The following is a 57671-nucleotide window of genomic DNA, read 5'->3' as shown; positions in this document are numbered from 1 at the left end:
ATCGCCGTGGTTCGAGGGGTAAAGAACCGTCTCAGGGCGCTAACGACGTTGTGCACACTGCCTCCTCACTGTTTACCTTTGCGAGCCGACGGCTGCGCCAGCCTTATGTATGTACGCCGAATGATCCGCCAGATCCCCACCGTGGCGATGGTCACACCGACCAACACCCCCGCCAGGGTGAGCCACGGCTCCGTCTCCAATCGACGATCCGCCCAGACGCCAACAGCTAAAGGGACCGCAGTGAAGACCAGAACGACTACGGTCAGATAGAGAAAACGAAAAAGAAGAGGATGCCTTTGGATCATTATGCCCGTGCCCATTCACGCCACGCTGCAGGAACGGAGATTCTCATGATCCTCTCGGCACACCCCGGGATTATAGCAGAACAGAACTTACAGGGCAAACTCTACCCCATGAAAACATACAAACTCGCAAAACAAACTCGCAAAGGTGGCGCCGCGCGTAAGCGTGATACCGTTGAAGCCTTGTGGCCTTTATCCGGCCCACCCACCCGGCAACCAGATCTCATCATATGATCCGATGTTCGGGCGGAGTATAACAAAGGCCGTGCTCTCGTGCAAACTCGCCCCGGCCCACCGGGAGCCTGACGCCCCCCGTTACGCCCCGGCCCCTTCCTCAACAAAAAGCGAGGCAGGGACAGAGCAAGCTCCGTCCCTGTCTCGTTATTCGACTCCTCACCAACGGGACCTGTGCGGGCCCAAGTCGGCCTGCCCGTAGGGCTCTACTTCCACTTGATCGTGCAGCCCACGGGCGGCGTCTCCGCCACCGGGGGATCCTGCCCCGCCAGCACGGCATCCAACGCATCTCGCAGGTAGTGATGTTGCACCGCGCTGGGGTCCTCGTAGTTGTCATCGATCGCGCCGTGATACCGCAGGATACCTTCCCCATCGAACAGGAACACCTCCGGCGTCCGCTCGGCCCCGTACGCTCGCGCGACCTCCTGCGTCTCATCGTACAGATACGGGAAGTTGAATCCCTTCTCCTGAGCCCGCTCCTTCATCTTCGGGAAGCTGTCGTCCGGATACTTCGTCGCGTCATTGGCGTTGATGGCAATGAGCTGCACACCCTTGTCCGCATAATCCGCCTGGATCTGGATCATCCGATCCTCCCAAGCGCGCACATACGGGCAGTGATTGCAGCTAAAGATCACGGCCACCGCGGCCTTGTCGGCATAATCCGACAGCGCATGCTGCTGATCATCGACGAAGGGGATCGCCTTATCACCGATTTTCAAAGCAGCCATCGTTCTCCTCCCTTTCTTGCTTCCTAGCCTCAAAGATTCGTCTCGTACACGACCTCATCACTCCGCCTCATCCGTGCACGCTCAACGATCCGCCGCGGAGCGCAAAGCCCTGCGGATCATCTCCGTTGACGGCAACGGGGAGATCCGCCCATCCTCCAACCGATAAGCCCGACAGGTCAACGCGTAGTATGCATCGGGCGGCGGCGGGTCGATATCCCTCCCGTCCACCCGTATCGTCGGTGATCCGATAAACTGCAACGCCTGCGCCTGTTCCTCCGTCTCCACCTTGATGATCTCGATCTCCTCCTGAACGCCCTCCTCCGCCATCACCTGCCGCAGACGGGCCAACGCCTGCTCATGGGAAGGGCAATCCTCATAGTACAGGAAACAGATCTTCACACGCTCCCTCCTACATGTCCACATCGGCCGCGAGCGGAGCGGCCCCACCTCACACCGATCACCTCCAGCGATTCCATACCTCCTCGGCGATGGCCAGCGAACGCCCGGCCAGATCCGTGATGCGGGAGAAATCGTAGCCGGCGACCATGCTGCGCACCGTGTTGTTCAGCGGCCCCACCCACTTATACGGCAGCGCGTCCGCTCCGATCATGGCGCCGATCACGGAACCGGCCGTGGCCCCGTTACAATCGGTGTCCCATCCCCCCATCACCGCGATGCAGATCGTCCTTTCAAAGTCCCCCGCGCCGTACACCAGGCCCAGGGTGACCAGGGCGGCATTGTTGATGGTATGCACGCCATGGTAATGGCCGTACTTGCGGTGGATGCGCTCCCACGCCTCCTCCCAGTCATCCGTCTCCTCGCGCCAGCGCATCACATCCCGGATGGCCTCCGCCACCCGGCTGTTCGCCGGTATCTCACTCAGGCCCACCTCGATCACATGCAGGATATCCTCCATCGTGTGGCCGGGTGCGACCAACGCCGCCGCCAGCATGGCGGCCACCCACATCTCGCCGTAGATGCCGTTCTTCACATGGCTGAGCGCGGCGTCCCGATAGGCGAACTCGGCGGCGACCTCAGGGAGCCCCGGCGCCGCGTAGCCAAAGCCGTCGGCGCGGATCTGAGCGCCGATCCACTCCCGGTAAGGGTTGTAGCGCGTGGCCGATAGGGGTGGATCATACCCCTCCACCAGATTGCGATACGCCACCCGCTCCGCCGTATATACCTGATGGTAAGGCAGCAGCTGCAGCCAGGTCTCCCCCACATTCTCCGTCGTGAAGTCCAATCCGTAGGTCTCCAGACAGTGCAGCCCCAGGATCGTGTAATCGATGTCGTCGTCTCGAGCCATCCAGCGGATACGTCCTCGCGCCGTCTCCCGATAATTCTCGTGCAGCTCCAACCCTTCCGGGAACGGGTCGATCACGGGGAAATAGGAGCGAAGCGGATACTCCCCGGCGATCTCCAGATAGCGACGGATCTTCTCGCGAGACCACCCCTCAACCGGCTTGCCCAGGTTGCAGCCCGCGCAACGGCCGAGGTACGCGCCTAGGATACGATCCTGCAATCGGGCCTTATCCGGGGTCGCCGGGATATGGCGCGGCCCCGACGGCCGCAGAGACCGGATGGTCGGCAGATCCGACGGCTCCTCGTACGGGAAATCCCGTCGCGGCACCAACTTCATCAGCTCATCGTACAATGCCAGAAGGTCGGGCACCGTCTCCGCATCCAGTGCCGCCACGCGCGGCTCCCAGTCGGAGACGTCGCATCCCTCCTCTCGGCGCTGATTGAGCTCATCAGCCAGCAACTGCTTGAGTTCCGTGACGTTCATCCCCTTCCCCTCCTACTCGCGGCCGCGCATCGATGATGACAAACTACAGGGATTATAGCATAGCGGGTCAGGAGCGCCAGCGCGAGGCCCCACGCGCCCCAGGGCCTTTTCAGAGTCGCGAGGTGATAGAGGGAAGAACCGCCGGTAAATTCCTTTTAGAGCGCGTCTGAGAAATGCCATTGCTTCTGCTGTGGGGAGGCCCGGAGGGGCGGAGCCCCTCCGGAAAAAGTCCATCTTCTGCCTTCGACCTGCCCGGCCTCGGCCTGGATCCTTCGGAAAGGGCCGAGAAAGGCAGGTGCAAGCCGGAGAAGTGAGATTTCCGTGGAGGGGGTTTCCCCTCCACACCTCCCCCTGTGGAGCTGGTAGCTGAGGGAGACCCTCAGGCACCTAGCTGGTCAATCTTCAGACACGCCCTTGGAAAAGAACACATTGAAGGAGGAGCGGGCCGATGGTTCTACATGAATAGAACACGCTTGTAGAAGCGTTGAAAGGGGTTCCGGATCCCCGGCAAGTGCGAGGGAAACGGCATGCCTGGGAGCTCATTCTGGTCTTGATTGCTCTTGGGATTCTTCTTGGTGAGAGCACACCCTACGGGATAGGGCAATGGGTTGCTGCTCATGAGGGGGCATTGTTGGCGTGGACGTGCGCATTGTGGAGTAGGCGGGACAACCGCTAGCTTCTGGCTGGGACCCGGGAGCCCTCGAGCGATATGGCTCAGATGCATACTGCGGGCCATGAAGATCCTTGCCATTCACCAGCCCATGTTTCGTACCCGTGTCACGCGCTCGTTGGGTCGAAGCCGTCGGACCCCGTCCAATACGGCACGATGTAGGTGGATGATGGCCATCCTGTCCCTCTGACGCTGATGGGTTTGGCAATCAGCATATCAGAGGACAGGGGCCATCGCCCACTCAAAAGTGTCCGATAGCTAGAGTTTGAGTGAGAACCAGGCAGCGTGCATAGCCTTGGTTACCTGTCGAAGGTATGCATTGCGTTGCCAAATGGTTTTTCCCAATAGAGATCTCAACGATACGAACGCGGCACGAAGAGGAGAGTCATATCCTCCCGATCCGTTTATGGCCTGCTGCGCGAGACGATACTCCTCTGCCTCGCGTACCAGTTCCCTGTAGTGCTCCTGCCTCCCTCGGACGTCGCTCCATCTGATCATCTCTCATCTCCTTGCGAAAGCCAATGCGACGATTGATCTCATCCTATGCGTTTGACAGATCCTTTGATGTGTATCACCGACATTTTCGCTCCTCTTTCAGTTATTGATCTTCGCGTGGTGAAAGAAACATGGGCCGCGCCATTCGTTTCGGATAAGGGCGACCCGGTGGGGCGCCCTATTCGCATCAACGGAACAGCGTGGGCGAGGCCCCCGCCTGTCGCTTTTCCCCTCCACGGGCGGTCACACCCGAAAGGGGAGGTGCGGAGGGGAAGCCCCTCCGAGGGGAAGCCCCTCCGCAGAAAAACGCTTTCTCTCGCCTTTTCCCTGCCTGGTTGGGGCTTTGGCCGGTGGCCTCCGGCCCCACGGGGCAGGTGAGGGGCTGAAAATAGGCTTCTTCGGAGGGGCTACCGCCCCCCCGGAAAAAGCCCTTCTTCTGCCTTCAACCTGCCTGGCCTCGGCCTGGGCCCTTCGGAAAGGACCGAGAAAGGCAGGTGCAGGCAGGAAAAGTGGGGTTTTCCGTGGAGGGGCGATCCCCTCCACCACCATCCCCTGTGGAGTTGGTGATTGAGGGAGACCCCTTAGACATCTTGGCTGTGATAGGATCAGGGATGACCCTGGTAAACAGCCGCCTCCATATCTCCTACAAAATACGGCAAATCCGGGTGTCCTAATTGCTGGCGAATGGCATGGGCTTCGCCCGTGTGAAAAAAGTAATGATAGATCGTGCGAAGCATCCTGGTGCCCACGCTTTCACTTGAGCGGACACTACTTTGTGCCAAAACCTTCTTGCTGGCCGTCCCGAATAAGGAGCCTTCAAATCCGTCAATCTCCTGCTCCAGATGCATCAACAATTGTTCCGTGGTTAGCGCATCCAGGAAAGCATCCGCGGCTCGGGTGATGTCGTGCCAGATTTGCCACATCTCGGCCAGGGGCGGCGTCGACGCGGGATGGCCGAAGCCGACCAGTTTATTCAATTGGGGGTGTGGCACTTCACCCTGGGGGAAAAACACAAAATAGTATTGCTCTTGGGCTGCCAGATGGCCAACCATCCAACTTATGCAGTTCATGGGCATAATGCGATGGCGAGCGTCTTTATCAGAGAGCCCATCTAAACAGCGAGCAAATTCACTGCGAGCAAAACGGATTTGGGTTACGAGCGGATGAGGTGCATTTACTCCTTTGTGCTTGGCGAGCGCAACATGATTTAGGGTTAATGCCGCATTCTCGGCAGATTGTTTGATATTCGTCACAGCCATCTCCTTCTCCAGTTTGATGGTTGAATGGTTGAGTAATCTTCTCGATCTCGGGATTCCTGAGAAGATGCCCTGCGTTTGATTGAACTTGACCCAATTATAGAAGACGCGACTTAATGGGGACTAAATAGGATTTATCAAGCGGGGGATAAATAAAACGGCAATCAAGATATTAAGTTATCATGTTGCCGGATAATTGCTTGCACCGGCACAGCATTTAAGAAGGTATTTCGGAGGATTTCATCGGTGAGGTGATCGGCGATGTGCCGAATGATTTGATGGGCAACGGTTAAGCTTGTTTTGGCGTCTTGAGGACGCTCAACATCGATATACAAGGCCGCCAAATGGGCGCGACCTTGCCAGCAAAGGGGTTGATAGTGGATGGCATCGGCCAACTGCACAGCGGTTTCTAGTTCGCTGATGGCGTCGGCCGTTCGCTCTAACCTGGCCAGAGCCAAACCTGTTAACCCATGGTAGAGGGCAACATACTTGCGCACCGTGGCCGACTCCGCTAGCGTCAAACCCTCCTCCACCAGCGAGAGCACAGCAGCGGGTTGGTTTATGGCCAGCAAACACAACCCCCGCGCGTGGAGTATGCGCAGCCGCCAGCGCCAGGCGTGGAAACCAAACACCCCGGCGTCGATCCGCTCCTGAATTTGGGCCAACATCCCCAAGGCCCGGTCCGGTTCGCCCAGGTGTAGCACATCCAGACAGACATTGAGCCGGGCGCTAACTTCCGGCGGCTCCTTAGCCCACTCCTGGGCCACGGCAACCCCCTCCTGGTCAAATTGCAGGGCCTGTTCAAAGGCACACAATTCACGGTACAGCCAGCCCAACATATTGGGTGTCTGGACAATGAGGTAGCCGTCGCCGACCGCTCCTGCTTCCACCCGGCTGCGCTGAAAGGACTCGATGGCTTGCTGGTAGTCACCATACCCGCCGTAGGCGCGTCCCAACAGATTCCAGGAATAGGCCAGTGACATCCGGTCTTCGAGCTGGGCTAACGGTTCTAGAGCCTGCTTTACGATATCGATGGCCTCGGCGAACTCGCCACGCTGGGTGTGGACAAAGCCAATCTCATTGCGGATACGGGCTGCCAGGTGGACATCGCCCAACTCGTCGCTGATGGTTTGGGCCCGGGTAATGGTGGCCAGGGCATTGTCAAGAACCCCCTGGCCTTCATAGATTTCAGTAAGCAGCAGCAGATTTTGAGCGACCAGAGCCAGATCGCCCGCTCGCTCGGCGGCAGACAACGCGGCGCGCACGTAGTTGGTGGTAACTTTGTGCTGCCGGTTGGCAAGCTGGGCCCGCGCAAACAACAGGCGAGCATAACGGCTGTCATCTTCTTGCGCTTCCGCCAGTTGGATGCCTTGCTGCAACACGGTCGTAGCCTGAGCCACCTCATCCAGCAACATGAAGGCCCGGCCCAGCCCTTCGTAGGCATCCATCTCGTCGGCTGCCCCTTCCGCTAAGGCCAAGGCCCGCTCATAGTGACGAACAGCCTGTTGCAGGGCGTAGGCGTCGAGGGCCTTCTCGCCCGCCCGCAACCAATAGGCCAGGGCCTGTCCCGTGTTCCCGGCCCGTTCAAAATGATGGGCCAAGAGTGCCGGGCGGTCCTCAGCCGATTGCGCCAGCATCTCTGCAATTTGGCCATGGTACACAACTCGACGCGCCCCGCTCAGGTCGTGGTAGACCACTTCGCGAATTTTGTGGTGGCTAAAGTCGTAACCATCTGCCGTTTCCTGCCACAATTGCCGCTGCAGCAGGCTCTCTACCACCTTCAGCAGATCCAACTGGCTCTGGCCGGTGATGGCTTGCAGCGTGGCAAAACTGAAATTGCGACCAAAAACAGCCATCCAGCCCAGCACCTGTTGCTCCAACTGCGTTGCCTGTCGCAAGCGTCCCCGCACCGACTCCTGAATGGCCTCCGGTAAGGTGATCTCTGTCGAGAGAATGTCAGCCGGCGCGGTTTTCCCCAAATCCCCCTGTTCCTGCAACAATTGAAGGATAGAAACAAGAAAGAATGGGTTGCCACTTGTTTCGCTATAGAGCCATTCACTCCAGGTAGTGGGCACGGTTTCCAGAGCGCCCAGCAGTTCATCAATGTCTGTGCTTGACAGGCGGTTTAAGGAGATGAAGGTCACGTGCGGCTCGCGTTGGAGATGATGAATGAGCGCGGCCAGGTGTTCATCGGCCGTCACTTCCTCGTGGCGGTAGGTACAGGCCAGCAATATCCGTTCGCCAGACACACGCCGGGCCAGATAGTGGAGAAATTGGAGCGTCGCTGTATCGGCCCAGTGGATGTCATCCACGTTGAGCATAAGGCCATTTTCTCCGGCGATGGCCGACAACAAATGCACGATGGCTTGAAAGAGCCGTCCCTGCTGGTTTTCGTCTGTTTTGGCGGGGACAATGGCCTGACCTGTGGCGGTGCCGGCAATTTCCGGTACCAGTGCAGCGATTTCCCTGAGCCATACGGTGGGGAGGCCGGCAATTTGCTCCGGCCATGTCTCGTTGATATGTCGGACCAGGTCTACCAGGGGTTGGTAAAGCATGGCCTGTTCTACCTGGTAACTATGGACAAAGAGCGTGGTAAAGCCCTCTTTGCCGGCGAACATAGCCGTCTCCCGCATCAGGCGGCTTTTACCGATGCCCGGCTCACCACCGACAAAGACAACACAGCCGTTGCCCTGGTTGGCCTGGTTGACCATGGCGGTCAATTGGCCGTATTCCCGGGCGCGGCCTACAAATGGTGTTTGCCTCAACGAATGAGTGCTGATGTGCGTCGATGCCGAGCGCGGGTAGACCTTCTTTTCGTCCACCCCGACTACCTGACGCCGTTGAATCTGGTGAAAGAGGTTGCTCGTTTCCGGGGCCGGTTCAACACCGATTTCCTCCCGCATTACCTGGCATACCTCATCGTACAGTTGCAGGGCGGCGGGTTGTTCACCAGTGCAATAGAGGTATAGCATCAATTGGCGATAGGTGGATTCGCGGCTGTTTTCGAGGGCGAGACTTTGGCGACACAATCCAATAGCCTGGCGGTATTGCTCTTGCTGCGCATAGGTTTCGGCCAAATCGGCCAGCAGGTTTAGATACTGTTCTCGTAACCGATCGCGGGGGGCCAGCGCCCATTCTGCGTAGGGGTCATCCTCAAGGAAATCGCCCTGGTAAAGGTGCCGCGCTTTTTCCAGGGCTTCAATACGGATGGTCGGGTCTGCTGCCTGTTGTGCCGTCTGAAGGTAATCGCTGAAAGCGTCCACGTCCAGCCAGTGGTCGCTGTGGGGATCAAACAGATAACCTTCATCGCGCTTGATGATATAAGCAGAGCGAGTCCGTGGCGGCAAATCAGGCTGCAACACACGCCGCGCTTGACTTACCGTTACCCATAGATTGTTCCGGGCTTTTTTAAGCGGCAGATCGGGCCAGAGATACTCAATGAGCCGGTCTGCCGAAACAAGATGACCCCGCTCGGTGAGTAAGATTTTGAAGAGCTGCTTGCTCTTTGATGTAGGCCAGGCTTCATCGGGAACCGCGATACTGTCTCGCCACATACTGAAAGCGCCCAAGGCCTGAATGCGAATATTCGGCACAGTGTTATCTCCCCAACATCCACCTGGCTCGTGAGGCGATCTCGGATCATACAGTCTGATCGGCTGACGGCCAAAGTGCTTCGGTTTGCTCGATCCTTAACGCTTGTTGTGAGCAGGGTCACTGAATCGAGACCTGGTCATAAATCGAGCCGCGCCCACTTGACGGGGCGCGGCCACCTCGGTAGGTTCGTGGTGCTCAACCCCACCTACCGGAGGCAGCCCCATGATATCACGGAATGCCCTTCTTGTCAGGTTGCTTTCTCTGGTTGATCAAGTGCCTTCACAAGCGAATATCGGCAGCGTCGTCGGGGACGGCCTTACGTTTATCCCACGCAGTTGATCATCCAGCCCTGGGTGGTGATAGCTTTCCGGCACATTCGCAGGCCGGAGGCTTAAAAGCAACATAGGTGTTCTACCGTTGAGCCCCCTTCTCTCGAACCCGGGAGAAGGGGGCCTGGGGGATGAGGGCCGTCATTGAGCATCCGGCCGTGGAGCGACGCGAGGCACAACTTCCTGTCGGTTTATGCCCGAAGATGCGATCCTATCTCGGGTAACATCTGCATCGACCCAACCGATTTATGTCGGATCAGAAGCCTATCCGAGACGAACAGATGGAAGCGGCATCACGCGAATCAGGAGCCGGAGTCCTCCAAAGACCCCGGCTCCTGATCCACCACCCAGAGGGTTGAGAGTGCGTTGACTCATTCACCACGAAGATGCGAATGGCACTGGAAACGTTTCATGCTGGCCGAAGCCCCTCATGAGGGAGGAAAGAGCCTCCCCGTTTGCGTCTCTTGGAGGCTTCTCAAAGCAGCGCCCCCACCACGCGTGCGGCCGCGGCCGACGCCAGCATCACCGGCCGGTCGACCTGCTCCCGCACCAGGGCCCGATGCGCCTCCGTATAGCCGATGCAATCCATCACGACGAGATCCACCGTCCGCCCTCGCAGGGACAGCGCGGCCTCGACGACCCGTTCCTTAGGGCCATAGGGCGATCCGGCCGCCACCGCCAGATCGGCGCATACCGGACGCCACTTCTCCTGCATGGCATCAAGCTGCTCGGGCAGCGGTGCGATCACGCCCAGCCGACGCACCGTCAGGCCGCGCACGACAGCCGGCAGCATCTTCTCCGGCTCCACCAGCAGCGCTCGAGAGCGAAACGGCGGGAACTCACCCGTGCAAAGGATGAAGATCGGATTGGCGCCCTGGGCCTCCAACGCCTCGATGCGCGCCTGCATCAGCGGCAGGATCCTCTCCCGCGCCATCGTCACCGCGCGGCCGTCCCGCAGCCGCGACGTGAGGACGTAATCGCCCGGGCCGGGCGCCAGAGCGGCGATCTCCTCGTCCGTCAGATCGTCCAGCGCGCCCGCCTGGATGATACGCACATCCGACGGCAGATGCGGGAGGACCTGCGGCAACACGTCATCCCGGGGCGATTGCCCGATGGTGAGGAGCCCCAACACAGAAGGCCTTGCCATCACGCCGCATCCTCGCGCCCCATGGTCTGCAGATGGCGCATCTCGCCGTAAAGGGCGACCAGGCGTCGGAACTCGTCCGGATCGTAGAACTGGCACTCCCCGCGCGTGAACGCCTTGGCCACCTCCACGCAGAACCGGGCGGCGGCCTCGATATCAACGATCTGGCTGGCACCCGTCGCACACCCCGGTACCGGTATCTCCGCCGTCAGCGCCACGCCCACCACCGGAGCGTCCGTCGCCGTCGCCGGCTGCAGGATGCTGTTCAGATGATCCACACCGTTGCCATAGGGGGTGATGTCCTGCATGCTCAGCGGGAAGACCACCGGAGGTCGCCCGGTGACGTAGGACATGATGCGCAGCAGATCGGCGCTCACCTTCAGGATCCATCCCTGCATCACCGTGGGGGAGATAGCGAAGCCGCGCTGATTGATGACCCAATTCCCCCGGGTGGTGTCAATGCACAGGATGGCGTCCATCTCATCGGCGACCTCGTGCCGGTTCATGGTGGCGATATCCACCGGTGAGCCCATGAACGGCACCGGCTCGTGCGGCTCCGTCGGAGCGTGCGGGCAGATGTGGGTGGCAATGACCACGTCGCCCGGCAAGCGATCGCCCGCGCGGCACAGATCGGCCAGCTTCAGCGCGCAGGTGATGGCCGTGATCGCCCCATCCGCGTCCGACACCAGCCCCAGAGCCGTCGGCCGGGCGCCGATGCCACCCAACCGGCCGATGATGCCCAATGTGGGGGCATCTCCGCCGGTCCGCTTTCCCCGCTCCCCGTACAGGACGGCCCGAACGAAGTCCGTGCGCCCCCTATCGCCCTCCACGGTGAACGTCTCCACCGTCAGCCCTCGGTTATGCAATAGGGCCGCCACATGATCGCCGTCCACAAGCGCGCTGTCCAACAGCTCATACGCTTCTATAGCCTGCTTGAGCGTCACAGATCCCCCCTCAACCTGATTCCGCGAACTGCCTCCGATACCATTCCAGGAAATCCTCCGGCGTCCCTACTGGAAATGGAAGCCGGTTCGTCCTGGGATTCCCGATCAGGTGCTTCTGATCCAATCAGCGCTCAGAGTTCTCCTCGGGGAACACGAACGAGACCAGCGGTCGGCCGACCGCCTCCTCCGCCGCCCGCAGCAGGTTGGGCCGCCTCATCCCCGACCCCAACCGCAGACGGGAGCGCGGGACGTGCAACACGAAGATCTCCTGCCCCTCCTTCACCTCCGCCGAGGACAACGGCCGGGATTCGTCAGCCGCCAGCGTGGCGATGAGATCGGGGAAGGTCCCCAATCGCTCCCCCCGGCGGTCCAGGGTCATGTACTCGTTCCAGAAGGTCAGCTGCAGATCGTCCTCCAGGTACACGGTCCCGACATCGAACCCCCCTCGGGTGACCAGGTCCACCCGGGCAACCCGGGCGCGAGCGACGATCCGCCCGCCCAACGTCTCCGCCACCGCCTGCGCCGCGGCCTCCGGATCGGACGCCGCCAACAGGGCCTGGCCGACCTCCACTGCCCGGGCCAGCGCTCCCGGCGCGCCATGCTCCCGCGCATACGCCATGGTGACCGGATTGCGGGCCACCCCTACCAGGCCGCCCGCCTCCACCGCGGCCTGGCGCACCAATCGCGCCGCGCGACGTAGATCGCCCTCCACATACAGCCGCACCCGACGACCGGCATGAGGGTTACCACCCACCGCCGCCTGGCGAGAGACATAGTTCGGAAGCTCGTCCAGCCCCATCGCCCCCATCAGCCCGGTGGGATGTGCGCGGCCGTTGCACGGGCAATCCACCACGGGCAGGCCTGAAAGCGCCGATTGCAGCCAGCCGTTGACGGTGGCCATGCCGCCGTTTTCATTCGTAATGAGCCCGCCCACCGGCTTGTCCATGTGCTCCTGCAAGAGGTTCAAGGCGTCCACGTAATCGATCGGCTTGATGAACTGCTCCGACGCGGCCGGGGCCCCCACCGCGGAGACGGTCACGACGAGCACGTCGTTCGCCAGCGAATCCGCCGGCAGGACGCGCGGCTGTCCCATCTCCAGCGCCAGTTGCGCCAGCTGAAGCCCATTCTCGATGTCACCGCCGCCACCGCCGCCCAACACCGCGCCGCCGAAAGCGGCCATGCGGGCGACCTCCATGGTGAGTGGCTGCTCGTACAGTCTGTTTGCGGTCCCCATAATCACCATTCCCCAAACTCAGTACCCTGGCACGCCCAACGCGCGACAGGCGGCCACGACGTCCGGTCGGACGTACACCCCTTCCTCCTCCAGCGGCTCGCCGTCCAGGTAGATGGACGGGTTGAGCACGATGCCATCGGTGTGTCCCCCGGCATCCCAGCCCGGGCCGCCGATCTGCTTCCCCTGGCTGCCGATGCCAAACTCGATGCAGCCGAACACCCGCTCATCCTCGACGATGCGCCCCGTGGGCCGGGTCACGCCGGGGTTGAACCCCAGCGAGTAGTGCGCGATGCGATAGATGTTCGGATTGTCAAAGGAGGCGAACCAGCGCTCCAGCACCTTCGCCTCGGGTCCCCCCTCCACCCGGGTCACACGCCCCTGTTCCACCGTCAGGCGCACGGGCTGACGAAGCAGGCCGATCTCCTTGGGAGGCCAGAGGGCACCATCGAACACCAGCGTGCCGTTGATGGTCTCCTCCAGCGGGCACCAGGAGATCTGTCCGCCCAGCATGATGGGCTCGCCGGGCGTATCCGCCAGCTTGCCGGAGTAGCGGATCTTGCGTCCGCCCATGCGCGCCACCAGATCCGTGCCCGCCGGGCTGGTGACCCGGATCTCGTCCGCCTGGGCGATGGCCGCGCCCAACACGTGGCTGAGCTCGATCATCTTGGGATAATCCACATTGGCGATGGTGCGGACCATCATGTCCACATCCATGCCGGTCAGGCAGATGTAGCGACATCCGTTCGCCAACGCGGCCTTGTACGCCTCCGTGTGCAGGATGTACGCTACGGCGTACTCGATCCACACATCGGCGCGGGCGATGGCTCCCGCCACCGGAGGCGGGGGCTCCATGACCGCGTCCGGGCGCCCCTCGTACCAGACGACGACCGGGCTGGCGCCCGCCGCGAACGCGGCCCTGGCCGTGGCCTCGGCTACCCGCCAATCACTGGAGGTGTCCACGGTGATCACCACGTTCTCGCCCGGCTTCACCAGCATCACGTCCTCGATCAGCCGACGAGCGCCGCGAGCTAGCTCAAACGACAGGTACGTCGGGGTGGGTTCCGTGCCAATCGCGAGTTCCATACGCGTTACGCCTCCTCGATCAACAGCTGACCATTCTCCATCACCGGACGGCCGTCCAGCCAGAAGCTGGCCCTGGGGACCACGAAATCCTGGTGGAAGTCCGCGCTCACCCGTCCGCCCATGTGCGAGTTATCCCCCAGCGCCAGATGCACCGTCCCCATGATCTTCTCCGCCTCTAAAGTGATATCCACACGCCGGGCGTTCGGGTTTGTGCCAACGCCGAACTCGCCCAGGTTCCGGCGCTCCCGATAGGGCGACGACGGATCGCCCGGGCGCAGCAGATCGCGCAGGTCCTCTCCCACGCGGCCGCCGCCGTCGATGGCCACCAGCTCGCCGTTCTCGATATGTAGCGTCATGAGCTCCTCCAGGCGAGCGTGCCACCCCGGGACGACCACGATCCGCCCTCGCCCGGAGCCCTCCACCGGCGTGCAGTACGCCTCCCCGGCCGGGAGATTCCCCCACGCGCCAGGGCGATCGTAAATGCCCGCATCCACCTGTCCCGGCCGGTCGGCCACGCTGAAGCGGATATCCGTCCCGTCCGGGGACGTGACGCGTACCTCCTCCGCCCCGGTGATGGCCCGGGCGATGGCCTGGGTGCGCCGCTCCACGGCCATGTAATCCACATCCATCGGCCCGCCCGGCTCGAACATCTCCGGCAAGAAGCGCGGCATGGAGGCCACGCGAGCGCCCGCCCGACACGCCCCTTCCCGGGCATCCGTGTGGGAGAGGGAGAAAGACGTGATCGCGATGACGACTTGCGCCTGGCGCATGGCCGCCGCCACATCCGGCGGCGGCTCCTTACCGCTCTGGCCGGTGGAGGGAAAGGCCAGGAAGGTCACGGAGGAGTCGGGAAAGCGATCCCGGGCGATATCCGCCACAGCCCGCCCCAGCAGCGTCCGTCGGCAGATGCTTTCCAACAGCGACGGATCCGCCGAACACCACTGCATCTCATTGGGATAATCGCTGACGACCAGCAGCCGCTCCCCCGCTCGCAGCCCCATATTCACCTGCAACATCCGGACCACGGCATCCTGAATGACATCGGCGTCGATCAACGTCATGACAGCTCAACCTCCGAAACAGAGCACATTAAGTAGAGGCGCTCCGCCGGTGGCAGCGCCACACCTGAGCGCGACGTGTGGCAAAGACCGTCACGGGCGCCTTTGACCGCTTCCCTGGGAAGGCCCGGGGGGACGACTCGTCAGCTCGCCTCCGCTACAGCCTCTGGCCTGCCCGGGCCCAGCCCGCTGCTACGCGGGCGCATACTCGGGGTCGTACAGATGGCAGCGCACGAGATGTCCCTCTGCCACCACGCTCTCCCGCGGGACCACGCGATCGCACGGGGCGAAGCGGGCCGGACAGCGCGGGTGAAAGGCGCATCCGGGAGGCACATGGGCAGCGCTGGGGATCTCGCCCTGCAAAGGGACCTTCTGGGGGATCGCGGCCAGCTCCTCCTCGTCCAGCGCCGGGATGGCGGACAGCAGCGCTCGCGTGTAGGGGTGCGCCGGGTTGGCGTACAGGATCTCCGTGGGCGCCTGTTCCACGATGCGCCCCAGGTACATCACCCCCACCCGGGTGGCCAGGTTCCGCACCACCCGCAAATCGTGGGTGATGAAGAGGTACGTCAGCCCTAACTCCGCCTGCAACCGCTTGAGCAGGGCGATGATCTTGGCCTGCACGGACACGTCCAGAGCCGATGTGGGCTCATCCAGGACGATGAAGGCCGGATTGAGGGCAAGCGCCCGGGCGATCCCCACCCGCTGTTTCTGGCCGCCGCTGAGCGCGTTGGGATAGCGATAGGCGAACTCCACCGGCAGCTCCACCAGGTGAAGCAGCTCCTCCACCCGGCTGGCCCGCTGGGCCGCGTCGCCGATCTTATGGATCACCAACGGATCCTCAATGATGTCCTTCACACGGCGACGCGGGTTCAAGGAGGAGGTAGGGTCCTGATACACCATCTGCATCCGACGACGGACGGGCCGCAACGCCGCGTCGTCCAGATGGGCGATATCCTGTCCGCCGAACCAGATCTCCCCGGCCGTAGGACGCAGGACCCGGATCAACAGCTTGCCGATGGTGGTCTTGCCCGACCCGGATTCCCCCACCAACGCCAGCGTCTCGCCGGGCATGATGGTGAGGTCCACCTGGTCCACGGCCCGGACGGCCCCGACCTGCCGCTGCAGGACGATGCCGCGATAGATCGGAAAGTGTTTGGTCAGCCCTCGCGCCGCCAGCAGATATCCGTTCTCAGGCTGGCTCACGACGCACCCCCTGCTGAGTCATCGGAATACAGGTGGCAGGCCACGAAATGCTCCGGCGCCATCTCGATGGGCTCCGGCCGCACGTCCTGGCAGTGAGGCATGCGGCGCGGGCAACGGTCGTAGAAGCGGCACCCCCGCAACGGCGAGCGATAATCCGGGATGCGCCCCTCGATCCCCTCCCCCAATCGGCCGGTCAGCCGGGGGATCGAATCGAGCAGGCCCCGCGTGTAGGGGTGATACTGCTCGCGAAACAGGGATTCGGCCGGCGCCGTCTCCGCCACCTGGCCCGCGTACATCACGTAGATCCGATCGCACAGAGACCGGGCCACGCCCAGATCGTGGGTGATGTAGAGGACGGAGATCCCCTCGCTGGCGACCAGATCCCGGATCAGGGCCAGGATCTGATCCTGGATGGAGACGTCTAACGCGGTCCCAGGCTCATCGGCGATGACCAGCTCCGGGCGATTGATCAGGGCCAGGGCGATCAACACCCGCTGCCGCATCCCGCCCGATAGCTGCACCGGATACCGGTTCAACATCTCCCGCGGCGTGGGGATACGCACCTTGTCCAGCATCTCCACCACCCGATCCTCGATCCGTCTGCGCTCCTCGCGGTCCAGCGAACGGCGCAGGTAGTGGAGCAACCCCACCCGAGAGACGCCCTGCCAGCGGATCACATCGCTCAACTGCTCGCCGATGGTGAACACCGGGTTCAACGAGCTCATGGGGTCCTGGAAGATCATGGAAATGCCGCGGCCGCGCACCTGGGTCTGCATCGCCTGCGGGTCCAGGTCCAGCAGGTTCTGCCCCTTGAAGAGGATCTCCCCCTGCGTGATGCGAGCGGTGCCGGGCAACAGCCCCATCACCGCCCGGGCCGTCACCGACTTGCCGCATCCCGTCTCCCCCACCAGGCCAACCGTCTCCCCCCGGCGCACATACAGGCTGACCCCATCGATGACGCGAGCCAGGCCCTCGTATCCGCCGAACTCGACGTGAAGATCGCGCACGTCCAACAGGAACTCGGCCATCACACCCCCCAGCGCTCGACTTCCACATCGAAGATGTCCCGCAGCCCGTCCCCCAGCAGGTTGAAGCCGAGGACGGTGACGAAGATGGCCAGTCCGGGGAAGGTGGCCGCCCACCAGGCTCCGGGCAGATACACACGCCCCTCGGCGATGGACGTCCCCCAGGCCGGTGAGGGCGGCTGGGCCCCCAACCCGAGGAACGAGAGGCTGGCGCCGATCAGGATCACGAATCCCATATCCAGGGTCCCTTTGACCAGGATCGGGGAGAGCACGTTCGGGAGGATCTCCTTGAACGCGATGCGCAAACGGCCGGCGCCCAGAGAGTACGCGGCCTCGACGAACAGCTCCTCCTTGACCGACAGCACCTCGCCGTACACCAGCCGGGTGAACCACGGCCACCAGCCAAAGGCGATGGCGACCATGGAAGTGGTCAGGTTGGGCGTCAGCGCCGCGCTCACGGCCAATGCCAGCACCAGAGGCGGGATGGCCAGGAAGATGTCGGTCGTTCGCATGATGATCGTGCTCACCCGGCCGCCCCAATACCCGGCGATCAGCCCCAGCGGGACGCCGATCCCGATGGCGATGGAGAGCACCACGATCCCCAACACCAGGGAGATCCGGGCGCCGAAGACCACGCGCGTCAGCACGTCACGGCCGATCTCATCGGTGCCGAAGAGGTGCTTCATGCTGGGCGGCTCATGAGCGTTGGCGAAGTGAACCGCGTTCCCCGCATCCTCGGGGTACGGGGTGATGTACGGGGCGAAGATGGCGGCCAGGATCACAGTCAACACGATCCCCAGGCCGACCAGGGAGACCGCGCTCCGGCGCATCCGATACCAGGCGCGCCGCCACTCCTCCCGGCGTCCCGCCTGCAACCTCATGGGATCGCCCACCGAGGCCGCCAAAGCGTTCGTGCCACCTTGATCTGTGCTCATCTAGCGCGCTCCCAAACGGATGCGTGGATCCAGGAACCCGTAGAGCAGATCCACCACGAAATTCACGAGGAGATAAGCGATACCGACCACGGTCGTCACCGCCACCACCGCGTTGAAATCCTTGTAAATGACCGCCTGCGCGCCGTACCGGGCCATGCCCGGCCACGCGAACACGAACTCCACCAGAAAGGCGTTCCCCAGGAGGAACCCATATGTCAACCCGATGATGGTCAGCGTGGAGGTGAACGCGTTCTTCAACATGTACTTATAAACGATGAGGTTCTCAGGCAGTCCATAGGCGCGAGAGGCCTGGATATACTCCATCCGCATCTGCTCGATCATCGAGGCGCGGGTGAGCCGCATGATCTGGGCCAGCGTGGCCAGCGAGAGGGTGAAGGCGGGCAGCGCGATATGCCTGAGGCTGTCCCAGAACGCGCGGGCATCCCCGGTCAACAGGCTATCCAGCAGATACAACCCGGTGATGTGTTGGGGCGGTTGGCTGGCCCGCCCGATGGTGGGCAAGATCCCCAGCCAATAGGCGAACACCAGCTGCAACAGGATGCCCAACCAGAAGCGGGGCAGCGCCACACCGGATAACGCCAGCACCCGGGTCCCCTGATCCTGCCAGGCGTCCTTGTGCAATGCGGAGGTGATGCCCAGCGGTATGCCCACCAGCACGGCGAAGACCATGGCCACCGTGGTCAGCTCGAAGGTCGCCGGAAAGAAATCTCGAATATCCTTGATAACATCACGATTTGTGCGCAACGATCGGCCGAGCTGACCGTGGGTCAGGCCACGCAGGTAGTTCAGGTACTGGATATGGATCGGCTGATCCAACCCCAATTCTTTGCGATACGCCTCGATCTGCTCCTGCGTAGCCTCCGGCCCCAGCGCCAAACGCACTGGATCGCCGGGGACCACCCGAGAGAGGATGAAGATCAGGATCGAGATCCCCAACAGGACGGGGATCATCTGCAGCAAGCGTCGAATCAGGTACTCGTAGTACATGGGCCATACCCCAACGGGCCGGTGGGGGCAAAGCGATGCCCTGCCCCCACCAGCGCCACATCTCAGACGTCAGTCCTCGATACGTAGCGTGTAGAACGACAGATCCCAGCCCAGCAGGCCCACGTACGTATAGCCCTTCACGCGGTTGCGATAGGCGATGCGATGGGCCGGGTTGGCGATGTAGATGCTGGGCGCGTCCATGACGATCTTGCGCTGCGCTTCCTTGTAGAGCTCGATCTGCTCCTCAGGATCGACCGTGGCTCGCGCCTTCTCCAGAAGCGCCGTCACCTCCGGGTTGTCGTACCAGGACAGACAGCGATAGCTCCCCCAGCACGACGGGTGATACATACCGTAGGTATGGCTATCCGGATGGGGGTACTTCAGCGTGTCGAAGATGCCGGTCAGGTGAGGCGAGGTCTCCACGCTGGTCGCGGCCTCGGTGATGTTCGCCCACTGCACGGGGTTGATGTTGAGCTTGATGCCCAGTTCCTGCAGGTTGGACGCCAGCAGGAGGCCGATCTTGCGCTCCATGGGCACCGAAGCCGGGAACCAGTAATCCAGCTCCACCTCGCCCGGCTTGAACCCGGACGCCTCGAAGTGCTTCTTGGCCTCCTCCATGTCCTGGTAGTAGACGAACACGTCATCCGCATGGCCCCAGGCCCGCACGGGCACCGGACCTGCCGCCTGCACGGAGCCGGGGATGATCTCCTTGACGGCCGTCTCGTAGTCGAACGCGTAGGCGATGGCCTTGCGCAGGTGGATGTTATCCGTGGGCGCCTTCTGGGTGTTCATGGGCAGATGGAAGAGCTGCACGCTGGGATCGACCTGGACGGTGATGTCCGGGTTCTTGGCCAGCTCCTCGTAGCTCTCCACGGTCATCCACTGGTCGACCATGTCGGCCTCACCCGACTGGAGCAGGGTCTTCTTGGTCGCCTCCTCCGTGACGATCAGGTAGTTCACCTTATCGATCTGGCCGGGCTCCCATCCCTTCCAGTAGTCGGGGAATCGCCGGAAGACGAACTTCGAACCGCGCTCCCAGGCCTCCTTCACGTACGGGCCGGACCCGGCCTCGTTCTCCTCCAGGAACGCCTGGCCATAATCCTGCATCTCGCCGAAGTCGCCCGGCTGCAGGTTGGCCATCACCAGATCCTTGTTGACGATGAAGAGCTGGATCAGCGTGGCCAGGAAGGGGGCGTAAGGCTGCTTCAGATGGAAGACGACGGTGTAGTCGTCCGGCACCTCGATGCTGCCCGGCTCCAGGACGCCGTTCCACAGCCAGGAGAAGCCCTTCTTCAGCGCCAGCATCCGCTCCATGGAGAACTGCACGTCCTCCGCGGTGAGCTCGCTGCCATCATGGAACTTGATCCCCTGGCGGATCTTGAAGGTGTAGGTCAGACCATCATCGGAGACGGTCCAGCTCTCCGCCACCCACGGCCCTGGCTCCATGGAGTTCTCCTCCAGCTTCGGGCGCACGAGCGGATCGTACAGGTTGATGACCGCGTGGAGGGAGGACTCATCCACGTGCTTGGCCGGGTCGATGGTGCTGACGACCTGGCCCTCTACATACGTGAAGACCACTTCCTGGGGTTCCTCGGCCGCGGGTGCCTCCTCGGCCGGCTGAGTCGCCTCCTCAGCCGCGGGGGCCTCCGCCGGAGCTGGCGTGGAGGGGGCACAGGCTGCCAGCAACAACGCCAACACGACGATCAAGCTGGGCAGGACCAGCCACTGACGAGAGTCTCTCATGTTCAGACCTCCTCTCGGTGATGATTGTATGAAGCGGATACGACGACCACGCGATCTCTCTGCAAGACACCACCTCCTCTCCAGCGAACTGGTTGGGGAAGGCGAAACAAACCCATCTCTGAATGCCATCACAACGGGAGACGCCCGCCTCGATCAGAGCCCGGCCCGGCCGGACTGCGGCACCCGCCAGGCCAGCAGCCGCTGTGAGATCGCCTCCGCGGTGGCCTGGAGCCGGGTCAGCATCTCCGGCCAGCGATCATCGCCGAACCGCTCGCTGGGGCCGGCCAGGCTGAGCGCGGCCACGACCTCGTGATTGCTGTTCCTGAGCGGCACCGAGAGGGCGGACATCCCCGGCGTCAACTCCGAGGAGCTCAACGCATATCCCTGACGCCGGATCTCGGCCAGGGAAGCGCGTAGCGCATCGGGATCGACCAGTGTGTTCGGCGTGTAAGCCTTCAGCCCCTTGGCGATGATCGCCTCGATCTCCTCCTCCGGCAGGTAGGCCATGAGCAACCGATTCGACGCGCCGGCGTACAGGGGATATCGTCCACCGATCTCCATGGTCAGCCGGAGCAGGTGCGGGCTCTCCGCTCGATCGATGCATACGCTCTCATGGCCGCTCACGACGGTCAGGAAGGCCGTCTCACGCACGGCGCGCACCAGGTCCTCCATGAAGGGATGGGCGATCGTACGCAGGTCGATGTTGGACAAAACCAGGTTGCCCAACTCCACGAAGCGGAATCCAAGACGGAATCGTCCGCTGGCCGGCTGGCGCATCACATATCCGTACCGCTCGAACGTGGTGAGGATTCGATAGACGATGCTCTTGTGCAGGCCCAGGGTCTCGGCCATGCACGTGTAGTCCCACTCCGGCTGTTCCACGCTGAAGAGGGAGAGAACTTGAAGAGCCCGATCTAACGTCTTAAGATGAGAAACGGACGATTCCGGCATAGCCCTATCACACCATAGGATCGTTTTCACCCGGTGGCTCAGGAGGTTGCCCCGCCGGAGCACCGCCCGGCTCTCCGGCAAGCGCCTACAACCCCCGAAGCCCCTTACACGCGAGGATAACACCCGCCCTCCAGGGGCACCCTATCCGCACGCCTCCTGCAGGACCGCAGGATCCTCTTCATTCACTTGTTCGCCACGCCTTTGGGGAGAGAAATCAACCATGTGGCCAGGACGGATGTCCCGGCCTGCGAGGTAATGAGCTGCGAAAATAGAATTCCCGTTTCTATTTCCGAAACCGGCACTATTGTAATGCAGAGCCGCCATGATGGCAAATGATCGGGCAGAATCCGCTTCCGACGGCTCCTACTCTGCATACTGCAGGGGGATTGCCTAACCGGGACAATCATGGTACGCTGCAAGCAGGACTGCCGGCATGGCGGCATCGCTTTGCACTGAAGGAAAGGTGCTCGCACAGCCCTCGTGGAGGAACACGGACATGAGAGGAATGCGGTGGACACTCCTTGGCCTGGCGCTGGTCGGCGTCATCCTATCCAGCTGCACCAGTCAGGGAGCCCCCGTGATCGTGGAGTGGACCACTGAAACCGAGGTGGACACCGTAGGGTTTAATTTGTACCGCGCGGAATCGCCAGACGGCCCCTTCGAGAAGATCAATCAGGATCTGATCCCGGCCTCCTCGGATCCCCTCGCTGGCGGGCACTACGTTTACACGGACACCAACGTGATCGCGGGGCGCACGTATTACTACGAGCTCGAGGACGTGGAGGCCACGGGGGTGACCACGCGCCACGGTCCCATCGTCATCACGGCCCAGCCCCGATGGCCGCGCTGGATCTGGGCGATCCTCGGCGTCTCCATCGCGCTGCTGATCGCGTTCTGGCGAGGAAGGAGCCATCGGCCGCGTCCGGCTCGGGACTCGACCTCACCAGGCTCGTGAGTCCCGATCACCCGTCATCCGCAGCTTCCCTCACACCTCCCCGCTCCGAGATCTCCCGCCGAAGGCTCCGGAGCCACCTGTCCAGATCGTCATCCAACGAGACGCGCAGGCAGGTCCAGCCCGCGGGCAACGGCTCCCCCAGGATATCCCGTGCCGTTACAACCACGCCCCCCGTGCGACACGGCACGGCGAGCGGCGCCCGATAGGACGCCCTCCCCTCCTCTAACGGATACTCTCGTTCGGCCAGGATCCCCTGCGCTTTCAGCTCCGCCCACAGTCGCTCCTGAATCGGATTGCCCATCCACAGATCGTTGATCTCCTCCGCGTGCAACAGGCGTGATAGCGTGGTCGGGATAAAGGTGATCCGCCGAAGACGCCGACTGGGGATCGGATGCGGCAAACGCTGCAGGGGGCCGATCTCCAGCTTGTAATAACGGTCCTTCGCCCGCGGATGATCGATCTCCTCCGGCAGAAGCTCCGCGCGGGTCACAATGCGATAGCTCCGGGTCGGCGCATAATAATGAACCGCCCAGGCCTCCTCCCCGAAGACCCGCGTCTGATAGAACGCCAGGTAGTCCGCCGCCACCAGACGAGGGGCTCGCGCCAGCGGGATCCGATACCAGCCCGCGTCTCGGGCCAGGGCGAAATCACGCAGGTTGTTCATCACCGCCACCAGCACGCGGGGATCATCATCCTGCCCCTCCGGCCACGGCGCATACGGCTCGGCGGGCTCCGCTGCGCGGGCGGCGGAGGGCATGAGCGAAGCCGCCAACTCCGGGGCGTAACGGGCCAGATCCGCCTGCAGGCGCAGCGCCGCCAGGTCACGCGCCCGGGCCTCCAGCATCACATCGAAGGATCGCTTCCCCTCCGCCACTTGCAGGAAGTGGATGAACTCAAAGGGGTTCACATAATCGGCATGCTGCGTCCAGGACGGCGGCTGCAGCCGAACCCCTGCCTTGGTCCGGATCTGGCGCACCTCCGTCCGAGGCGAGGAGAAGTGCACTTTGGGCCGCACATGATCCGGCCATGTACTCAATGCCATCTCCAGGGCCTCATCCAAAGGGATGCGATCCGGGTTGTGCACCAGATGGTGCAGGGAGTCGAACACCACGCGCACGCCGCAGCGCTGATGGATGCGGTACACGTCCAACAACGAAAAGAGCGCGTCGTCGTTCTCCAGCGCCAGGCGATCGCGCACGAACGAGGGCAGACGGAGGTATCGGCTCACCCAGCGCGCTATGGCGGCCTCCCGATCTTCGTAGCGTCCCCCCACATGCACGACGATGACCGCCTCGGGGCCCTGCCCCATGGCATCCAGGATGCGGGCCAGGCCGGTCACATGGCGAAGGGAGCGCCGGGCCACGGCTTCGTCGGAGGCGTTCAGCACCACGTGGGCGCCCGGGTGAAAGGACAGCCGCACTCCCAACGCGGAGGCCATCTCCCCCACGAAGGCCAATTCCTCCACACACGCATCGATCTGATGGGCGAACTCAGGCAGGTCCGGATGGGCCAGATAGGGCGCCAGATCGGCGGCCATGCGGTACATGCGCAAGCCCGATCGCTCCAGATACTTCAGGATATCCCGCAGGTACGCCAGGCTGACGCTGAGATGGGGCGCGTTCTGCCATCGTCGGGTATCGTGGGACTTCAGCCCGGCCTGCCCCAATACCTTCACCGGGAAACCAATGCGCATCATGTCCCTCCTGCAGAGATCACCGTATTGTGGCCGCCGGGAGTCACCAGTGGCTCTCGACCATCCGCTGAGAGGAGTCAAAAGGCTAGGATGACCACATGGCCGAGGTGAATCATCGCTTGACTCGCCATAGCGGCCCCGCTATAATGGGCGCGACCGGGGGGAGGGGTAGTGATCGCTTCCCGTCGACCCATCACCTGAGTTCCTTGGCCCCTATCCACTCGATCGAGACGTGCTCATGCCATCGGAAACCTGGCACGCGCTTTGGGACAACACCGCCATCGCCGCTACAAGCCCTCGCCCACGGCTTCCAGGTCGGGAGACCGCAGGTCCGGCCTGCTCAAGGTCGCCATCGATCACGCCCCCCAGTGACGCGCAGCCGACACTTCCGAGGCAAGTCAGCCCATCCAGCCCAGATGGAGGATTCCCATGTCCACAGACTACCTGAAGGCCTATCCTCTCCTGGCCGAACAACTGGCAGATCGCGGCGTTGACGTAGAGGCCGTGAAGGCGGCCCTGAAGGCGCAGCGTGTGGAGACCCCCTCGTGGGGATATGGCAACTCCGGCACACGCTTCAAGGTGTTCCCGTGGCCAGGCGCGGCCCGCAACCTGTGGGAGAAGCTGGAGGACGCCGCCCACGTCCATCGGCTGACGGGCATCTGCCCCACCGTGGCCGTCCACATCCCCTGGGATAAGGTGGACGACTGGGGCCAGGTCATCTCCTATGCCGACTCCCTGGGGGTCAAGATCGGAGCAGTGAACCCCAACGTCTTCCAGGACGACATCTACAAACTCGGCTCCATCTGCAACCCGGATCCCGACGTGCGCAAGCAGGCCGTCGCCCACATGCTGGAATGCGTCGAGATCGCCAAGGCCGTGGGGTCCGAGATCATCAGCCTCTGGTTCGCCGACGGCACCAACTACGCCGGACAGGACTCCTTCCGGGCCCGGAAGGACCGCATGGAGGAGGCCCTGGCGGAGGTGTACGCGGCGATGCCGCCCGATATGCGCATGCTGATCGAGTACAAGTTCTTCGAGCCCGCCTTCTACCACACCGACCTGCCCGACTGGGGCACCTCCTACATGATGGCCCTGAAGCTCGGCCCCCAGGCGCAGGTCCTGGTCGACACCGGCCATCACCCCCAGGGGACCAACGTCGAACACATCGTGGCGTTGCTGCTGGACGAGGGCCGGCTGGGCGGGTTCCACTTCAACGCCCGCAAGTACGCCGACGACGACCTGATCGTCGGCACCGTCAACCCCTTCGAGCTGTTCCTCATCTTCAACGAGCTGATCGCGGCCGAGCAGGACCCCGATCCCACCGTGTCCGAGTGCGCCCGCAATGTGGCCTACATGATCGACCAGTCGCACAACATCGAATCCAAGATCGAGGCCATGATCCTGTCCGTGATGAACGTGCAGACGGCCTATGCCAAGGCGCTGCTGGTCGATCGGGAGGCGCTGGCCCAGGCCCAGATGGAGGGCGACGTCCTGGGCGCGCATGAGATCCTGGCTCAGGCCTACGAGACCGACGTGCGCCCGCTGCTGGCCCAGGTGCGCGTGGAGATGGGGCTGGAGCCGGATCCCATCGCCGCCCATCGCGCCTCCGGCTACGAGGAGAAGATCGCTCGCGAGCGCGGCACGGGCGAAGGCTCCTCCGGCGGCTACCCCGGCGCGTGAGGCATTCGATATGAGCGAGAACGAACAACATAAACAAGAGATCCTCTCCCAGTTGATCTGGATGTCCAGGGAATTGGGCCGGCCCGAGATGGACTACGCCATCCTGGGCGAGGGGAACACATCTGCCCGGATCGACGGGGAGACGTTCTTCGTGAAGGCCAGCGGCGCGGAGCTACGAACGCTGGACGAGACGGGCGTGGTGGAGGTCTCCTTCGAGCGGGCGCTGGCGCTGCTGGAGGCCGAGGACATCTCCGATGCCGCCGTGAAAGCCGGGCTGACCGCCGCCAAGGTCGATCCGAAGGCACCTCGCCATCCCTCAGTGGAGACGGTCCTGCACGCGCTGGCGCTGACCGAGGGAGGCGCATCGTGGGTGGGACACACCCACCCCACCGCTGTGAACGCGATCCTGTGCTCCCAGGCGGCGGTGGCCGCGTACGCGGGGCGGCTCTTTCCCGACGAGATCGTGGTATGCGGCCCCGCGCCGGTCTTCGTGCCCTACGTCGATCCCGGCGTGCCGCTGGCGCGCCGCGTTCGGGACGAGATCCGAGCCTATCTGGATCGATGGGGGGAGCCTCCGAAGGTCATCCTGATGCAAAACCACGGGCTCATCGCGTTGGGAAAGAGCCCCCAGGAGGTGCTGAACGTCACGGCGATGGCGGTCAAGACGGCCCGCGTGTTAGCGGGCACGTATGCCCTGGGCGGCCCTCACTTCCTCACCGAGGAGCAGGCCGCACGCATCCACACCCGCCCGGACGAGGCGCTGCGCCGCCGAGTGCTGGGCCTGCAGTGACCACAGGAGGGAACAGGCTCTCATGACACGCACGGTCAAACTTGACATCGGCATCAACGGCGCCTTCCTCACCCGGCGGTGGGAGGAGCCGGAGAACTGGCTGCGCCTGACGGCGGAACTCGGATATCCATACCTGGAGTTCTGCGGCGACGTGATCGATCCCTTCTTCAGCGGCGATCGCGCGTACCAGTTACGAGCCGCAGAGGCCGCGCGACGAGCAGCCGAACGCTACGGCGTCACGATCTGCGACTATTACACGGGCGTGGCCACCCACCGCTTCCACGGCCTCTCCCACAGCGATCCCTCCGTGCGCGCCCGCATGCGGGAGTGGATCGTGCAGGCCATGGACATCACGCTGGCGCTGGGAGCCACCCGGCTGGGCGGCCATTGGGACGCCCTATCCGTCGAGGTCCTCTCCGATTCCGCCCGCACCCAGGAGGCGCTGGAACGGCTATACGACACGTTCCAGGGGCTGTGCGAGATCGCCGCGCAAAAGGGCCTGACAGCGCTCTACAACGAGCAGATGTATATCCCTAGCGAGGTGCCGTGGACCATCGAGCAGGCGTTCCAATACCTGGAGGCGGTGAACGGAGCCCCCCTTTCGACCCCGCGCGTCCCCCTCTACCTGACCATCGACGTGGGGCACCAGGCGGGTATGCACTACGGCGCCACTGGAGATGATCTGGATTACACCGCCTGGCTTCGAGCTCTGGCGCCGGTGAGCGAGGTCATCCACCTGCAACAGACGACGCCGGACGGCAGCCATCACTGGCCGTTCACCGAGGAGTACAACGAGCGGGGCCACATCGAGATCCAGAAGGTGCTGGAGGCCATGGAGTGGGGACATCGCCACTGGTCGGAGAACCGGCTGAGCGGGATCATGCAGCCGGTGGAACAGCACTTCCTGATCGCGGAGATCATCCCCGGCTCCACGGTGACGGAGGAGCGGCTGCTGCGTGAGCTGAAGGAATCGGCCCAGTACTTGCGTCAATTCGTGCCGGAGGGCGGGCTGACCTGGACATTCGAGGAATAGACGACAGCCGAAGGGCGAGAGACGGAAGACGAAGGATGAGGGAATGATGGCAAAGCAAGGCAAATGGGAGCACTACCGCTCGGGACAGGGGCCGATCCCCGGGCGGCAGTGGCTGTGGCCCCTCTACGGCGCGGGCTTCGAACGGCTGGGGCGGGACGGGCAGCCGATCCAGGCCCCGGTCCCTCAACCCGGGCCAGACCAATTGCTGGTCCGCCACGACGCGGTGGGCATCTGCTTCTCCGACATCAAGATCATCCGCCAGGGGGGCAGCCACCCTCGCCTCGTCGGCCGTGACCTGGAGAAACAGCCGGTCGTGATGGGCCATGAGGTCGCGCTGACCGTGGTCGGCGTGGGCGAGCACCTGCGCGATCAATACCATATCGGTGATCGCTTCGCCGTGCAGGCGGACATCTACTACAAGGGCCGGGGGATGGCTTATGGGTACCGCCTCCAGGGGGGCTATTCGCAATACGCGCTGGTGGGCGAGGAGATCCTGCACGGGGATGAGGGCTGCTACCTGCTGCCGATGCCGGAATCGCTCGGCTATAGCGAGGCCGCCTTGACGGAGCCGTGGGCTTGTGTGGAGGCCGCGTATGTGATCGAATACCGCACGGGGCTGAAGCCGGATGGCATCGCCTGGTTCCTGGGCGGTGGGGTAGACGGGCCGACTTATACGATCAGCCGCGGCCTGGACGCGGATGCGCACCCCGCCCGGATCGTGCTGAGCGACGTGCCGGCCGCCCTGCGCGACGAGCTGACGGCCCGGGCGGAGGCCCTGGGCATCGAAGTGGTCACGCTGGACGGGCTGTCACCGGAGGAGTACGAGCGAGCCCGAGAGCACACCGGGGACGCCGGGTTCGACGATATCGTCATCCTGGGGCCCATCGCGCCGGAGGTCATCGAGGCGGCCAGTCGCCATCTGGCCCACGGCGGCATCCTGAACATCGTCTCCCCAGCGCCCATCGAGCGGCCGGTGGCCTTGGATGTGGGCCGCCTGCACTACGATCACACGACCTTCGTGGGATCGCCGGGGCCGGACATCGCCGCCTCATACCAGCCCATCCGCTCCGAGCTGAAGCCGGGCGGCTGTGCGCTCTTCGTGGGAGCCGCGGGCCCCATGGGGCACATGCACGTCCAGCGGGCGATCCAGCTTCCCGAGCGGCCATCCATCGTCGTCGCCACCAATCTGCGCTCGCCTCGGATCCAGGAGCTGGCCGCCAAATTCAAGAACCTGGCGCAGCGTCAGGGCGTGAAGCTGTTCACCCGCTCTCAGGGGAACTTCACGCCGGAAGCCTTCGCCGAGGAGATGGACGCCCTCACGGAAGGGCACGGCTTTGATGATGTGATCATCTGCGCCGCGTCGGCGGAGGGATTGACAGCCCTGACGGCGCTCGCGGCGGATGGGGCCGTCGTGAACCTGTTCGCGGGGCTGCCGCGGGGCACGCTGGCCCACCTGGACGTCAACGCCATCATCCAGCGCGGCGTGCGCTACATCGGGTCCAGCGGGTCCACCATCGCCGACATGCGCCGGGTCATGGAGAAGGCGGCCAACGGCCAGCTCAGCCCTAACGGCTCCGTGGCCGCGGTGGCGGGGCTGCGCGCCGTAAAGGAAGGGCTACGGGCCGTGGCTGAGGGCCGGTTCCCAGGGAAGATCGTGGTGTATCCGCAGATCCTGGATTTCCCGTTGACGCCATTGAGCGAGCTGGGTGAAAAGCTGCCGGAGGTCGCCAGACACCTGGAGGACGGCGGCCGCACCTGGACGCGGGCGGCGGAGATCGCTTTCCTGGAGGCGTTGCTACCATGAACGTGCTGCCGGACCGAATCGCCTGGGTGACTGGGGCAGCCCGAGGGCTGGGCGAGGCCATCAGCCGCCGGCTGGCCCAAGAGGGAGCCCACGTGATCATGACCGATATCAACCAGGAGGGCGTGGAGGCGGCGGCTGCCGCCATCGCGGAGGAGACCGGGCGCCGCACGCTTCCTTTGTATTGTGACGTCACCGTGGAGGAACAGACGGAGGCCGTCGCGGCAAAGGCCGTGGAGGCCTTCGGCAGGCTGGATATCCTGGTGGCCAACGCGGGCATCGTGATCTCCGGCGAGCTGACCGAGATCCCGGTGGACCACTGGCGCAAGGTGATCGAGGTCAACCTGGTCGGCTACTTCCTGTCCGCTCGTGCGGCCGCTAAGATCATGAAGGAGCAGCGCAGCGGCGTCATCATCCAGATCAACTCCAAGTCGGGGAAGAAGGGGAGCTTCCGCAACTCGGCTTACGCAGCGTCCAAGTTCGGCGGCATCGGGCTCACCCAGAGCATCGCGCTGGAATTGGCCCCGTACAACGTGCGAGTGAACGCTGTCTGTCCCGGCAACCTGCTGGACTCCCCCTTATGGAAGGAGAGCCTGTACGAGCAATACGCCAAGCGCTGGGGCATCACGCCGGAGGAGGTGCGCCGTCGGTATGAGGAACAGGTGCCGCTGGGCCGCGCCTGCACCTACGAGGATGTGTGCAATGTAGTCGTCTTCCTGGCCTCCGATCAGGCATCCTACATGACGGGACAGGCGATCAACGTGACGGGCGGACAGGAGATGCGCTGAGGCGGCAGACAATTCCAGCGCTACCTGTTCACAGCGGCGGAAGGAGGAGCAACTCAACATTATGGCAAAGCGAAGGAAGAAGAGAAAACCTGGAAAGCGGGCCTCGCCACGCCGGAGAGAAGCACCGGCGCGGGAGATCGAGCGCATCGAGGCGTGGATCCTGGAAGGGGACTTCAAGCGGGCATCTGAGGCGTCGGCAAAGCTTGCGAGACGATATCCGAATGATCCGGGTGTCTTGAGCCTGCAACTAGCCTCTCTCATAGAAAGCGGGCACCATCAAGAAGCAATTCCCATTGCTCTGCGTCTGGTAGACCTGGAGCCCACGGTGCCTGAGCACCGATACAATCTGGCATTAGCTTACGGGAATAACGGGTTCCTCGCGTTGGCGTTCCAGGAGGGGCAAGAGTTTATCCGGAGATGGCCGCACCATCCCCTTGCTCCCAGGGTACAAGAGGCGGTCGATCTGACGAAATCTCTCCTCGCGGAGGAGGTGGAGAGGCTTGGGATCCCATCCGAGAGCGCTCTTGAAATCCTGACGTTGCATGAGCAAGCCCAGATCGCCCTGCAACAACAAAAAATCACAGAGCTTGAGCGCCTCGTGCGGAGGATACAAGCATCTGTTCCTCACTTCGTCGCTCCTCTGAACAATCTAGCTCTGGGTTACATCTTCCAGGGACGCATTGATGAAGCTATCGAAATCGAGCAAGACGTTTGTGAGCGAGATCCGGACGATGTGAACGCGCTCAGCAATCTTCTTCGAGCGTTGGTGCTGGTCGGACGCCAAAAGGAAGCCCAAGAGATCGGGGACCGCTTGAAAAGCATCCACGCCACTGGCAATGTACTGATCAAGAAACTAGAAGGCCTTTCTTGGGCCCGAATGGACCAGGCCATTCTTGATGCGTTCCGCCAGGCGAAGGAGTCTGACGGGATCCCAGACCTCCCGATTATGGGCCTTGCGTATCACTACGCGGCAGTGGCGGCGGCCCGTCTGGGTCATGAGAAGCAGGCTCGAAACTGGTGGGGCCAAGCACTCAAGCTCTTCCCCGGGCTGGACAAGGCACAGGAAAACCTAGAGGATTTACGTCTTCCGCCAGGGGAGCGACAAGGAGCGTGGCCTTTCACGATGCTGGAGTGGCTTCCCCAGACTTGGTTGAAAGACCTTGCAGCGGTTCCTTCTTCCTCACGGGCCACCGAACGACACCTCCGTCAGGCATTCACCCGTTTCCTGAAGCGATATCCTCAGTTCATCTCTTTGGCACCGATCCTTCTGGAGCGCGGCGACGCAGAGACACGAGAGCTGATCTATCATATTACTGCGGTCACTGAGCACCCGGACCTGCAGATTGCCCTGCGTGATTTCGCTCTGGGACGCTGGGGGACGGACGAGCAGCGCCTCCGAGCGGCTCAGCACTGTGCCAACCAAGGCCTCCTGCCACGCGATCAAACTATACAAATCTGGCAAAGAGGTGAACAGCGGGAGATTCTCTTGTTCGGCTGGGAGATCACCTTTGAGCCATCTTCGCGGTTACCACTCAAGGCCGAGAAATTGATGGAGAAGGCCGCGGTGGCCCTCCGAGAAAACCGCCTGGATGAAGCCGAGGAAGCGCTTCAAAAGGGCCTGAAGCTGATGCCGGATCATCCATCTTTCCTGCAAAACCTGGCGGTGGTCTACATGTCCCGCGGCGAGGTGGAAAAGGCACACGCTTTGACTCGACAGATCGTCGAGCGCAACCCCGATTATGCCATTGGGCGCTGCAACCTCGCGGTCTCTCTGGCGCGCGAGGGGAAAGTGGAAGAGGCACAGAGCTTGATCGATCCGGTAATGAAGAGAGAACAACTTCACATCAGCGAGTTCGTAGCACTATGCCACGCGCAAATAGAGATCCTCTTGGCAGAAAACCAGCGAGAAGGTGCGGAGGCCTGGGTGCAGATGCTGGAGGAGGCGGATCCTCAAAATCCTGTTGTGCCTGCCTTACGCCGCAGAGTGGAGCGCACCTCAATCTCCGGCCTCCTCCACCGGCTCCGGCCCGGCCAGAGGTAGCATCATGACCGTTCGCGATCGCCAACTATTCGACGGAATCCTCCATCCCTTGTATCCCGAAGCTTTACACTTACCGTGAGGTATCCAAGAGATCATGCGTGTAACCGAGAGGAATCAGCCTGAGAGACGCTTCGAACTGGACCTGGAACGGTTCTGGGAGGAGAACGCGGCCAGCTCGGGGGACTGCTTCTCAACCGACAAGCCCCGGGCTGCTATCCTCCTGCCGGTGGATGACCACTGGCTCCTGGACGAGATGAAGGTTCCCTCGACGGTGCGGTACTACAAGGACATCGACTACCGGCTGGAGATGAACCGCCGTTGCAACGATCGATGTCAGCGGGAGATCGGCATCCGGCCATTCCCGGAAGCCATCGCCTGGCCTCCGCCCAAACGCATCGAGGAGGTCTTCGGCTCCTATCAGGAACTAACGGAGGGGGGCACACCCTGGCTGGAGCCCTCCGTCCATACCATCGAGGACCTGGTCCGGATCATGGATCAGGTGGAACGCATGGACATGGCCGACTTCATCTTCCAGGACGGTATGCCCGATTTCCCCAATGCGCTGCCACCGGAGGCCGGGAAGCCGCCCCGCCCAATGAGCAGCCGCGGCCCGGCCACCATCGGCACCTCGGTGTGCGGCACGGAACGCTACCTGTACTTCCTCATCGACCATCCGGCCGAAATGCAGCGCTTCCACGAGCTGCTGGCCCAGAAGCTGGTCGAATACGCCCACATCATGGCCGACGCCCTCGGGGTTACCCCGCGCGGTTACAGCTTCCTGGACGATAACTGCGCGCTGCTCTCCCCCGACCTCTACGAGCGCTTCTGCGCGCCGGTGCTGCAGTACGTCTTCGATCAGCTGGCGCCGGATCCGGATGACTGGCGATATCAGCACTCCGACAGCGCCATGGATCACCTGCTGCCCATCCTGGCCCGGTTCAACTTCTCGGCGGTGAACTTCGGCCCCACGGTAAAGGCCATCGACATCCGTCGGCACATGCCGCACACCTGCATCCACGGGCAGGTCGCCCCCATGACCCTGCGCAACGCGCCATATGAGGCGATCATCGCGGAGGTACGGCGGGACTTCGATGCCGTGGGACGCGAGGGCGGCCTGGTGGTCACGACGGCAGGGAGCATCGCGGCCGGCACCACCTTCGATCGCCTGCGCTGCTTCATGTGGGCGGTGGAGCGCTACACCCGATACGATGGGAGGAGGTTCGACGATGCCGAATGAGAACGGACACGAGGGCGCCACTCGATGGCTGATCCCGGACGCCTACCTGCCCGAGCCGATCGGGGAGGGCCCTTACTTCGGACATGAGGCCATCTGCGTGCTGAACACCGGCCCGAAGGATGCCCATCTACATCTGGACTTCTACTTCGAGGACCGACCGCCGATCAAGGACGTGGAGGTGACCATACCGGCCGAACGCACCCGCCACCTGCGCCTGGACCAGCCGGAGCAGATCGGCGGCGTGGAGATCCCCATCGGCGTGCCCTATGCCATCCGGGTGCGCAGCGACGTCCCGGTGGTCGTCCAGTACAGCCGGCTGGACACGACCCAGACCAACATGGCCCTGATGACGGCCATCGCCTATCCACTGTCCACCTGATCCACTCGGGAGGAATCCATGTCGCGTCCCGATGGCCGGGCGCCAGAGGATCTACGCCCAACAAGCTTCACGCTGGACTACATCACCTATCCGGAGGGCTCCGTCCTGATCACGTGCGGAGGCACCCGGGTGCTGTGCAACGTCTCCGTGCAGGAGGGAGTGCCCGCCTGGCTCGCGGACCAAGGGCGAGGGTGGGTGACCGCCGAATATGCCCTGCTCCCCCGCTCGACGCACACCCGCACGCCGCGCGAGCAACGCGGCCCCTCCGGCCGTTCCCAGGAGATCCGGCGCCTGATCGGCCGCTCCCTGCGCGCCGCGGTCAACCTGGAAGCGCTGGGCGAGCGCACCCTGGTGGTGGACTGCGACGTGCTGCAGGCGGACGGCGGCACGCGCACGGCCAGCATCACGGGCGGCTGGGTGGCCGTGGCCCTGGCGCTCAGCCGGTTGATCGCCGAAGGGGCCATCAACGAAGAGGTCTTTCAGACGCCCGTCGCCGCGGTCAGCGTGGGCATCGTCGACGGCGTCCCCCTGCTGGACCTGTGCTACGAGGAGGACTCCCGGGCGGAGGTGGACTGCAACGTGGTAATGACGGGCGCGGGCGAATTCGTCGAGGTGCAGGGCACGGCGGAAGGGCCGCCCTTCGCTCGTGCCACCCTGGACCGGTTACTCGACCTGGCCGAGGAAGGGATTCGACAGCTGCTGGAAGCGCAGCGGCGTGCCCTGGCGGAGCATCCTGACGTCTGGCCCGGGCTGGTCACCTGACCGGCCGCCCGGCCCCTTCTCCACAGGCGCCGCAACTACGAGCGCGTATGGACCGGAGAAACGATGAAATCTCGCCGATCTGACCGTCGCGTGGTGTATTCCACCGACCCGGAACCCGAGCCTCCTTGCCCCACGTGCGGGCAATCCCCCTGCACATGTCCACCCGAATCGCCGCCGCCAGGCCGGCAGGTGGCGCGCATCGCCCTGGACCGCAAGCGCCGCCGCGGCAAGGTTGTGACCACCGTCTCCGGGCTTCAGCTCGCCCCGGCCGAGCTGGCGGCGCTGGGGAAGGCCCTGCGTCGGGAGTGCGGCGCGGGTGGCACCGTCAAAAGCGGCGTCATCGAAGTACAGGGAGACCACCGGGAACGCGTCGCCCAGATCCTGCGGAAGCGGGGATATACGGTGAAGTTCGTCGGCGGATAAACCCATCTCAGGAGCCCTTCATGAGCGACAACGGACGCCTTCAACAGAACTCGGCCCCCCCAAGCGTCACGGCCTACACATATAACCCGCAGGAAGCGGAGCACGACCTGGCCAATCACCCGGAGAGCCATAAGCGGATCGTCGCCGTGAGCCAGCTATTGCAAAAGGAGGGAATCCTGGAGCAGCTCCGGTCCGTGGAAGCCACCTCCATCACTCCGGAGCGGCTCGCCCGGGTCCACAGCGAGGAGTACATCCAGCGGGTCAAGCGGCGCGCCGATCAGGGCGGTGGGTACCTGGACATGGACACGTACGTGCGGCCGTTCTCGTATGAGGCCGCGCTGACCGCGGCCGGGGGTGCCGTGAACCTCACCGAGGCCGTGCTCTCCGGCCGGGCGCGCAACGGATTCGCGCTGATCCGACCGCCCGGCCACCACGCTCGCCCCAAGCAGGGCATGGGATTCTGCCTCTTCAACAACGTCGCCGTCGCCGCCCGCTTCGCCCAGACCGAACACCAGCTCGACCGCATCCTCATCGTCGACTTCGACGTGCATCACGGGAACGGCACCCAGGAGGTGTTCTATCAGGACCCAGGCGTCCTGTACTTTTCCACGCATCAGTATCCCTTCTACCCCGGCACCGGCAGCCGGGGGGAGATCGGAGAGGGCCCTGGCGAGGGATATACGGTCAACGTCCCGCTCCCCTACCGGGTCGGCGACGAGGGATATCGCCGGGCCTTCGACGAGGTCCTGGTCCCCATCGTGGAGCGCTATCGGCCGCAGCTCATCCTGGGATCGGCCGGCTACGACGCCCACTGGGCCGATCCGCTGGCCGGGATGCTGCTCTCCATCACCGGATATGCCTCCCTCATCCGACGCCTGCTTGAGCTGGCCGAGATGTGGTGCCAGGGGCGGCTGGTCTTCGTGCTGGAGGGCGGCTACCACCTGGATGTGCTGGCCCATGGCGTGCTGACGACGCTGCGCCTGTTGCAGGACGTTCAGGCCCCCGTCAGCGACCCACTGGGGCCTTCCCCACATCCGGAGCGGCCGATCGACGAGTTGCTCCACGAGATCCGGGAGATCCATCACCTCGGCTGATCCCTCGCGCGCCCGTTCACCACGCTGCCGGGCCAGGGGAAGCGAGGCCTAGACCGGCCGACCCGTGGCCACAAGAAAGGCTTTCTTCCTCCCCCGATTTCCATCACTGACTTTGAAAAAGCCCTGCGTCCGTCCCCGGGCGCTTTGACTTTTCGCCCTGAGCGGTGCATAATTCCGGCCGCTATGCACTCGGAGCGTGTCTGAGAGATCCCGTTGCTCCCGCCATGGGGAGGCCCAGAGGGGCTTTCCCCCGAAGGGAAGGTCCCTTCCTCACTTCTCCCTGTGGGGCTGGTAGCTGAGGGAGATCCTCAGACACCTTACCGGTAAATTTTCGGATACGCTCCCAGACACACTCTCGCAAGACCAAGGGATAAGGAGGCGGACAACGTGGAACGCACCTTAGTGCTCATCAAGCCGGATGGGGTCCAACGAGGCCTGGTGGGGACCATCATCGAGCGGCTCGAACGCCGTGGCCTGAAGATCGTGGGGCTGAAGCTGGTCCAGGTCAGCGAGGAACTGGCCCGCAAACACTACGCCGTCCACGAGGGGAAGCCGTTCTTCGAGGGACTGATTCGCTACATCACATCGGCGCCGGTAGTGGCCATGGTGCTGGAGGGGAACAACGCCATCGAGATCACACGGGCTACCATGGGGGCCACGAACCCGGCCAACGCCGCGCCGGGCACCATTCGCGCCGACTACGCGCTGGAGATCGGACGCAACCTGGTACACGGATCGGACGGGCCGGAGACGGCCCAGGCGGAGATCGCGCTGTGGTTCCAGCCGGAGGAACTGGCCAGCTACGATCGGGCCCTGGACACATGGATCTTCGAGTGAACTCGGGCCGGTAAGAGCGATGTGTCAGCAGCCACCGGTTATACCCCGCCATCACGATACGACAAGAGCCCGGGACATCCCGGGCTCTTGATTTTCTCATTCTGATCGGGAAGCAGCCATGCTACTGGACCTTCACCACCACGGGCGCCTGCTGCCAGAACTCCTCCAGCCGATAGAACGCCCGCTTCTCGGCGGAGAAGATATGGAGCACGACATCCCCGTAATCCATCAGGATCCAGCCAGCGCTGGCCGACCCTTCCACACCTAGCGGGGCCTTCCCCAAATGTCCCAGGCCTTCATCCACCGCCTCCATGATCGCCCGGGACTGTCGCTCCGACTCCGAAGAGCAGATCACGAAATAGTCAGCAAGGATGGACACCGTGCGGAGGTCGAGCATCACGATGTCCTCTGCCTGATGCTCTTCCACCAGGTTGACAATGGCATGCGCCAGTTCCGCTGACTCCAGATCACACCTCCCGCTCAAATCCTGGAATGATCATCACGGCAATTCACAGCTATGCCCCAGCCTCCCGCCAGGGCACCATGCCGGTTTCATTCTATCATACCCCATGCGAAGAAGCAACCATTTTTCCTTCCGAAACCCATCCGGAGGCCTCCGAAACCCTTACAGGGCCGCCTTTCAGGAGAGCCCCCATTTTATATGAACGACCCCGAATTGGGCGCACGGCCTATGATCTAAATTCTTGACTTCCCCAAGTCCGCCAAGTAAAATCCAGCAATGATAAGCAGCTTGCCTGTACCGCGATGATATATACATAAGCACCGCCAAGGCGCTAGAGGCCGTCCAATCGAGCGATCCAAGCCAGGGATGCTGCTGGGTTTGGATATAGAGATCATCAGCCGGGCGATTGCAAGCCCGGCTATATTCTGAGGAATGGAGGTAAGAGGGATCGATCATGGGCACAATGGGTTTGACTCCCCTGGAGACAATTGCTGTCTGGGCGGTACTGGGCATCGCAATCCTGGGCCTCCTCTACGCCATCTTCCTACGCAGACAGATCATGCAAGAGGACAAAGGCACGGCGGAGATGCAGGAGGTCTGGGAGGCGATCCGCCAAGGAGCCGACGCGTACCTGACCCGTCAGCTCCGCACGATCCTGCCGTTCATCGGGCTCCTCACGGTGGCGCTGTTCCTGAGCGTGTATATCGTCCCCCCCACCGCGGAGGCCATGGAACGGTTCGCAGGGCGAAGTGAAAACACTGTCCGTCTACTGGTAGGGCTCGGGCGCGCCATCGCCTTCATGATGGGTGCGGGATTCTCCCTGGCAGTGGGGCAGATCGGCATGCGCATGGCGGTGCAGGGCAACGTGCGCGTGGCGGCGGCCGCTCGCCACAGCTTCGGCGACGCGCTGCGCATCGCCTATCGTGCGGGCACCATCACGGGCATGTTGACCGACGGCCTGGGCCTGTTCGGCGGCACCGTGATCTTCATGATCTTCGGCAAGGCTGCGCCGGACGCACTTCTGGGCTTCGGCTTCGGCGGCACGCTGTTGGCGCTCTTCATGCGAGTGGGTGGTGGCATCTACACCAAGGCGGCGGACGTCGGCGCCGATCTGGTGGGTAAGGTCGAGCAGGATATCCCCGAGGATGACCCTAGGAACGCGGCCGTGGTTGCCGACCTGGTAGGGGACAACGTGGGAGACTGCGCCGGTATGGCGGCGGACATCTTCGAGTCCTACGAGGTGACCATCGTCTCGGCCCTGATCCTGGGCTTGGCGCTCACGGCGATCACCGGCCACATCGAGTGGATCCTGTATCCGCTCCTGGTGCGCGGCATCGGCGTGCTGGCCTCTATCATCGGCACGTATCGAGTGAAGGGTGGACCGGAAAAGAGCGGCGACGCGATGGCGGCCATCTTCCGAGGATACCTCACCTCGGCGGCCATCTCGATTGTGCTGTTCGGCATCGTCGCCATCGTCTACATGGAGGGCGTGCCCGGCGGCTGGTGGCGTCCCTTCCTCTCCACGACGGCGGGCGTCTTCCTGGCCATCCTCATTGACCGTCTGACCGACTATTTCACGGGTACCGAGAAGGCGCCTGTACAGGAGATCCGCAAGGCCACCAACGGCGGGCCTGCCACGACCATCCTCGCCGGCCTGGGCGTGGGATACGAATCCACCGTGTGGGCCATCCTGGTCATCGCCCTCACCATCGGGGCGGCCATCCTGATCTACGCCGGCGTCCCGGTCCAGCAGTTCGTGGAGGCGGGTAAGGTCCCGTCTGACACCATCGCCCGGACGGCCTTCGTCCTCTACGGCGTGGCTATGACCGGCATCGGCATGCTGACCCTGACCGGGAATAACGTGGCCATGGACTCCTTCGGTCCCATCGCCGACAATGCCAACGGCATCGGCGAGATGGCCGGCATGGATGAGGACGCCCGCAAGATCATGACCGACCTGGACGCGGTGGGCAACACTACCAAGGCCATCACCAAGGGCATCGCCATCGGCTCAGCCGTCATCGCCGCCGTCTCCCTGTTCGGCTCCTACATCACCGACGTGGCCAAGATCGATCCGCAGGCGCTGATCAACGGCATCCGGGTGTCCGAGCCGGTGGTCTTCGTCGGGCTGCTCATCGGCGGCGCGATCCCATGGCTATTCTCCTCGCTGGCCATCAGGGCGGTGAGCCGCGCGGCCGGGCAGATGGTGGAAGAGGTCCGGCGACAGTTCCGCATCCCCGGCATCCTGGAAGGCACGGTGAAGCCGGACTATGCCCGGGCCGTGGAGATCTCCACCGTTGCGGCGCAGAAGGAGCTGGTCTCCTTGGCCACCATCGCCGTGGTGACCCCGATCGTGGTCGGGCTGCTCCTGCAGGTGGAGGCGCTGGGCGGCTTCCTGGCGGGCATCATCCTGTCCGGCCAGCTGCTGGCCGTCTTCATGGCCAACGCGGGTGGCGCCTGGGACAATGCCAAGAAGACCATCGAGGACGAGCCCCGCAACCTGGAGGCCAACACCGGCAAGGGATCCGAGCGCCACAAGGCCAGCGTGGTGGGCGACACCGTCGGCGACCCGCTGAAGGACACGGCGGGGCCGGCGCTGAACCCCATGATCAAGGTGGTGAACCTGGTCAGCGTCATCATCGCCCCCATCATCGTCCAGTACAAGGGATTGAGCGTCTTTACCATCATCGTCATCGTGGCCCTGCTGGCCGTGCTGTGGTGGGCCATCTCCACCTCCAAGCGGGAGGCGGAGATCCTCAGCTCCCCCGCTCCGGCTGCAGCGCCGGCCGGCGAGTGAGGCATGCCATCGGACGGGATCTAATATCTCCAGACCACAAACGCAAGAGGGGCACGGCGGCGGCCGTGCCCCTCTACTTAGTGATCTTCAGACGCTCTCTGAAAATTTGCCGGTAAGGTGTCTGAGGGGCTTCCTCGGCGATCAGCTCCACAGGGGGAGGTGTGGAGGGGACCTCCCCTCCACAGGAAATCCACTTTTCCGGCCTGCACCTGCCTTTCTCCGCCCTTTCCGGAGGACCCAGGCCGAGGCCAGGCAGGTCGAAGGCGAAAGAAAAGCTTTTTCCGGAGGGGCTCCGCCCCTCCGAGCCTCCCCATAGTAGAAGCAATGGCATTTCTCAAACACGCTCTAAGGAAAAAACGGAGGGGACGGCCGTCCCCTCCGTTTTCTTCTTTCAGGCCCTCGATCTCCCTCAGGCGACTACCTCAATCCCCGTCCCCTCGATCACCTCGCCGATCTCCCAAACCGATTGTCCACGATCCGCACATAGGGTTCGGAAATCCTCACTCCGGCCGGGCGGGACGGCGACCAACAGCCCGCCCGAGGTCTGAGCATCCCACAAAAGCATCTGTCGCTCCTCGGGAATCTCCTCGCCGAAGCGCACCAGGGAACGGTAGAAGGACTTATTGTTGTGCGAGCCCCCCGGGAAGATCCACTCGGCGGCGTACTCGGCCGCCCCGGGCAAGAGCGGGATCGCGCCCATCCGGAAGCGGAATCCCACGCCGCTCGCCTGGACCATCTCGCTGGCATGTCCCAGCAGTCCAAAGCCGGTGATGTCCGTGGCCGCCCGAACGCCGACCTCCCGGGCAACCATGGCCGCGACGCGATTCAGCCGCTTCATGCTCTCGACCATAGCGCTCACGTGATCGGCCCGCGCGAGCCCGCGCTTGAGGGCCGTGCTGATCGCGCCGGTCCCCAGCGGTTTGGTGAGGAACAGCGTATCGCCCGGCCGGGCGCCCCCCTTGGTGAAGATCCGATCCGGGTGCACCATGCCCACGACCGCCAGGCCATACTTGGGCTCCTGATCCTGGATCGTGTGCCCTCCGGCGATCACCCCTCCCGCCTCCATCACTTTGTCCGCCCCACCGCGCAGGATCCGAGCGATCACATCCGGATCCATATCCGCGGGAAAAGCGGCGATGTTCAAGGCGAAGAGGACATCGCCCCCCATGGCGTACACATCGCTCATGGCATTGGCCGCGGCGATCGCCCCATAATCATAGGGATCATCCACCACGGGCGTGAAGAAATCGGTGGTGCTGATGATGGCCTGCCGATCGTTCAGACGATAGACCGCGGCGTCATCCACCGCGCCCAGGCCGACCAACACCTCGGGATGCGCCTCGGGCGGGAATAGGTTTTGAAGTGGACGCAGGACCTGCGCCAGGGCCTCTGGGGCCAGCTTGCTCGCTCAGCCGGCGCAGGCTGCCATCGCGGTCAGCCGAACCTCTTCTCGCGTCAAGCCTCGTTCTCCTTATCAGGGCAACCTGATCCTCTCGTCGGAACGCAGTGATCTATTATCCGACACAGAGTGGCACCCCGGGATTGCCGCCATTGTACCCGAAGAGTCGAATGAGGCAAATCAACACGCCCGGTATCCAGCGCTCCGGCCTCCCGGAGAAACCGGGGCTCCATATCCAATCACCACCGCCAGTCCGGAAACGATGCCCCCACGCCGGCGAAGGGACTGACCGTTACGCCCTGAAGCCCCGGCCGGACGACGACGCCTGCGGGCAGCGCAAACAGGACATCCACGGGCCGCTGCTCCGCCAGATGCACGGCCAGCGCGTGATAAGCCTCCCGGCGCTCGTCGAACGCGCACGCCCGGGCCGCATACCCCTCCCGCAACAGAACATCGGTGCGATCATCCCGCCACCCGGTCAGGTTGAAGCCACGGCGCGGCTCAGTCTGATCGGAGCGCCAGTAGCGCGACGGATCCGGGTCCAGATCGATGGGCCAGCTGAAGACGGCCACATCGTAATCGTGTCGGAACAGCGCGTCGATCAGGCTGAAGTAAGGCACGATCTCCACCTCGGCGGGCACGCCAACGGAGCGGTAGGCCGCCGCCACCAGCATGGCCAGATCACGCCGGACCGGGTTCTCGCCGTTCGTCTTGACGCGGACCAGCAGAGGCTCATCCCCCCTCTCCCGCCATCCGTCCCCGTCCTCATCCCGCCAGCCGGCCGCGTCCAGCAATCCCCCCGCCCGCTCCGGGTCGAATGGCGGCGGCGTCGGCGCGGGTTGAATGGCCCAGGTCGAGGGCAGCCAGGGCGCGGCCAACGGAAGCCCGCGACCGCCCAGGACGAGTTGATTCAGCCGTGAGCGATCGAGGGCCATGGACAGCGCCCGACGCACGCGAGCATCGGAGAGCCCCAATCGCTCCTGGTTGAAGAAGACGCCCACATACTCCAGTCCCGGCGCCCATCGGATAGGCCAATCGGATGGCGGGTCCAGCGCCAACGCGCGGGGCAGGATCGCGATATCCAGCTCGCCAGCCTCCCACGCGCCCGCCATCTCCCCGGCGGAGAGCAGCCGCACGTACCAGGTGGCGATCCGCGGCCGGGCCCGCCAATGGCCCTCCGCGGCCGAGAGGGTGAACGCGCCGTCCCCCTGCCATTCGACGAAGCGCAACGGGCCGCTGCCGACGGGGACACGCCCAAACGCCTCCCATGCCCCCTCTCGCAAGCGATGCGCCGGCACCACCGGGAGATCGCCCAGGGCCGTCAGCGTGGGACAGGAGGGCTCGTCCAGCCGCACGACCACCGTGGCCTCCCCAGCCACCTCAACCGAGCGAACGGGCATGAGCCGCACAAAGTAGGGGCTGTCCCGATCCGGGTCCAGGGCCGCCCGGATGGTAAACGCTACATCCTCGGCCGTGACCGGACGGCCGTCATGCCAGGCCACACCGGAACGCACCGTGAGGGTGATGGCGCGCCCGTCCTCCGACACGCGCCAGGCCTGCACGATCCCCGACGTCAGGCGTCCATCGGCCGCGTCGGGCGGCATCAGCCGATCGAACAGGGCATCCACCAGAAACCGGGCCGCCGGATCGTCCCAGGGCAACAAAAGCGGGTCCAGGGTCGCGGCGGACAGGGACAATCCCACCGTGATGTTCCGTCGCCCTGGGGTCGCCGTCGGCGTGGGGGTGGGAGGCAACGGGGTGGGCGTCCACGTCGCCACAGGGGCGGGCGGAGGCGGTCCGGCGGTCGGGACCGGGGGTTGAGAGCGGGAACAGGAAGAGGCCAGGAGCCACAAGCCGGCCAGCACGAGAAAGACGCCATACCACCCGAGGGTGGCACGGCGTCTCTGAAAGATCGATGAGAACGCTTGAATAGGAAACACGGAAGGCTCAAATCCGATCGGGCGTCACATACCCCGTCGCCTACGCTCCGCCCCGGCCCCGCATGCGCGGGTCGAAGATATCCCGCACCGCGTCCCCCACCAGATTCCAGGAGAGGACGAAGAGGACGAGGGCCGTCCCGGGGAAGACGACGATATACCAATACGTGGCCAGCTGGGTGATCCAGTCCCGGGCGAAGGAGAGGAGCTGTCCCCAGTCCGCGTAACCGAACTCCGCGCCGATTCCCAGGAAACTGAGCGCCGCGAAGCTCAGGACGTACGTCCCCATGTCCATGGAGGCGACCACCAGGGTGGGGAAGATGGCGTTGGGAATGATGTGGCGGATCAGGATCTTGTGATCCTTCACCCCGATCACCCGAGCGGCCATCACGAAATCGCGCTGTTTGACGGACAGGATATCCCCCCGAATGAGGCGCGCGTACCCCATCCAGCCAAAGGCGATCAGAGCGATCGTGGCGGGAAGGATCCCCTTTCCGACGATGGGCGTCAGGATGGCCGAAAGCGTCAGCGCGGCCACCAGGAAGGGAAAGGCCAGGAAGATATCGGTGATGCGCATTAGGATCGTATCGACTAATCCCCCGTAATACGCGGAGACGGAGCCGATCAGGATCCCAATGGTCATCACGGATAGCGTGATGATCAGGCCGACCCGAAAGGCGGTGCGGGTTCCCCACACCACACCGTAGTAGATATCCCACTGCCCGCTGGCCGTCCCCAGCAGGTGGACCCAACGATCGGTCTTCATGATCGGCTTCCACCAGAAGGGCAGGGGCGGCTCGCGCCGACGCCATTCGGTGCCCGGCGGCTTGGGGTCGGGGCTATAGCCATCGCGCGGGATCCGGTAGGGATCCCGGCCGGCCGGCGGAGCCAATACGGGTGCAGCCACCGCGATGAAGACGAAGAAGGCGAGCAGGACCAACCCGGTTACGGAGAGGGGATTGGTGACCAGCGCCTTGAGAACCCGATAATTTTCCGTTCCCAGCCAACGTTCCAAGCGCCCCATCTCGCGTTCAGCCAAAGCTTGCGACATCGCATTCGTCTGCACAGGCTTTGTGGCAGTAGCCATAGCGTACTCCTCAACCTTACTTTATTCCAACCGCACTCGCGGGTCAATGTAAGCGTACAAGATGTCCACCACCAGATTGGCGAGGACCAGGATGAAGCCGTTAAATAGCGTAAACGCCAGGATCGTCACCACATCGAGCTGCAGCGCGGCCCGGGCGGCCGCCGAGCCGATCCCCGGATAATTGAACACCGTCTCCGTGATCACGACGCCGTTCAGCAGTCCCACCACGGTCAACCCCCCGATGGTCGCCACGGGGATCAGGGCGTTAGGCAGCGCGTGTCGCCGGATCACCTCCCGCTCGCGCAGTCCCTTGGACCGGGCCGTCGTGATGTAATCCTGGCGCAGCGACTCCAGCATGGAGGAGCGGGTCACGCGCAGCAGCAAAGCCCAGGAGAGATAGGCCAACGTGATCACGGGAAGGAGGAGATGCCGCATGGCATCCAGGAAAACATCGAAACGCAAATTCAACAGCGCGTCGATCGTGATCAATTGCGTGTAATTCTTAAACTCGGGCGAGTTGATCACCTGATTGGCCCAGTCGGAGATACGCCCGGGAGGGAACCACTGCAGATGGGCGTAGAAGATCATGAGGACCAACAGCCCGAACACGAAGGTGGGGAAGGAATACCCCACGATGCTGAACACGCGGGCCACCTGATCGATCCATTTGTTATGGTTGACGGCAGCGATCACGCCCAGCCACACCCCCCCGCCGATGATCGGGATAATGCTCCATAACGCCAGCTCCAATGTCGCGGGGAACCGGTGTTTGATCAGATCCGCCACGGGCTGGGAGGAGGTACGCGAGTAGCCCAAGTCGCCCCGCAAAATCCCTCCCACAATCTCGCCCGTCACCGGATCGCGCTGCCCCACCAACCAACGCCAGTACTGAACGTAGATGGGCTTATCCAGCCCATAGCGGCGGATAATCCCCTCCAAAGCGCGCTCGTTCTTGGGAATATCGCGCACATACAAGGCGGAACGTTCAGCCGGGCTCAGAAACTGCAACACACCAAAGATCAGCATCGTCACGCCCATGAGGATCACGGGCACCATCAAGAGCCTTCGAATCACATATTTCGTCATACCCCCATCCTCCTACGCAAATCAGGAACATGTCTGGGAATGGGGCGCGGGATCCATCGCGTTGCCTCAGGGTGTGTCTGAAGACTCAAGATCAATGGCATCTCTCAAACACGCCCTCCAAGCGGGAGGAGCTACCACGCTCCACCTGCGACAGCATGGGAACTGCCACCTCGGATCTCACATGCTCAGGTTTCCTAACAGAGTCCCCAAGAGGTCCCACGGCAACACACCAGAAAACAAGGCAACGGGGGAGGGCTAGGCCCTCCCCCGCTACATCCCCCATTCCAGACCGATTTACTTCTCAGAGAGCGCGTAGTAGTAGGTACCGGGATAGATGGGGTTGTAGTACCATCCCTGCACCCAGCGCTGCTCGTAGCGGCGGCCAGTGGCCACGGCCAGGCGGATCGCCGGGGCGTACTCGTAGTCCAGCTCAGAGAGCTTCTTGTAGATCTCCGCTCGCTTCGCCGGATCGGTCTCCGAGACGCCCGCGTTCACCAGCTCCGTGAACTTGTCCAGCAGCTCCTCAGGCATGTTCTGGCGGCGAGCATACGTGCCGACGGTGAAGGGCTGCGCCCAGTTGTGCGGATCGTGGATGTCCTCCAGCCAGCCGCTGACGAAGATGGGCAGCCGCCCGCCACGGATCTGCCGCAGGAAGGTCGGCCACGGCAGCCCGACGATCTCCACCTGGAACTTGTCGTTCACGTCCGCCAGGGTGGCCTGCAGGATCGCGGCCACGGTCTGCCGCGTGACGTTGCCGGTGTTGTAGGCGATCTGCAGACGGAAGCCCTTCTCCCACACCTGGCCGTCCCAGGCCTGCTTGAACTCCTCAGCGCACTTCTCAGGATCGTAGGTGTACTTGGGCCCGTTGGGGTCGTACCCCAGCATGCCGGGGATCAACACGCCCACGTTCTGCACCGCCTCGCCGTTCAGAGCCTCTTCGATGAAGGCCTCCCAGTCGAAGCAGTAGTTGAAGGCGCGTCGGACATGGATATCGCTGAAGAAGTCGGGCGGAATGCCGTTGCCGTCCAGCTGGCCGCTGCCGATGAAGGGATTGCCGCCCTCGACGTTGATGTTGAAGACGAAGAAGGCATCCGTGCGGCTCACCCCAGGCATGCCCTTGTACAGCCGCAGCGGCGCATCCGGGTTATCGGAAGGCTGGCAGTTGAAGGAGCCGTCTTCCTGATATTCGCAGATCTCACCCACCAGGGGATCCACCTGGGAGACGTTCTGCCGCGGCACGTACGCGGTGTCGGCATCGCCCGCCTGGAGCATGGCGAAGCGGGTACCCCACTCGCTGACGGACTTGATCACGATCCGCTCGATCGCGGCCGGTCCGACGGGGCCACCCTCCCAGGCCGGGCCCACCTCGGGGGTTCGCCAGTAGTTCTCGTTGCGAACCAGGACGATCTCCTCACCCGGCGTCCAGCGCTCCAGCTTGTAGGGCCCCGTGCCGTTCATGATGCTGGTGAAGGGATCGTTCTCCGAGGTCACACCGTAGTACTTCGCCCAGGTCGCGCAGTCACCATCCCAGCCACCGTTCTCGATCACCCAGTCCTTGTCCATGATGCTGCCCCAGCCCTGGGCGATGGTGGCCAGGAAGGGCCCCCACGGCTGTGCCAGATGGAAGGTGACCGTCCAGTTCTCCTCGTCCGCGACGATGGCGTCCTTCACCTGCTGGCAGACCTCCATCAGCTTGTCGGGGTCTGTCGCCTGCAAGCCCTCGGGATCACCCTCCAGCTCGGGGTCGATCAGGTCGGCGATGTCGTAAATGCCCACACCCAGGAACGGCTCCGTGAGCAGCCACTGCGGCGAATCCGGACCGCCCTGCAGCAACCCACGCTGGAAGGAGTAGGCCACATCCTCGGGCGTCAGATCGGCGCCATTGTGGAACTTGACCCCCTTGCGGATGGTGAAGGTGTAGGTCAAGCCATCATCCGAGATCGTCCAGTCGGTCGCCAGCTGGGGCACGAAGGAGGTCGCATCATCCTTGTTGTAGTAAACCAGGGTCTCGTAGACGTTCTGGATGATGTTGGCGCCCGCGGTCTCGTAGTTCAAAGCGGGGTCCAGGGTCTCCGGATCGCCGATGGTAGCCACGACCATGGTGTTCGGGTCGGGGGACTCGAAGGTCACCGGAGCGGGCGTCGGCGTAACCACGACCTCCTTGATGACCTCTTTCTCGACCACCTTGGTCACCTCAACGGTCTTGACGACCTCCACGACCTCCTTCTCAGGAGTGCCGGAGGGACAGGCCGTGAGGACCATGCTCGAGATCACGAGAACGGCCATTATGACAAACCACTTCTTGCGCAACATACTCCCCTCCTAGTTCATTGGATCTGCACAGCTGCTTCATCGACAGGCGCAAACTCGCCCTTTCACGATCAGCCGGCGATGCTGACAACACGATCGTCGTAAAGCGAGCGCCATATCACCTCCCTTCCCCAACCGCGGGCGCCATCGCCAACCACATGGGGCAGGAGACAGGCGACTATCGGGGACGCCCTCGGCCAATCCTCACATCGCAGAAGCTTGCGCCTTCAGGGAGAACTCACTCGTACAGGAAACAGGCCACGAAGTGCTCATCGCCGAGATCCCGGAAAGGAGGCTCCTCTTCCCAGCAGATGTCCATCACCTTCGGGCATCGAGTGCAGAAGTTGCAGCCCTTGGGCGGATTCGCCGGGCTCGGCACGTCCCCCTCCAGGATGATGCGTTGACGCTTGGCCTCGATCTGGGGATCCGGGATGGGCACAGCGGACAGCAACGCCTGCGTATAGGGATGCAACGGATTCTTGTACAGCGTATCCCGGTCGGTCATCTCGACGATCTTGCCCAGATACATCACGGCCACCCGGTTGGAGATATGCCGCACCACGGACAGGTCGTGCGCGATGAAGAGATAGGTGAGGCCGAACTGCGCCTGCAGGTCCTCCAGCAGGTTGATGATCTGGGCCTGAATGGAGACGTCCAGAGCCGAGATGGGCTCATCGCACACGATGAAGTCCGGATTCACCGCCAGCGCCCGGGCGATCCCGATGCGCTGACGCTGGCCGCCGGAGAACTCGTGGGGATAACGGTTGATGAAATAAGGATTGAGGCCAACCACCTGCAGCAGCTCCATCACCCGGTCCCGCTTCTCCTTGCCCCGGGCGATGTTATGCACCTCGAGCGGCTCGCCGATAATGTTCCCTACCGTCATGCGGGGGTTGAGCGAGGCATAGGGGTCCTGGAAGATCATCTGCATCTTCCGACGCTGCTGACGCAGCCGCTCCCCCTTCATCAAGGTGAGGTCCTCTCCATCGAAATAGACGTGCCCCGCGGTAGGGCGATATAGCTGCAGGATCGCCCGGCCGGTGGTCGACTTCCCACAGCCGGACTCGCCCACCAGCCCCAATGTCTCGCCGCGCCGGATATAGAAATCGATGCCATCAACGGCCTTGATGCTCCCCACCTGGCGCTGCAAGATGATCCCCTGGGTGATGGGGAAGTGCATCTTCAGGCCTTCGACCCGCAACAAGATATCCCCGTTCCGACCGATTTGACTCGTTTCTGCCATCAGTTCCGCGCCCCCTTTACGTCCACCCAACATGCCACGCGGTGACCACGCGCCACCGTCTCCAGCGCTGGGTTCTCTTCATTACACCGATCGATGCGGTATGAGCAACGCGGTGCGAATGGGCATCCCTTCGGTGGGTCCAGAAGGTCAGGGGGTAACCCCTCGATGGGCTGCAATTTCGCCTGCCGCCCCTTATCCAGGCGGGGGATCGAGCGCAACAGCCCCAACGTATAAGGATGCCGCGGATCAGCGTACAAGTCGTTCACCGCGGCCTCTTCCACGATATACCCCGCGTACATGACGATCACGCGCTCGGCCAGGCCGGCGACCACCCCCAGGTCGTGGGTGATCCAGATGATCGCCATGCCGACCTCGCGTTTCAAGCGCTTGACCAGATCGATGATCTGCGCCTGGATCGTGACGTCCAGGGCCGTGGTGGGCTCGTCCGCGATGAGGATCTGCGGGTTGCAGGAGAGCCCCATGGCGATCATCACACGCTGACGCATGCCGCCGGAGAACTGGTGAGGATAATCATCGATGCGATCGGCCGCATCCGGGATGCCGACCATCTCCAACAACTCAATGGACCGTTGACGGGCCTGTTGCTTGTTCATTCCCAGATGAAGCTGCAACGCCTCGCCGACCTGCTGTCCGATGGTTAGCACGGGGTTCAGCGAGGTCATCGGATCCTGGAAGATCATGGCGATCCGGTTCCCCCGCACCTGCCGAAGCTCCTCCTCGTCGATCTTGAGCAAGTCCTGCCCGTCAAACCACACCTCGCCATCGACGATCTTGCCGGGAGGCTGTGGGATCAGCCGGATCAGGGACATGACACCGACGCTCTTCCCACATCCGCTCTCACCCACGATGGCCAGGGTCTCCCCCTCGTCCAGCGTGTACGAGATGCCGTTCACGGCGTGAACAATGCCATCCTGGGTGAAGAACTGGGTGCGCAGGTTCTTCACCTCAAGCAACGTGCCCATACGGTCCTCCTGATGAAAGAGGTAGAGATCATAGCAAACAAATAGCGACCACGCGCTATCTTACCGCGATCACGGGTAGAAAAACACAGGCTTGGAATTCGCTCCGGCCAGAGGTGAACCGGCCGTTTGCATCCCGGCGGATCTAGCGAAAATGAACAGGCGACCCACCGCGAGCGTCGTCACGGCCCAATATCCGGTCTCCACAGTTCGAAAGCACAGGGTCGCCCAATTCTCATAATCTGGTCTATACTAGCACAGGGCATATACCTTGTCAAACATCCGACATTCGCGCCGGGTTTCCTCGGCCACCTCGCAGCGGGAGGCCGACCTCCTCCCGCAGGGACAGAGCGGCGCCTTCCCCGTCCCTTCCTCCTCCCACGTGAGCGTCCTCCATCAGCCCCATACGGCGCTCTCCCCGCGCGGAAACGGCCCGTTTTTGCGCAAAATTCAAGGGATAGGGTATTGACACCCGTACCAGGCGTCGTTTATAATTTACTACAGCGAGACGTGTGATACCGGTACCACAACGTTCCTCGTCGCGACCCATCGTACTCGCCGCGTACATCAGACCTCCCGGAACGCACCGACGCGAAGGACATCGCAATATCCATCAAGGTCGCTTCACTCCGTTCAGATCCGCCGGGGGAAAACCGTGGGGAAGGGGGTGATAGGATATAGTTATCCATCGGTCCAGGAGACAGCGTTGCATTCTCTCGCAGCACGGGTGAATATCGGCGGCGCGATTCCCACAGCACACAAGCCGATACACGTATCGGAAGGAAGAAGGAGACGGCACATGACTGCGAAACGTATGACGCGACGGGAATTCCTGGGATTTGCAGCAGGGCTTGTCGGCGGAGCGGCATTGGCCGCATGTGCGCCACCCGCGGGCGCTCCAGCTCCCACGGGGAAGGAGGAAAAGCCCACCGAAGCACCGGAGGTAACGGTCTTAACCACGGCCCACGCCTGGGACATCGTGTTCCTCGAACACCAGAAGAAGTTCGACAACATGTTCATGGAGCGACATCCGGATATCCAGATCAAGGTGACCAACAACACCTGGAGCGAGCACAACACGATCGTTCCCACCTGGGCCGCCGCGGGCACGCTGCCGGACATCATCTACGTGCACGGACGCTACGCTTTCCCCTGGAACTTCGAAGGCATCCTCGTCAGCGTGCAGAACTACGTGGACTCGGATGAGGAATTCAACGTCGAGGGGATCTGGGAGGAGGCCCTGAGGCTGTACAGATTTAAAGGCGAACAGTACGAGATCCCCTATGACCACGGCCCCATCATCCTGGGCTATAACAAGGACCTCTTCGATGAGGCGGGCCTGCCCTACCCCGACGAGACATGGACGATGGATGACCTCCTGGAGAACGCCAAGAAGCTCACGAAGGAGGGCCAGTGGGGATGGGGCGGCTATTACGGCACCATCGTAGGGCTCGGCAACGAGCAGAGCGAAGCCATCCTGGGGCCCTGGGAGGGACGCTCGTTTAACGACGACGACACCAAGATCCTGCTCGATATGCCGGAGTCCATCGAGGCTCTGCAATGGTGGACGGACCTGATCCACGTGCACAAAGTGGCCCCCACCCCGGCCGAATCCCAGGCTGTCCCAGCCGGGATCTGGGTCGCCGGAGTGGCCGCCATGTTCGCGCTCGCTTCCTGGGGCACGCCCCAGCTGCATGAGCTCGCCTCATTCGAGTGGGATGTGGCCCCCTGGCCCAAGGGCCCGAAGGTCCGAAGGACGGGATCGTTCGGCAGCGGCTACGGGATCACACGCGATTGCGAGCATCCGGACGTCGCCTGGACCTACATGCGCGAGTACCTCTCGGTAGAGGGGATGGAGTTCATGTGGGGAGAGTCCGGACGAGGCAGCCCAGCCCGCAAGGCGGCCTACCAAAGCTGGATCGAGTCCGATCCCGCTCCGGACCACGCCGAATACTACCTGGATGCCCTGGAGAACTACGCAGTGACCGGCCACCCCTATCAGACGCTCGCCGGCGGCGAGATCATGGACATCTTCAACCGCTACACAGGGCTCATACAGTCCGGCGACATGTCCGTGGAGGAGGCCGTGCAGCGAATCATCGAAGAGGGAACGCCCGTCCTGGACGAAGCGTACAAGAAGCTCATCGAGTCAGGATGAGGCGGATGGGGCGTCCATCGGCGACACACGCGCAGCAAGGGTGCCCGCCCCCGCGGGGCGGGTGCCCTTGATTATGCATAACCCGTGACGGGCTCGTAAAAACGCGTCTGAAAAATTACGGGCCGGGTGTCCGAGGATTTCCCGCAGCTATCAGCTTCATAGGGGAGATGTAGAGGGGATCCTCCCTCCATGGGAATCCCTCTTTTCCGGCCTGCATCTGCCTCTCTCGGCTCTTTCCGCAGGACTCAGGCCGAGGCCGGGCAGGTAAAGGCTTTTTCTGGAGGGACCTCGCCCTTTCGGGCCTTCCCATAGCAGAGGCGACGGCACTCCTCAGACACACGCTAAGTTAAAGTATAAAGTAAGAGCGTGTCTGAAAATTTACCGGCAAGATGTTTTGAGGGGTCTCCCTCAACGACCGGCTCCACAGGGGGAGGTATGGAGGGGGCCTCCCCTCCACGGAAATCCCACTTTTCCGGCTTGCACCTGCCTCTTTCGGCCTTTTCTGGAGGACTCAGGCCGAGGCCGGGCAGGTCGAGGGCAAAAGAAGGGCTTTTTCCGGAGGGGCTCCGCCCAGCAGAAGCAACAGCATTCTTCAGACACACTCTCTAAGAAAGACAGTAAAAGTGGAAGGGGGAAGCATGCCCAGGCTCACGTCTCTTTTCAAGAGGCAGCAGCTGAGTTTGAGGCAACGGGAGGAGATCGAATTCTACATCGCCATCTCGCCGTGGCTGATCGGATTGTTGCTGTTCACAGGCGGGCCTTTGGTGGCCTCCTTGGTTATGAGCTTCACCAATTGGACGGGACTGACGACGCGAGCATGGATCGGCCTGGGGAACTATCAGAAGCTCTTCTTCGAGGACCGGCTCTTCTGGATCGTTCTTAAGAACACCTTCTACTACGGCTTCGCCAGCGTATTCCTGGGCACGGTTGGAGCTTTGATGGCGGCCATTCTGATGAACCAGAAGGTGCCCGGGATCGAGATCTTCCGCACCCTCTACTATATGCCCTCGGTCACCAGCGGGGTTGCCATCGCCATCCTGTGGATCTGGCTCTTCAACCCCCAGGTCGGGCTGATCAACTATCTGCTTTCCCTGGTGGGCATCCAGGGGCCGGGGTGGCTAGGCAGCCAGAAGTGGGCCATGCCGGCGTTGATCCTGATGAGCCTGTGGGGGATCGGCGGCAACATGATCATCCTCCTGGCGGGGTTACAAGGGATACCAGAGTATCTCTACGAGGCCGTGCGCATCGACGGCGGCAATAAGTGGCACGAGTTTCTCCATGTCACGCTCCCCATGCTCTCGCCCGTGCTGTTCTACGTGATCGTCATCTCGATCATCCAGTCGTTTCAGATCTTCACCAATGTCTATGTGATGACGCGAGGCGGCCCGGGGACCGCGACCCTGGTATACGTGATGTACCTGTACCAGAACGCGTTCGAGTACTTAAAGATGGGATACGCTTCGGCTATGGCCTGGATCCTCTTCGTTATCATCCTGGGACTCACCTGGCTGCAGTTCAAGAGCAGCAAGTACTGGGTGTACTATGAGTTCGAGGGGAGGTAATGGATGAGCGATGCGCTCAGCAGGTATGAAACGCTAGAGCATGGGACAGGTGTGGCCCATCCGATCGCCAGTCGCCCCTGGTATCGTCACAAGCGCGTCCGCCGCGTCCTGTACGTCATACTGGTATACGCGCTCATCATCCCGGGCGGGATCCTGCTCACCCTACCGTTCCTTTGGATGCTCTCCACCGCCCTGAAGGAACCCAAGCAGATCTTTGTCTACCCGCCGAAGTGGATACCCGACCCCATTCGATGGCAGAATTTCATCGAGGGGTGGACCAAGTTCGCCCCCTTTAACCTGTTCCTGCGCAACTCGTTGATTATCACCCTGGGCAACATCCTGGGGAACCTGTTCTCCTGTGCGCTGCCCGCCTACGGATTCGCTCGACTGCGGGCACGGGGGAAAGAGGTGCTCTTCCTCATCGTCCTGGGCACGATGATGGTGCCCATGTGGGTGACGTTGATCCCCCAATATGTCCTCTTCAGCAAACTCGGCTGGACGAACACTTTCCTGCCCTTGATGGTACCCGCATGGTTCGGATGGCCTTTTTTCATCTTCCTGCTACGCCAGTTCTTCATGACGATCCCGAGGGACCTCGATGATGCCGCTCGCATCGATGGCTGCTCCACGTGGGGTATCCTCTGGCGCATCATCCTCCCGCTCTCCAAGCCCGCCCTGGCTACCGTGGCCGTCTTCGCCTTCATCGGGAATTGGAACAACTTCATGGGACCGCTGGTGTATCTACAGGATCAGGACAAGTACACCCTGGCCCTGGCACTGAATCAGTTTCGGGGACAGCAGGGCTCCTTTTACTACCACTACATGATGGCTGTGGCGGTGCTCACGCTCCTACCCATCATCATCATCTTCTTCCTGGCCCAGCGATACTTCGTCAGGGGTATCGTGATGACCGGGATCAAGGGATAAACTCAAGCAGGGAGGATCTTTTCATGACCGAGCTCTACCGAGAACCGCAAGGCGACTGGAAGTGGTGGGTTGAGGCTCGCTTCGGCATGTTCATCCACTGGGGGCTCTACGCGCTGCCCGCCCGGCACGAGTGGGTGAAGAACCGCGAGCGGATCACGGATGAGGAGTACCAGAAGTACTTCGATCACTTCTATCCCGATCTCTACGATCCCAAAGCGTGGGCCCGCGCGGCCAAAGAGGCCGGGATGAAGTATTTCGTCATCACCACCAAGCACCACGAGGGGTTCTGCCTCTGGGACTCCAAGTACACCGACTATAAAGTCACCAACACCCCTTACGGCAAGGACGTCCTGAAGCCGATGGTGGAAGCCTTCCGAGAGGAAGGGCTGAGGGTCGGCTTCTACTACTCCCTGATCGACTGGCATCACCCGGAATTCCCCGTCGACCGACACCATCCCATGCGGGACAACCCCGAATTCCGGGAGCAGAACAAACATCGGGATATCCGCAAGTACGCCGAATATCTGCACAATCAGGTCCGGGAGCTCCTCACGGAGTTCGGCCGTATCGACCTCATCTTCTACGACTTCTCCTATCCGGGCGAGGACGGGAAGGGCCGCGATGACTGGCAGTCGGAGAAGCTGCTGAAGATGACCCGGGAGCTTCAGCCCCACATCCTGATCAACGATCGGCTGGATCTCCTGGACGTGCCGGGCGGCTGGGACTATCGCACTCCTGAGCAGGTGGTGGTGCGCGAGTGGCCCAAGATCGACGGCAAGCCGGTGCTATGGGAGACCTGCCAGACCTTCTCGGGCTCCTGGGGCTATCATCGCGACGAGGCGACATGGAAGAGCGTGGGACAGCTGGTGCGGATGCTCGTCGACACGGTGAGCAAGGGGGGCAACCTGTTGCTCAACGTCGGCCCCACCGCTCGCGGCACCTTCGACGACCGGGCCATGGAGCGGCTGGAGGGCATCGGCCGATGGATGAAATACCACAGCCGGTCGATCTACGGTTGCACCCAGGCGCCGGAGGAGTTCCAGGCGCCCCAGGACTGCCGGCTGACGTACAACCCCGAGACGAACCGCCTGTACGTGCACGTCTTCGCCTGGCCCTTCCGGTTCCTCCCCATCGACGGCCTGGCCGGGCGCATCGAGTACGCGCAGCTGTTGAACGACGCCTCGGAGATCCTGTACTTCGAGGAGACGCCCGAGCGCCTGGAGCGTTGGGGAGGCCAGGGAAGGGACACGGTCATCCTGGAGCTCCCCGTGCAGAAACCCAACGTCACGGTGCCGGTGATCGAGCTGTTCCTGAAGTGAGAGATGCTCAAGAGGTGCGTCGCACTTACGCAAGTGCGACGCACCTTTTTTGCCCACATGAGAGGGATGACCATGAAGATCACGGATCTGCGGTGCATCCACATCCCTTCGCTGCGGGCGCTGCTGCTGCGCATCGATACGGATGAGGGGATCTACGGCTTAAGCCAGGTGGAGATGAGCAAGCACGCCTATATGGCCCCCCACATCCTCTACTACAAGCCGTTCATCGTTGGCCTGGATCCCAGGGACGTCGAAGACGTCATGCGCCGGATTCGACGCCTTGGCGGCTTCAAGCCCTGGGGAGCGGCGGTCAGCTCCATCGAGATCGCCCTCTGGGACATCGCGGGCAAGGCCGCAGGCGTGCCGATCCACCGGCTGCTCGGCGGCAAGATCCGCGATGCGGTCCGGCCGTACATGGGAGGCCCTCCGCCACTTCACGTGCTCCAGCCCTACTGGCAGGGCGGAGACAGGCCGGAGGACTACCATGCCATGGCGAAGGCCCGCAAGGAGTTCGCATGCGGCATGACCATCATGAAGGTCGCAACGGGGTTCCACGATAGCCGATGGCGCGCCGTGGCCGATCACCATTACGGCATCTCTTATGTGCCGCGCAAGAGCACCCAGTTCCTGGAGTTCGCCCCGGAGGCCCTGGGACAGAACGCCGGCATGGTCACCAAACGCGGGCTCGACCACGCCGTGGCATGCATGACCGCGGTGAGGGAGGCGCTGGGGGATGAGATGGAGATGGCAATCGACTGCGGACCCGGCTGGAAGGTGCCCGGTGCCATCGCGTTCGCCAGGCGAGTCGAGCCCTTGCGACCGCTGTGGCTCGAGGACCTGGTGACGGGCGATTATACCCCTTACGTGAACCCCGAGTTGTATCGGGAGGTCAAGGCCAAGAGCTCGGTGATGATCCACACGGGGGAGCAGATCTACCTGCGGCACAACTTCAAGGGACTCATCGAGACCCAGGCCGTCGACGTGATCGGCCCTGACCCCATGGACATCGGCGGCCTGGCCGAGTTGAAATGGGTCGCCGAGTACGCCGACCTGCACGGCATTCTGATCGCTCCCCATGGCATCGGCGACGGGCCCTTCGGCCTCGCGGCGCTGATCCAGGTATGCGCCACCCTCCCGGACAACTTCATCGCCTTCGAACTGCCCGTCG

At 62.9% G+C, this 57671-nt stretch carries 47 protein-coding genes (1 of these 47 running past the window's edge); 20 read left to right on the top strand and 27 right to left on the bottom strand.

What is annotated here, in order from left to right:
• The 5 genes from atpB to GXP39_08515 all read right to left on the bottom strand — a co-directional run.
• Window positions 1–56 carry the 5' portion of a F0F1 ATP synthase subunit A gene (atpB, locus tag GXP39_08535; GenBank protein NOZ28084.1) on the bottom strand. It extends 895 nt beyond the left edge of the window, so 56 of the gene's 951 nt are visible here — the first part of the coding sequence; it begins with the start codon at window positions 54–56; its stop codon lies off the left edge, out of view.
• A gap of 9 nt (window positions 57–65) precedes the next feature.
• Complete coding sequence (locus GXP39_08530; protein ID NOZ28083.1) at window positions 66–305, bottom strand: AtpZ/AtpI family protein; 240 nt, start codon at window positions 303–305, stop codon at window positions 66–68.
• Window positions 306–742: 437 nt separating this feature from the next.
• Window positions 743–1264, bottom strand: coding sequence for a thioredoxin family protein (locus GXP39_08525; protein NOZ28082.1), 522 nt, complete (start codon window positions 1262–1264; stop codon window positions 743–745).
• An 81-nt stretch (window positions 1265–1345) separates the two neighbouring features.
• Complete coding sequence (locus tag GXP39_08520; protein ID NOZ28081.1) at window positions 1346–1663, bottom strand: DUF2703 domain-containing protein; 318 nt, start codon at window positions 1661–1663, stop codon at window positions 1346–1348.
• A gap of 58 nt (window positions 1664–1721) precedes the next feature.
• Complete coding sequence (locus GXP39_08515; GenBank protein ID NOZ28080.1) at window positions 1722–3050, bottom strand: ADP-ribosylglycohydrolase family protein; 1329 nt, start codon at window positions 3048–3050, stop codon at window positions 1722–1724.
• Between the two features lie 511 nt (window positions 3051–3561).
• Here GXP39_08515 and GXP39_08510 point away from each other — a divergent pair.
• On the top strand, window positions 3562–3726 hold the full coding sequence (locus tag GXP39_08510; GenBank protein ID NOZ28079.1) for a transposase family protein: 165 nt from the start codon (window positions 3562–3564) through the stop codon (window positions 3724–3726).
• 1094 nt (window positions 3727–4820) lie between these two features.
• On the opposite strand, the gene GXP39_08505 is transcribed toward GXP39_08510, so the two are convergent.
• From GXP39_08505 to GXP39_08445, 13 genes are all read right to left on the bottom strand, one after another.
• Window positions 4821–5474 carry a DUF664 domain-containing protein gene (locus GXP39_08505; GenBank protein NOZ28078.1) on the bottom strand — a complete coding sequence of 218 codons (654 nt, stop codon included), beginning with the start codon at window positions 5472–5474 and terminating at the stop codon, window positions 4821–4823.
• A 161-nt stretch (window positions 5475–5635) separates the two neighbouring features.
• Window positions 5636–9064, bottom strand: a complete 3429-nt coding sequence (locus GXP39_08500) for an AAA family ATPase (protein NOZ28077.1) — start codon at window positions 9062–9064, stop codon at window positions 5636–5638.
• A gap of 805 nt (window positions 9065–9869) precedes the next feature.
• Window positions 9870–10541: an AroM family protein gene (locus GXP39_08495; GenBank protein NOZ28076.1), complete on the bottom strand. Its 672-nt coding sequence runs from the start codon at window positions 10539–10541 to the stop codon at window positions 9870–9872.
• Complete coding sequence (locus GXP39_08490; protein NOZ28075.1) at window positions 10541–11482, bottom strand: DUF1177 domain-containing protein; 942 nt, start codon at window positions 11480–11482, stop codon at window positions 10541–10543. Before GXP39_08490 ends, GXP39_08495 begins: the two co-directional genes overlap by 1 nt.
• A gap of 124 nt (window positions 11483–11606) precedes the next feature.
• Window positions 11607–12677, bottom strand: a complete 1071-nt coding sequence (locus GXP39_08485) for a DUF917 family protein (GenBank protein ID NOZ28074.1) — start codon at window positions 12675–12677, stop codon at window positions 11607–11609.
• Between the two features lie 57 nt (window positions 12678–12734).
• Window positions 12735–13799, bottom strand: coding sequence for a hypothetical protein (locus tag GXP39_08480; protein NOZ28073.1), 1065 nt, complete (start codon window positions 13797–13799; stop codon window positions 12735–12737).
• 5 nt (window positions 13800–13804) lie between these two features.
• The gene (locus GXP39_08475; protein ID NOZ28072.1) at window positions 13805–14860 is read right to left on the bottom strand and encodes a hypothetical protein; all 1056 of its coding nucleotides are present in this window, start codon (window positions 14858–14860) and stop codon (window positions 13805–13807) included.
• A 189-nt stretch (window positions 14861–15049) separates the two neighbouring features.
• A complete protein-coding gene (locus tag GXP39_08470) occupies window positions 15050–16060 on the bottom strand; it encodes an ABC transporter ATP-binding protein (protein NOZ28071.1) in 1011 nt (336 codons plus the stop codon).
• The gene (locus tag GXP39_08465) at window positions 16057–17088 is read right to left on the bottom strand and encodes an ABC transporter ATP-binding protein (GenBank protein NOZ28070.1); all 1032 of its coding nucleotides are present in this window, start codon (window positions 17086–17088) and stop codon (window positions 16057–16059) included. The genes GXP39_08470 and GXP39_08465 overlap by 4 nt, the downstream gene beginning before the upstream one ends.
• The gene (locus tag GXP39_08460; protein ID NOZ28069.1) at window positions 17088–17966 is read right to left on the bottom strand and encodes an ABC transporter permease; all 879 of its coding nucleotides are present in this window, start codon (window positions 17964–17966) and stop codon (window positions 17088–17090) included. Before GXP39_08460 ends, GXP39_08465 begins: the two co-directional genes overlap by 1 nt.
• Before the next feature lie 54 nt (window positions 17967–18020).
• The gene (locus tag GXP39_08455) at window positions 18021–19028 is read right to left on the bottom strand and encodes an ABC transporter permease (GenBank protein NOZ28068.1); all 1008 of its coding nucleotides are present in this window, start codon (window positions 19026–19028) and stop codon (window positions 18021–18023) included.
• A 69-nt stretch (window positions 19029–19097) separates the two neighbouring features.
• Entirely contained in the window at window positions 19098–20771 is a 1674-nt protein-coding gene (locus GXP39_08450; GenBank protein NOZ28067.1) for an ABC transporter substrate-binding protein, read from the bottom strand.
• A 153-nt stretch (window positions 20772–20924) separates the two neighbouring features.
• Window positions 20925–21722: an IclR family transcriptional regulator gene (locus GXP39_08445; GenBank protein ID NOZ28066.1), complete on the bottom strand. Its 798-nt coding sequence runs from the start codon at window positions 21720–21722 to the stop codon at window positions 20925–20927.
• A gap of 505 nt (window positions 21723–22227) precedes the next feature.
• Here GXP39_08445 and GXP39_08440 point away from each other — a divergent pair.
• Window positions 22228–22677, top strand: a complete 450-nt coding sequence (locus tag GXP39_08440) for a hypothetical protein (protein NOZ28065.1) — start codon at window positions 22228–22230, stop codon at window positions 22675–22677.
• A 7-nt stretch (window positions 22678–22684) separates the two neighbouring features.
• On the opposite strand, the gene GXP39_08435 is transcribed toward GXP39_08440, so the two are convergent.
• Window positions 22685–24373: a hypothetical protein gene (locus GXP39_08435; protein NOZ28064.1), complete on the bottom strand. Its 1689-nt coding sequence runs from the start codon at window positions 24371–24373 to the stop codon at window positions 22685–22687.
• A gap of 426 nt (window positions 24374–24799) precedes the next feature.
• Between GXP39_08435 and rhaI the strand changes: the two genes are divergently transcribed.
• The 12 genes from rhaI to ndk all read left to right on the top strand — a co-directional run bounded on the left by rhaI (window position 24800) and on the right by ndk (window position 37235).
• Window positions 24800–26050, top strand: coding sequence for an L-rhamnose isomerase (rhaI, locus tag GXP39_08430; GenBank protein NOZ28063.1), 1251 nt, complete (start codon window positions 24800–24802; stop codon window positions 26048–26050).
• A 10-nt stretch (window positions 26051–26060) separates the two neighbouring features.
• Complete coding sequence (locus GXP39_08425; protein NOZ28062.1) at window positions 26061–26840, top strand: class II aldolase; 780 nt, start codon at window positions 26061–26063, stop codon at window positions 26838–26840.
• 22 nt (window positions 26841–26862) lie between these two features.
• A complete protein-coding gene (locus tag GXP39_08420; GenBank protein NOZ28061.1) occupies window positions 26863–27873 on the top strand; it encodes a TIM barrel protein in 1011 nt (336 codons plus the stop codon).
• A gap of 43 nt (window positions 27874–27916) precedes the next feature.
• Entirely contained in the window at window positions 27917–29677 is a 1761-nt protein-coding gene (locus GXP39_08415; protein NOZ28060.1) for an alcohol dehydrogenase catalytic domain-containing protein, read from the top strand.
• Window positions 29674–30462, top strand: a complete 789-nt coding sequence (srlD, locus tag GXP39_08410) for a sorbitol-6-phosphate dehydrogenase (protein NOZ28059.1) — start codon at window positions 29674–29676, stop codon at window positions 30460–30462. The genes GXP39_08415 and srlD overlap by 4 nt, the downstream gene beginning before the upstream one ends.
• Window positions 30463–30523: 61 nt before the next feature.
• A complete protein-coding gene (locus GXP39_08405; GenBank protein ID NOZ28058.1) occupies window positions 30524–32503 on the top strand; it encodes a tetratricopeptide repeat protein in 1980 nt (659 codons plus the stop codon).
• Window positions 32504–32597: 94 nt separating this feature from the next.
• Window positions 32598–33740: a uroporphyrinogen III decarboxylase gene (locus tag GXP39_08400; GenBank protein ID NOZ28057.1), complete on the top strand. Its 1143-nt coding sequence runs from the start codon at window positions 32598–32600 to the stop codon at window positions 33738–33740.
• Window positions 33730–34119: a hypothetical protein gene (locus tag GXP39_08395; GenBank protein ID NOZ28056.1), complete on the top strand. Its 390-nt coding sequence runs from the start codon at window positions 33730–33732 to the stop codon at window positions 34117–34119. The genes GXP39_08400 and GXP39_08395 overlap by 11 nt, the downstream gene beginning before the upstream one ends.
• Window positions 34120–34137: 18 nt before the next feature.
• Window positions 34138–34881 carry a ribonuclease PH gene (rph, locus tag GXP39_08390; GenBank protein NOZ28055.1) on the top strand — a complete coding sequence of 248 codons (744 nt, stop codon included), beginning with the start codon at window positions 34138–34140 and terminating at the stop codon, window positions 34879–34881.
• Between the two features lie 63 nt (window positions 34882–34944).
• Window positions 34945–35304: a translation initiation factor gene (locus GXP39_08385; protein ID NOZ28054.1), complete on the top strand. Its 360-nt coding sequence runs from the start codon at window positions 34945–34947 to the stop codon at window positions 35302–35304.
• 20 nt (window positions 35305–35324) lie between these two features.
• A complete protein-coding gene (locus tag GXP39_08380; protein NOZ28053.1) occupies window positions 35325–36398 on the top strand; it encodes a histone deacetylase in 1074 nt (357 codons plus the stop codon).
• A gap of 387 nt (window positions 36399–36785) precedes the next feature.
• On the top strand, window positions 36786–37235 hold the full coding sequence (ndk, locus tag GXP39_08375; protein NOZ28052.1) for a nucleoside-diphosphate kinase: 450 nt from the start codon (window positions 36786–36788) through the stop codon (window positions 37233–37235).
• 121 nt (window positions 37236–37356) lie between these two features.
• Here ndk and rsfS read toward each other — a convergent pair whose 3' ends face one another.
• Entirely contained in the window at window positions 37357–37701 is a 345-nt protein-coding gene (gene rsfS, locus GXP39_08370; GenBank protein NOZ28051.1) for a ribosome silencing factor, read from the bottom strand.
• 460 nt (window positions 37702–38161) lie between these two features.
• Between rsfS and GXP39_08365 the strand changes: the two genes are divergently transcribed.
• Window positions 38162–40495: a sodium-translocating pyrophosphatase gene (locus GXP39_08365; GenBank protein ID NOZ28050.1), complete on the top strand. Its 2334-nt coding sequence runs from the start codon at window positions 38162–38164 to the stop codon at window positions 40493–40495.
• A gap of 409 nt (window positions 40496–40904) precedes the next feature.
• Here the strand turns inward: GXP39_08365 and selD are convergent, their stop codons facing one another.
• From selD to GXP39_08330, 7 genes are all read right to left on the bottom strand, one after another.
• Window positions 40905–41924 (bottom strand): selenide, water dikinase SelD, encoded by a 1020-nt coding sequence (gene selD / locus GXP39_08360; protein NOZ28049.1) that lies wholly within the window; start codon window positions 41922–41924, stop codon window positions 40905–40907.
• Between the two features lie 209 nt (window positions 41925–42133).
• Window positions 42134–43834, bottom strand: a complete 1701-nt coding sequence (locus tag GXP39_08355) for a peptide ABC transporter substrate-binding protein (GenBank protein ID NOZ28048.1) — start codon at window positions 43832–43834, stop codon at window positions 42134–42136.
• A gap of 40 nt (window positions 43835–43874) precedes the next feature.
• Window positions 43875–44855, bottom strand: coding sequence for an ABC transporter permease (locus tag GXP39_08350; protein ID NOZ28047.1), 981 nt, complete (start codon window positions 44853–44855; stop codon window positions 43875–43877).
• Window positions 44856–44939: 84 nt separating this feature from the next.
• Complete coding sequence (locus GXP39_08345; GenBank protein NOZ28046.1) at window positions 44940–46004, bottom strand: ABC transporter permease; 1065 nt, start codon at window positions 46002–46004, stop codon at window positions 44940–44942.
• A 294-nt stretch (window positions 46005–46298) separates the two neighbouring features.
• Window positions 46299–48317, bottom strand: a complete 2019-nt coding sequence (locus GXP39_08340; protein NOZ28045.1) for an ABC transporter substrate-binding protein — start codon at window positions 48315–48317, stop codon at window positions 46299–46301.
• A 235-nt stretch (window positions 48318–48552) separates the two neighbouring features.
• Complete coding sequence (locus GXP39_08335) at window positions 48553–49557, bottom strand: dipeptide ABC transporter ATP-binding protein (protein ID NOZ28044.1); 1005 nt, start codon at window positions 49555–49557, stop codon at window positions 48553–48555.
• Complete coding sequence (locus tag GXP39_08330) at window positions 49557–50540, bottom strand: ABC transporter ATP-binding protein (protein ID NOZ28043.1); 984 nt, start codon at window positions 50538–50540, stop codon at window positions 49557–49559. The genes GXP39_08335 and GXP39_08330 overlap by 1 nt, the downstream gene beginning before the upstream one ends.
• Window positions 50541–51336: 796 nt before the next feature.
• Here GXP39_08330 and GXP39_08325 point away from each other — a divergent pair.
• From GXP39_08325 to GXP39_08305, 5 genes are all read left to right on the top strand, one after another.
• Window positions 51337–52695, top strand: coding sequence for a sugar ABC transporter substrate-binding protein (locus GXP39_08325; protein ID NOZ28042.1), 1359 nt, complete (start codon window positions 51337–51339; stop codon window positions 52693–52695).
• A gap of 680 nt (window positions 52696–53375) precedes the next feature.
• Window positions 53376–54257, top strand: coding sequence for a sugar ABC transporter permease (locus GXP39_08320; protein NOZ28041.1), 882 nt, complete (start codon window positions 53376–53378; stop codon window positions 54255–54257).
• A 3-nt stretch (window positions 54258–54260) separates the two neighbouring features.
• Window positions 54261–55184 carry a carbohydrate ABC transporter permease gene (locus tag GXP39_08315; GenBank protein NOZ28040.1) on the top strand — a complete coding sequence of 308 codons (924 nt, stop codon included), beginning with the start codon at window positions 54261–54263 and terminating at the stop codon, window positions 55182–55184.
• 23 nt (window positions 55185–55207) lie between these two features.
• Entirely contained in the window at window positions 55208–56503 is a 1296-nt protein-coding gene (locus GXP39_08310; protein NOZ28039.1) for an alpha-L-fucosidase, read from the top strand.
• A gap of 72 nt (window positions 56504–56575) precedes the next feature.
• Window positions 56576–57671, top strand: a 1096-nt coding sequence (locus GXP39_08305; protein ID NOZ28038.1) for a mandelate racemase/muconate lactonizing enzyme family protein, incomplete at its 3' end; no start/stop codon positions are given.

It is taken from the genome of Chloroflexota bacterium (genome assembly GCA_013152435.1).
Taxonomy (GTDB): Bacteria; Chloroflexota; Anaerolineae; order DUEN01; family DUEN01; genus DUEN01.
This window is presented reverse-complemented; position numbering and strand designations above follow the sequence as displayed.

Excerpts from the sequence above, each read along its gene's own strand:
- GXP39_08530 (NOZ28083.1), bottom strand. The coding sequence starts at position 305 with ATGATCCAAAGGCATCCTCTTCTTTTTCGTTTTCTCTATCTGACCGTA.
- GXP39_08525 (NOZ28082.1), bottom strand. The coding sequence starts at position 1,264 with ATGGCTGCTTTGAAAATCGGTGATAAGGCGATCCCCTTCGTCGATGAT.
- GXP39_08515 (NOZ28080.1), bottom strand. The coding sequence starts at position 3,050 with ATGAACGTCACGGAACTCAAGCAGTTGCTGGCTGATGAGCTCAATCAG.
- GXP39_08505 (NOZ28078.1), bottom strand. The coding sequence starts at position 5,474 with ATGGCTGTGACGAATATCAAACAATCTGCCGAGAATGCGGCATTAACC.
- GXP39_08495 (NOZ28076.1), bottom strand. The coding sequence starts at position 10,541 with ATGGCAAGGCCTTCTGTGTTGGGGCTCCTCACCATCGGGCAATCGCCC.
- GXP39_08485 (NOZ28074.1), bottom strand. The coding sequence starts at position 12,677 with ATGGAGGTCGCCCGCATGGCCGCTTTCGGCGGCGCGGTGTTGGGCGGC.
- GXP39_08480 (NOZ28073.1), bottom strand. The coding sequence starts at position 13,799 with ATGGAACTCGCGATTGGCACGGAACCCACCCCGACGTACCTGTCGTTT.
- GXP39_08475 (NOZ28072.1), bottom strand. The coding sequence starts at position 14,860 with ATGACGTTGATCGACGCCGATGTCATTCAGGATGCCGTGGTCCGGATG.
- GXP39_08465 (NOZ28070.1), bottom strand. The coding sequence starts at position 17,088 with ATGGCCGAGTTCCTGTTGGACGTGCGCGATCTTCACGTCGAGTTCGGC.
- GXP39_08460 (NOZ28069.1), bottom strand. The coding sequence starts at position 17,966 with ATGAGGTTGCAGGCGGGACGCCGGGAGGAGTGGCGGCGCGCCTGGTAT.
- GXP39_08455 (NOZ28068.1), bottom strand. The coding sequence starts at position 19,028 with ATGTACTACGAGTACCTGATTCGACGCTTGCTGCAGATGATCCCCGTC.
- GXP39_08450 (NOZ28067.1), bottom strand. The coding sequence starts at position 20,771 with ATGAGAGACTCTCGTCAGTGGCTGGTCCTGCCCAGCTTGATCGTCGTG.
- GXP39_08445 (NOZ28066.1), bottom strand. The coding sequence starts at position 21,722 with ATGCCGGAATCGTCCGTTTCTCATCTTAAGACGTTAGATCGGGCTCTT.
- GXP39_08440 (NOZ28065.1), top strand. The coding sequence starts at position 22,228 with ATGCGGTGGACACTCCTTGGCCTGGCGCTGGTCGGCGTCATCCTATCC.
- GXP39_08435 (NOZ28064.1), bottom strand. The coding sequence starts at position 24,373 with ATGATGCGCATTGGTTTCCCGGTGAAGGTATTGGGGCAGGCCGGGCTG.
- rhaI (NOZ28063.1), top strand. The coding sequence starts at position 24,800 with ATGTCCACAGACTACCTGAAGGCCTATCCTCTCCTGGCCGAACAACTG.
- GXP39_08425 (NOZ28062.1), top strand. The coding sequence starts at position 26,061 with ATGAGCGAGAACGAACAACATAAACAAGAGATCCTCTCCCAGTTGATC.
- GXP39_08420 (NOZ28061.1), top strand. The coding sequence starts at position 26,863 with ATGACACGCACGGTCAAACTTGACATCGGCATCAACGGCGCCTTCCTC.
- GXP39_08415 (NOZ28060.1), top strand. The coding sequence starts at position 27,917 with ATGATGGCAAAGCAAGGCAAATGGGAGCACTACCGCTCGGGACAGGGG.
- srlD (NOZ28059.1), top strand. The coding sequence starts at position 29,674 with ATGAACGTGCTGCCGGACCGAATCGCCTGGGTGACTGGGGCAGCCCGA.
- GXP39_08405 (NOZ28058.1), top strand. The coding sequence starts at position 30,524 with ATGGCAAAGCGAAGGAAGAAGAGAAAACCTGGAAAGCGGGCCTCGCCA.
- GXP39_08400 (NOZ28057.1), top strand. The coding sequence starts at position 32,598 with ATGCGTGTAACCGAGAGGAATCAGCCTGAGAGACGCTTCGAACTGGAC.
- GXP39_08395 (NOZ28056.1), top strand. The coding sequence starts at position 33,730 with ATGCCGAATGAGAACGGACACGAGGGCGCCACTCGATGGCTGATCCCG.
- rph (NOZ28055.1), top strand. The coding sequence starts at position 34,138 with ATGTCGCGTCCCGATGGCCGGGCGCCAGAGGATCTACGCCCAACAAGC.
- GXP39_08385 (NOZ28054.1), top strand. The coding sequence starts at position 34,945 with ATGAAATCTCGCCGATCTGACCGTCGCGTGGTGTATTCCACCGACCCG.
- GXP39_08380 (NOZ28053.1), top strand. The coding sequence starts at position 35,325 with ATGAGCGACAACGGACGCCTTCAACAGAACTCGGCCCCCCCAAGCGTC.
- GXP39_08365 (NOZ28050.1), top strand. The coding sequence starts at position 38,162 with ATGGGTTTGACTCCCCTGGAGACAATTGCTGTCTGGGCGGTACTGGGC.
- GXP39_08350 (NOZ28047.1), bottom strand. The coding sequence starts at position 44,855 with ATGGGGCGCTTGGAACGTTGGCTGGGAACGGAAAATTATCGGGTTCTC.
- GXP39_08345 (NOZ28046.1), bottom strand. The coding sequence starts at position 46,004 with ATGACGAAATATGTGATTCGAAGGCTCTTGATGGTGCCCGTGATCCTC.
- GXP39_08340 (NOZ28045.1), bottom strand. The coding sequence starts at position 48,317 with ATGTTGCGCAAGAAGTGGTTTGTCATAATGGCCGTTCTCGTGATCTCG.
- GXP39_08335 (NOZ28044.1), bottom strand. The coding sequence starts at position 49,557 with ATGGCAGAAACGAGTCAAATCGGTCGGAACGGGGATATCTTGTTGCGG.
- GXP39_08330 (NOZ28043.1), bottom strand. The coding sequence starts at position 50,540 with ATGGGCACGTTGCTTGAGGTGAAGAACCTGCGCACCCAGTTCTTCACC.
- GXP39_08325 (NOZ28042.1), top strand. The coding sequence starts at position 51,337 with ATGACTGCGAAACGTATGACGCGACGGGAATTCCTGGGATTTGCAGCA.
- GXP39_08315 (NOZ28040.1), top strand. The coding sequence starts at position 54,261 with ATGAGCGATGCGCTCAGCAGGTATGAAACGCTAGAGCATGGGACAGGT.
- GXP39_08310 (NOZ28039.1), top strand. The coding sequence starts at position 55,208 with ATGACCGAGCTCTACCGAGAACCGCAAGGCGACTGGAAGTGGTGGGTT.